The 57,671-nt window shown below is 48.9% G+C and carries 41 protein-coding genes (1 of these 41 running past the window's edge); 17 read left to right on the top strand and 24 right to left on the bottom strand.

Annotated elements, in window-relative coordinates; all coding sequences use genetic code 11:
- Window positions 1-387: 387 nt before the first annotated feature.
- The 4 genes from FJQ58_RS15580 to FJQ58_RS15595 form a co-directional block, all read right to left on the bottom strand.
- On the bottom strand, window positions 388-1,800 hold the full coding sequence (locus FJQ58_RS15580; RefSeq protein ID WP_139995013.1) for an MFS transporter: 1,413 nt from the start codon (window positions 1,798-1,800) through the stop codon (window positions 388-390).
- A gap of 76 nt (window positions 1,801-1,876) precedes the next feature.
- Window positions 1,877-2,329 (bottom strand): MarR family winged helix-turn-helix transcriptional regulator, encoded by a 453-nt coding sequence (locus FJQ58_RS15585; protein ID WP_139995015.1) that lies wholly within the window; start codon window positions 2,327-2,329, stop codon window positions 1,877-1,879.
- 183 nt (window positions 2,330-2,512) lie between these two features.
- The gene (locus tag FJQ58_RS15590) at window positions 2,513-3,382 is read right to left on the bottom strand and encodes a DMT family transporter (protein WP_139995017.1); all 870 of its coding nucleotides are present in this window, start codon (window positions 3,380-3,382) and stop codon (window positions 2,513-2,515) included.
- Between the two features lie 23 nt (window positions 3,383-3,405).
- Window positions 3,406-4,125 (bottom strand): SDR family NAD(P)-dependent oxidoreductase, encoded by a 720-nt coding sequence (locus FJQ58_RS15595; protein ID WP_139995019.1) that lies wholly within the window; start codon window positions 4,123-4,125, stop codon window positions 3,406-3,408.
- A gap of 178 nt (window positions 4,126-4,303) precedes the next feature.
- On the opposite strand from FJQ58_RS15595, the gene FJQ58_RS15600 reads away from it, so the two are divergent.
- The 3 genes from FJQ58_RS15600 (at window position 4,304) to mprF (ending at window position 8,677) form a co-directional block, all read left to right on the top strand.
- Window positions 4,304-5,167: a LysR family transcriptional regulator gene (locus FJQ58_RS15600; RefSeq protein ID WP_139995021.1), complete on the top strand. Its 864-nt coding sequence runs from the start codon at window positions 4,304-4,306 to the stop codon at window positions 5,165-5,167.
- Between the two features lie 340 nt (window positions 5,168-5,507).
- Window positions 5,508-5,744, top strand: a complete 237-nt coding sequence (locus FJQ58_RS15605) for a hypothetical protein (protein WP_139995023.1) — start codon at window positions 5,508-5,510, stop codon at window positions 5,742-5,744.
- Window positions 5,745-6,028: 284 nt separating this feature from the next.
- Window positions 6,029-8,677, top strand: a complete 2,649-nt coding sequence (gene mprF, locus FJQ58_RS15610) for a bifunctional lysylphosphatidylglycerol flippase/synthetase MprF (protein ID WP_139995025.1) — start codon at window positions 6,029-6,031, stop codon at window positions 8,675-8,677.
- A gap of 45 nt (window positions 8,678-8,722) precedes the next feature.
- Here the strand turns inward: mprF and FJQ58_RS15615 are convergent, their stop codons facing one another.
- The 6 genes from FJQ58_RS15615 to FJQ58_RS15640 all read right to left on the bottom strand — a co-directional run bounded on the left by FJQ58_RS15615 (window position 8,723) and on the right by FJQ58_RS15640 (window position 17,352).
- Window positions 8,723-9,502 (bottom strand): squalene/phytoene synthase family protein, encoded by a 780-nt coding sequence (locus FJQ58_RS15615; protein WP_139995577.1) that lies wholly within the window; start codon window positions 9,500-9,502, stop codon window positions 8,723-8,725.
- A 324-nt stretch (window positions 9,503-9,826) separates the two neighbouring features.
- Window positions 9,827-11,524, bottom strand: a complete 1,698-nt coding sequence (locus tag FJQ58_RS15620) for a glycoside hydrolase family 2 protein (protein ID WP_139995027.1) — start codon at window positions 11,522-11,524, stop codon at window positions 9,827-9,829.
- 11 nt (window positions 11,525-11,535) lie between these two features.
- Entirely contained in the window at window positions 11,536-13,920 is a 2,385-nt protein-coding gene (locus tag FJQ58_RS15625) for an AraC family transcriptional regulator (protein WP_139995029.1), read from the bottom strand.
- 40 nt (window positions 13,921-13,960) lie between these two features.
- Window positions 13,961-15,490, bottom strand: coding sequence for a type 2 periplasmic-binding domain-containing protein (locus FJQ58_RS15630; RefSeq protein WP_139995031.1), 1,530 nt, complete (start codon window positions 15,488-15,490; stop codon window positions 13,961-13,963).
- A 39-nt stretch (window positions 15,491-15,529) separates the two neighbouring features.
- On the bottom strand, window positions 15,530-16,429 hold the full coding sequence (locus tag FJQ58_RS15635; RefSeq protein ID WP_139995033.1) for a carbohydrate ABC transporter permease: 900 nt from the start codon (window positions 16,427-16,429) through the stop codon (window positions 15,530-15,532).
- Window positions 16,429-17,352: an ABC transporter permease gene (locus FJQ58_RS15640; RefSeq protein WP_238404103.1), complete on the bottom strand. Its 924-nt coding sequence runs from the start codon at window positions 17,350-17,352 to the stop codon at window positions 16,429-16,431. The genes FJQ58_RS15635 and FJQ58_RS15640 overlap by 1 nt, the downstream gene beginning before the upstream one ends.
- A 996-nt stretch (window positions 17,353-18,348) precedes the next feature.
- On the opposite strand from FJQ58_RS15640, the gene FJQ58_RS15645 reads away from it, so the two are divergent.
- On the top strand, window positions 18,349-18,816 hold the full coding sequence (locus tag FJQ58_RS15645; protein ID WP_139995035.1) for a MarR family winged helix-turn-helix transcriptional regulator: 468 nt from the start codon (window positions 18,349-18,351) through the stop codon (window positions 18,814-18,816).
- Window positions 18,817-18,996: 180 nt separating this feature from the next.
- Window positions 18,997-19,818: an NAD(P)H-binding protein gene (locus tag FJQ58_RS15650; protein WP_139995037.1), complete on the top strand. Its 822-nt coding sequence runs from the start codon at window positions 18,997-18,999 to the stop codon at window positions 19,816-19,818.
- Between the two features lie 101 nt (window positions 19,819-19,919).
- On the opposite strand, the gene FJQ58_RS32955 is transcribed toward FJQ58_RS15650, so the two are convergent.
- The 4 genes from FJQ58_RS32955 to galA all read right to left on the bottom strand — a co-directional run bounded on the left by FJQ58_RS32955 (window position 19,920) and on the right by galA (window position 32,041).
- The gene (locus FJQ58_RS32955) at window positions 19,920-23,591 is read right to left on the bottom strand and encodes an NPCBM/NEW2 domain-containing protein (protein ID WP_238404084.1); all 3,672 of its coding nucleotides are present in this window, start codon (window positions 23,589-23,591) and stop codon (window positions 19,920-19,922) included.
- A gap of 318 nt (window positions 23,592-23,909) precedes the next feature.
- A complete protein-coding gene (locus tag FJQ58_RS15675) occupies window positions 23,910-27,020 on the bottom strand; it encodes an S-layer homology domain-containing protein (protein WP_139995039.1) in 3,111 nt (1,036 codons plus the stop codon).
- A 340-nt stretch (window positions 27,021-27,360) separates the two neighbouring features.
- A complete protein-coding gene (locus tag FJQ58_RS15680; protein ID WP_139995041.1) occupies window positions 27,361-29,622 on the bottom strand; it encodes a YyaL domain-containing protein in 2,262 nt (753 codons plus the stop codon).
- Window positions 29,615-32,041, bottom strand: coding sequence for a beta-galactosidase GalA (galA, locus tag FJQ58_RS15685; protein WP_139995043.1), 2,427 nt, complete (start codon window positions 32,039-32,041; stop codon window positions 29,615-29,617). The genes FJQ58_RS15680 and galA overlap by 8 nt, the downstream gene beginning before the upstream one ends.
- A 201-nt stretch (window positions 32,042-32,242) precedes the next feature.
- On the opposite strand from galA, the gene FJQ58_RS15690 reads away from it, so the two are divergent.
- The 9 genes from FJQ58_RS15690 to FJQ58_RS15720 all read left to right on the top strand — a co-directional run bounded on the left by FJQ58_RS15690 (window position 32,243) and on the right by FJQ58_RS15720 (window position 43,648).
- Window positions 32,243-34,315 (top strand): right-handed parallel beta-helix repeat-containing protein, encoded by a 2,073-nt coding sequence (locus FJQ58_RS15690; RefSeq protein WP_139995045.1) that lies wholly within the window; start codon window positions 32,243-32,245, stop codon window positions 34,313-34,315.
- Between the two features lie 30 nt (window positions 34,316-34,345).
- Window positions 34,346-36,682, top strand: a complete 2,337-nt coding sequence (locus tag FJQ58_RS15695) for a helix-turn-helix domain-containing protein (protein WP_139995047.1) — start codon at window positions 34,346-34,348, stop codon at window positions 36,680-36,682.
- Window positions 36,683-36,893: 211 nt separating this feature from the next.
- Window positions 36,894-37,871, top strand: a complete 978-nt coding sequence (locus FJQ58_RS15700) for an ABC transporter permease (RefSeq protein ID WP_139995049.1) — start codon at window positions 36,894-36,896, stop codon at window positions 37,869-37,871.
- A 17-nt stretch (window positions 37,872-37,888) separates the two neighbouring features.
- The gene (locus FJQ58_RS15705) at window positions 37,889-38,779 is read left to right on the top strand and encodes a carbohydrate ABC transporter permease (protein WP_139995051.1); all 891 of its coding nucleotides are present in this window, start codon (window positions 37,889-37,891) and stop codon (window positions 38,777-38,779) included.
- Between the two features lie 49 nt (window positions 38,780-38,828).
- On the top strand, window positions 38,829-40,373 hold the full coding sequence (locus FJQ58_RS15710) for an ABC transporter substrate-binding protein (RefSeq protein WP_139995053.1): 1,545 nt from the start codon (window positions 38,829-38,831) through the stop codon (window positions 40,371-40,373).
- A 234-nt stretch (window positions 40,374-40,607) separates the two neighbouring features.
- Window positions 40,608-41,156 (top strand): TetR/AcrR family transcriptional regulator, encoded by a 549-nt coding sequence (locus FJQ58_RS15715; protein WP_139995055.1) that lies wholly within the window; start codon window positions 40,608-40,610, stop codon window positions 41,154-41,156.
- 505 nt (window positions 41,157-41,661) lie between these two features.
- Window positions 41,662-41,811: a hypothetical protein gene (locus FJQ58_RS32580; RefSeq protein WP_202915275.1), complete on the top strand. Its 150-nt coding sequence runs from the start codon at window positions 41,662-41,664 to the stop codon at window positions 41,809-41,811.
- A 236-nt stretch (window positions 41,812-42,047) separates the two neighbouring features.
- Window positions 42,048-42,224 carry a hypothetical protein gene (locus FJQ58_RS32350; RefSeq protein WP_162341509.1) on the top strand — a complete coding sequence of 59 codons (177 nt, stop codon included), beginning with the start codon at window positions 42,048-42,050 and terminating at the stop codon, window positions 42,222-42,224.
- A complete protein-coding gene (locus FJQ58_RS15720) occupies window positions 42,218-43,648 on the top strand; it encodes a DHA2 family efflux MFS transporter permease subunit (protein WP_139995057.1) in 1,431 nt (476 codons plus the stop codon). The genes FJQ58_RS32350 and FJQ58_RS15720 overlap by 7 nt, the downstream gene beginning before the upstream one ends.
- Before the next feature lie 165 nt (window positions 43,649-43,813).
- Here the strand turns inward: FJQ58_RS15720 and FJQ58_RS15725 are convergent, their stop codons facing one another.
- Together FJQ58_RS15725 and FJQ58_RS15730 are read right to left on the bottom strand one after the other, a co-directional pair.
- On the bottom strand, window positions 43,814-44,665 hold the full coding sequence (locus FJQ58_RS15725) for a class I SAM-dependent methyltransferase (protein ID WP_238404085.1): 852 nt from the start codon (window positions 44,663-44,665) through the stop codon (window positions 43,814-43,816).
- Between the two features lie 49 nt (window positions 44,666-44,714).
- A complete protein-coding gene (locus FJQ58_RS15730; RefSeq protein ID WP_139995059.1) occupies window positions 44,715-45,932 on the bottom strand; it encodes an MFS transporter in 1,218 nt (405 codons plus the stop codon).
- Window positions 45,933-46,088: 156 nt separating this feature from the next.
- Here FJQ58_RS15730 and FJQ58_RS15735 point away from each other — a divergent pair, with 156 nt between their 5' ends.
- Complete coding sequence (locus FJQ58_RS15735) at window positions 46,089-46,667, top strand: TetR/AcrR family transcriptional regulator (RefSeq protein WP_139995061.1); 579 nt, start codon at window positions 46,089-46,091, stop codon at window positions 46,665-46,667.
- Between the two features lie 22 nt (window positions 46,668-46,689).
- On the opposite strand, the gene FJQ58_RS15740 is transcribed toward FJQ58_RS15735, so the two are convergent.
- From FJQ58_RS15740 to modA, 3 genes are all read right to left on the bottom strand, one after another.
- The gene (locus FJQ58_RS15740) at window positions 46,690-47,280 is read right to left on the bottom strand and encodes a YdcF family protein (protein WP_139995063.1); all 591 of its coding nucleotides are present in this window, start codon (window positions 47,278-47,280) and stop codon (window positions 46,690-46,692) included.
- A 161-nt stretch (window positions 47,281-47,441) separates the two neighbouring features.
- A complete protein-coding gene (gene modB, locus FJQ58_RS15745) occupies window positions 47,442-48,113 on the bottom strand; it encodes a molybdate ABC transporter permease subunit (protein WP_139995065.1) in 672 nt (223 codons plus the stop codon).
- Window positions 48,113-48,970: a molybdate ABC transporter substrate-binding protein gene (gene modA / locus FJQ58_RS15750; RefSeq protein ID WP_139995067.1), complete on the bottom strand. Its 858-nt coding sequence runs from the start codon at window positions 48,968-48,970 to the stop codon at window positions 48,113-48,115. Before modA ends, modB begins: the two co-directional genes overlap by 1 nt.
- A 166-nt stretch (window positions 48,971-49,136) precedes the next feature.
- On the opposite strand from modA, the gene FJQ58_RS15755 reads away from it, so the two are divergent.
- Complete coding sequence (locus tag FJQ58_RS15755; protein WP_139995069.1) at window positions 49,137-50,087, top strand: helix-turn-helix transcriptional regulator; 951 nt, start codon at window positions 49,137-49,139, stop codon at window positions 50,085-50,087.
- Window positions 50,088-50,186: 99 nt separating this feature from the next.
- Here the strand turns inward: FJQ58_RS15755 and FJQ58_RS15760 are convergent, their stop codons facing one another.
- Together FJQ58_RS15760 and FJQ58_RS15765 are read right to left on the bottom strand one after the other, a co-directional pair.
- Window positions 50,187-50,690, bottom strand: coding sequence for a MarR family transcriptional regulator (locus FJQ58_RS15760; protein WP_420799842.1), 504 nt, complete (start codon window positions 50,688-50,690; stop codon window positions 50,187-50,189).
- Window positions 50,691-50,793: 103 nt separating this feature from the next.
- Window positions 50,794-52,632, bottom strand: coding sequence for a UbiD family decarboxylase (locus tag FJQ58_RS15765; protein WP_202915276.1), 1,839 nt, complete (start codon window positions 52,630-52,632; stop codon window positions 50,794-50,796).
- 658 nt (window positions 52,633-53,290) lie between these two features.
- Here FJQ58_RS15765 and FJQ58_RS15770 point away from each other — a divergent pair.
- Window positions 53,291-54,640: a lytic polysaccharide monooxygenase gene (locus FJQ58_RS15770; protein ID WP_139995071.1), complete on the top strand. Its 1,350-nt coding sequence runs from the start codon at window positions 53,291-53,293 to the stop codon at window positions 54,638-54,640.
- An 80-nt stretch (window positions 54,641-54,720) separates the two neighbouring features.
- Here FJQ58_RS15770 and FJQ58_RS15775 read toward each other — a convergent pair whose 3' ends face one another.
- The 3 genes from FJQ58_RS15775 to FJQ58_RS15785 all read right to left on the bottom strand — a co-directional run.
- A complete protein-coding gene (locus tag FJQ58_RS15775) occupies window positions 54,721-55,281 on the bottom strand; it encodes a nitroreductase family protein (RefSeq protein WP_139995073.1) in 561 nt (186 codons plus the stop codon).
- 223 nt (window positions 55,282-55,504) lie between these two features.
- On the bottom strand, window positions 55,505-56,248 hold the full coding sequence (locus FJQ58_RS15780) for an ECF transporter S component (RefSeq protein ID WP_139995075.1): 744 nt from the start codon (window positions 56,246-56,248) through the stop codon (window positions 55,505-55,507).
- Window positions 56,230-57,671, bottom strand: the 3' portion of a protein-coding gene (locus FJQ58_RS15785; protein WP_139995077.1) for an ABC transporter ATP-binding protein. Its footprint extends 229 nt past the window's final position; only the last 1,442 of its 1,671 coding nucleotides appear in the window; its start codon lies beyond the right edge, outside the window; the stop codon is at window positions 56,230-56,232. Before FJQ58_RS15785 ends, FJQ58_RS15780 begins: the two co-directional genes overlap by 19 nt.

A 57,671-nucleotide genomic window follows, 5' to 3' on the forward strand; every position in this document is an offset into this window, starting at 1 on the left:
AGCAAAGCAGCGACACTCGCATCTCGAGATTCTCCGATAAACAGCTGGTTTAATAATTGGTGATCTAGTGTAACCTGATATTGAGCCATGTTTTAATACTCTCCTCTGGAATGGTCTGGGTAACTCTTCTAGATGAGTATTTACTTCATGGCTTACTTTTTATGAAGTCATCATTTTACACAATTATATGGACTCAGCCCNGGCTTACTTTTTATGAAGTCATCATTTTACACAATTATATGGACTCAGCCCAACACTCAGCCAGAGCCGGTCAATTTAGAGTCGCTGGGCTAGAGTAGATCTATTTTTTAGTCCTATTTCAAAGATTATTTATGGAGGAAACCCCCAATAATGGAATCCTGCTTTCAGAAGATAGAGTTATCACCTTCAAGCAGTGGAAGAAGTGGATTCCTTCTCGCTTCGCCTCGGCTTCAATCCGGCCTTGCCTCCGGCTGAGTTAAAGGAGAAATAATAAATCACAACAATAATGGCGGCTAGAATAGCTAGCGCGAAAAAGATGTTGCTGTAGAGATATGCTCCGCGATGAATGACAAAAGGGTTAAGGTGCATCGTCGTATCCTTTGCATCAAGAAGTTTGCCGATAATACTTGTTGTCATTGCTCCTGAGATAAAGTTCAGCAAGGACATCAATCCCATTCCAACGCCGATTTGTTCCTTGGACAACGTTCGCGATATCGTGTTGGACATCGCAATTTGCATAAAGGTCTGGCCCATATTGCCGAAGATCAATACAAATAAGATAAGATATGGAGACGCTCCGACTAAAATAGAGAGCAGTACAAAGCAAGTAAAACTAAGCGAAATCGCGGTATAGACCAAAAACGAGTTGCCTTTCTCATCCGCCAGTCTGCCTCCGCGACGGCCAATAAAGGCTGAAATAATCGCTGCAGGGAACATTACTAGGCCGATAACCGCCGGCGATATTCCGTTTAGCCCTGCCAAAAACTGCGGTGTCAGAAATGGCATGCCAAAGCTTAACGCAGTAGCAAGAAACGTAATAAATAGGCCAAAGGAATACTTTTTGTTGGCAAACAGCTTTGGCTGGATAAACGGTTCAGCTGCCGTCCTTATCCGGATAATGAATAGAACTAATGCCACTACGCCGCCAAGGCCAAGGAGAAGATTTCCTTGCGATATCGCCAGCAGCAGCAATGCAACAGCCCCGCCGAGCAAAATTCCGCCTAAGAAATCGATCTTTTGCGCTCCGCCTCTTTGGTTATCCAAATACTTGCGGAAGAAAGGCAGCGCAAGCAGAGGAATTAGCGAAAGCAGGAACAAAAATCGCCAGCTGGCAACACTCGTAACGAGACCGGCAACGATCGGGGCAAGCGCCGTTCCGAGCGCCAGTCCGGCAGCAACCGTACCTAGCGCCCTGCCCCGCTTCTCAGGAGTGAAGTACCTTACGGGCACAATCATTGCCGTAGCAGGGATGACCGCTGCGCCGCTGGCCTGCAAAATTCGGCCAAGCACGATCATCCAATACTCATTTGCAGTCAGTCCTACAATGGAGCCTAACGCAAAGAAAATCAATCCGAAGGTAAGCAAATCCTTCAGGCGGTATTTATCAGCAAGCTTGCCATAGGTAACCGAACCGACCGCGTAAACGATCATATAGCCGGTGAGCAGCCAGCTTACCTGCGAGGGTGAAATGCCAAACTCCTTGCTGATCACTGGCATGACCACATTAAACATCGAAGCATTCATGATTGAAAATACCAAAGTGAAGGCTAAGATCGGCATCAGCTTCTCGCCGTTATTTTGAACGCTTGTTGCTTCCATTTCTTATAAACTCCCTTCCCGTCACTTATCTTATATCGTTTGAATTCAAACTATTTAAGCAAAAAATGGAGCCGCCTTACTCATAAGCCTTGATGAACTTTCGGAGCAGCGCCTGCAAAGTAGCGGATTCTTCATTCGTAAGCATCTGGTTTGATTTGTCCTTCGCCGCCTTGACAGCCTGCGAGGACTGCTGATACATTTCAATCCCTTTCTCCGTCAAATAAATGCGTTTCATTCTTGCATCCTGCTCGTGATCGCGTCGAACCACCCACTCTTTCCTAACCATCCCATTAATCAAGCTGGTAACGCTCGACTTGTCAATAAAAAGCAGCTTCTCCAAGTCGGCATTCATCGCACCAGGAGACATGGATAATAAATGAAGCGACTGGGATTGCTGCGGGGTTAACCCGAGCGGACGCAGAGCTGTTTCGATTTCACGCCTAATTGAAGTGAAAGCGAGCTTTATAAGCAATGTATTGCTATCCTCATGCTCCCATGGGAAACGAATGACATGGTCTTCTTTACACATACGGAGCCTCACCATCCTAAAATTGTTTGAATTCAAACTAATAGTAAATAGAGTGCGTTCATTTGTCAACGAAAAAATAAAAAGCAGCGCCCTCCGACAGGCACTGCTGCAGCGGCCGTTCAAACAAAAGGACTATATCCATGGCCGAAAGCTTTGAAGCAGTATGCGCAAAGCGGACATTTTTCAAGTGGCTGCTGGCATCCGCGCCCTGCTCACCTTGTTCACCATTATGATACCGATGCAGATAAACACCCCACCGACGGCCGCATACCACTTCACTTGTTCTCCGAGAAGCAGCCAGCTGGTCAAAACGCCGAAAAATGGCGCTAAAAACAAATAAGAGCTCGTTTTGGCAGCGTCGCCGCTTCGCAGCAAATAAAACCAGACGGAAAATTGCACAATGGAGCAAAATAGGGCAAGCACCAGCAGCACCCCTACCGATTTAAACGTGGCAATGAAATAAAGAGGCTCCGTGAACAAGCTGATAACGAGAAGCGTCAGCCCGCCTGCGAGCATCTGATAAGCAGCCAAAACCGTCATATCAAATGATGGACCCCAGCGTTTGATCAACAATGTTGCCGCTGCGAAGCAGGCGGCGCCTGCAAGGCAAATAAAGGTTCCGGGTTGAAGGGATAAATGAAATCCGAAAGTAAAGGCTACACCGATAAAACCGATGAGAACGCCAAACCATTGCCTTTTGCTGTAGGAAGCCCCCATCACGACTGTAGAGATGATAATAACAATAAGCGGGCTTATACTCGTTAGGATTGAAGATTCACTGGAAGTTATCCAGCTCATGCTGTAATAAACACAGCCCATAACGGCGGCGGTTTGAAACCATCCGATCATCGCAGCCTGCCCCCATTGCTTGCGTCCTTTAGGGCGTGGGCGCCTTCTGACGATCCATGCCAGCACTCCTCCTGCAATGATATATCGCATGCCCATTAGAAGGAACGGCGGCGCATAAGCTAAGCCGATCTTTCCCACCGGAAAAGCGATCCCCATCAAAAATGTCGTTAATAGGATTAGGCTCATATATTTGTATTTGTTCATGGTGATCCCCTTCCTGCGTCGTATTATATGGTTTGCCCGCCATCTGCCGTTATCGTTTGCCCTGTAATCGCATCCTGCCGCAATAGTGAACAAATAATCAAGGCGATATCCTCCGGCGTCGAAATCCGCTGCAATACAATATGGCCGGCGAGCCGGTTCATCTGTTCCTCGCGTCCCTCCCACCAGCGGGTCGCTACCGCTCCCGGCGCTACGCCGCAGACTCTAATCTCCGGAGCAAGCGCACGAGCAAGCGACTTGGTCAAACCATGCACCGCAGCTTTCGAGACGGCATAAGGAAGCGACGAGCCCAGTCCGGTTATACCAGCCACGCTGCCGACGTTCACGATCACTCCTTTTTTATTCTTCTTCATAAAAGGACTGACGGCGCGGGCACAATAAAACATCCCTTTGACATTCACGTTATAGAGCTCATCCCACGCTTCATCCGTCACGCTGTCCAAATCATGAAGCGGAATATGTCGGGTGATGCTCGCATTATTCACTAGCATATCTACGGTTCCGAAATGTTCCACCATATGTTGAACCATTTTTCGAACCTCAACCTCCTTAGCTACATCCGCTTGAATAGCTATCGCGCTACCGCCTGCTCGCTGGATGAACGCTGCGGTTTCCTCTGCCTCTTCTCTCGAACGGGAATAATTAACGGCCACATTTGCTCCCTTGCTCGCCAGCTCAATACTAACGGCACGCCCTATCCCCGTACCTCCGCCAGTAACCAACACCGTTTTATGATTAAATTCCGTCGTACTCTACTCCTTTCGTATGCTTTACTTCCTTCTGCCCTCATTGTAATCCGTCTTTGGTGTTATGTATAATGATCATTAAAGATACTATGTATCACAAATTATGATATCTAAGCAGGAGCAATATTCGCCTGTTATGGTCAGGAGGCTGAGTGCAATGGAAAGCTCCGATTTACGCGTATTTCAAATGGTTGCTCGCGAAGGCACGATAACCAAGGCTGCACAGAAGCTTGGTTACGTTCAGTCCAATGTCACAGCAAGAATTCGCGGTCTTGAGCAAGAACTAGGGACATCATTATTTCTCCGACATAACCGCGGCATGACTCTTTCTGCTAGCGGCAAAACGCTCCTAACCTACGCCGACAAAATTATCGGGCTACTGGAAGAAGCCTCACAGGCTTTAACCTCCTCGGATGAACCGAATGGGCCGCTATCCATAGGCTCCACTCAAACAGCCGCAGCCGTTCGATTGCCAACTTTGCTCTCGTCCTATTACGGCCAGCATCCGAAGGTGCTCCTGTCCTTAACAACGGGGCACTCGCAGTCCTTGATGGAGAAGGTGCTTCAATACGAGCTGGACGGTGCTTTTATCGGCTGCGAATGTGATCATCAGGAGCTCCAGTCTTTTCCCGTATTTAACGAGGAGCTGGTCATCATCTCGCATCCTGCTGTAACCAGCATTGAGGAAGCCATGACGAAACCCATACTTGTCTACAGCATGGGTTGTTCCTACCGGGCAGTATTGGAGAAATGGCTGCAAGCCAGCGGTACCGCTTATCCGACCATCATGGAATTCGGCACATTAGAGGCGATTGTTGGAGGCGTGTCGGCCGGGCTCGGCATTTCGTTAATGCCGAGAATCGTCGTCGTAAAACAGGAAGCAGAAGGGACCCTTCAATCCCATCCGATTCCCGAATCTCTCAAATATATGAAAACCCATTTTATTACGCGAAGAGATTCCTTTGTCAGCAGCGCATTGTATGCATTCATGGAAACACTGCCCCGAGTGGCTGCTGATTAGATGAATGGAAGCCGAAAATCAATCCCGTACACGCATATTTGCAGCACGAAGCTACCCCTACCCAGCCGAACCCCCTTTAGCGCCGCTTGCCAGCGACGCTGAAGGGGGTTTTAGCCATAACAGGCAATATTGGTGGTTACCTGAACCCTAATTCAAATTTTTAACGGGAGGAATTCCCTTTAAGTCCATGAAGTAGCCTGAATCGGTTAATTTAGCAGGACATTTTCCTACTTTTTCACCATTCGCTGTTTCAAATGATTCTGAATAGGTTATACACATAGAAATAACTTGGCTGCATATCATTTAATAGGATTGTTTTAATAGAAGGAGGAAATTCAAAATGGAATATATTCAAAACAAACAATATAAAAACGTGGACGTATACTTTGACGGATCGCATTATATCGGGTGCTCGTTCACCAACTGTACGATTCATATCTCGTCCCTGCGGTTTAATTATGACCGCTGCACGTTTATGGGCTCCAAATTCAAGCTAAGCCCGAAGGTGCTCCTGCTGCAAAATGTCTATTCCCTGCTTCCGTCTTCCATGACCGGAAATAATATTGTACAAGCTTAATGAGCCTAATCGGCTCTGCCTTACAAATCAATCTTTTTACAAGCATAAAAAGGCGGTTTACTTCATCATAATAGATGAGTAAACCGCCTTTATTCATTTATTAAACTGTAATCCTCAAGCGCAATGCCAAGCGGCTTATTGTTGTCCTTTAAGCGATGGTTGTGCGATCATACATTAACAGACTTGAGAACCGAATTAGCTCCGCCCATCGTAGGACTGTACAAGAGGATCTCTCCCTGTCAAAATAACAATGAAGAATCATTTCACCTACAAGGGGTCCTACCATGAATTGGTTACAAGAATTCGCGCACAAGCTGCAGCTTATCAAGTTTCTTTCCGTCCTCTATCGCGCCAAATTGCTCAGGATACTGCTGCCTTTTGCCATATTCGCTTTGGTGTACTGGGAAGGCCAGAAGGAATTCAAAGCAATTGATTGGGGAACTACCCTGCATTATTTGCATCACATGTCTCCAAAAACCGTATTGGCTATGCTTGGCATCTCCTTTTTCGCCGTATCCATCATGAGTACATATGATTTTTTAATCCGAAAGCAGTTTCATTTTTCAATAGGCATATGGGATACGTTTCGATATGGCTGGATCGCGAATACGTCCAACAATCTGATTGGGTTTGCTGGATTGACCGGGGCTGGGCTGCGCACGATTTTGTATCGGAATCGCAATATCCCCATGACCAGCATTGCTGCATCTGTTGCGTTTCTGTCTACGATTACGTTTACCGGTTTATCCGTACTCGCTTGGCTAAGCATAATAGGCCTCTTTCCGATCAAGCTTTTGCTTCAGGAACATCCTTGGCTTGCTTACGCAGCGTGGGGGGTAGCTCTTTATTTGCCATTGTTTTTGCTCATTCAGCGTACCTCCCTGTTCTCGAAATGGTTTAACCGAAATCAAGGCCAGCTGAACTGGCGAATTACAGCCGCAGCCATTGGTGCCTCCTTCTTGGAGTGGTTTTTTGCTGGACTCGCTTTCTGGCTTATTGGTGAGATGATTGTTCCCGGACTTTCATTCACGCATGCCATTGGCATCTATACGATAGCCGCCATTGCCGGCATTGTCAGCATGGCGCCGGGCGGGATCGGCGGCTTCGATCTGACAGCCATTCTTGGCTTGCAGCTGCTGGGCTACCCGCCTGAGAAATGCGCCGTTATTCTCGTTCTTTTCAGGTTGCTGTATTACGTCATCCCCTGGTTGATCGGTCTTATGCTAGCGGCATTCGAATTCCCAATCTACCGGAAGCGTTCCGACCCCTCCGATGGAAGCACCATGGAGAGAGCTCTCAATCTATGGCAGAAAATATGGCGGTGGCCGGGTCAATTCAGATTTATTGGCGAGATTGGCGCATGGTCGCTGGGCAAGCTTGTATTCGCTAGCGGGATCATTTTACTTTTGTCCGCGGCAACGCCAGGCATGCTTTACCGGATTCATTTTACGGAAGAACTGTTATCGCTGCCGCTGATGAGATTATCCCATCAGCTTAGCGTTATTATCGGCATCATGCTCATCGTACTCTCTCGCGGAATTTCACTCAGAGTCCAAAGGGCATATTACTGGACGCTGCTGCTGCTTTGCTCTGGCGCGCTGTTCACCTTGGCGAAGGCATTTGATTACGAGGAGGCGATCTTCCTTCTGCTTGTCGCTTTGCTTCTTTGGGTTTCTAGGCATCGTTTTTACCGCGTTGCTATCCCGCTTGGCAAATGGAGCGCCCTAGGCTGGGGAATTATTACGATTCTAATTGTTTATGGCTACTCAATTATCGGTTCACTGATCCACCCGGCGTTTCTGAAGCATTTGCCGCCGAATGCGAATAAGGAATGGCTGATCGAACCGAGCCGCCATACGATTGTTGCTATATTCGGACTATTGGTCGCTTGGCTTATGCTCTCGCTTCTATATGTCTTCCGGCCAAAGCCGCTTGACATGAACGGGGCCAATTCCGAGGATAAAAGCAAATTAACGGCTTTCTTGGAGCAGGAGCAAGGAAATTTACTTACGCATATGCTTTATACCGGAGATAAAAGCTTCTTCTGGGCGGCAGAAAATCGTATATTGATTCCCTATGCCAAAATTAGAAACAAGCTGGTAGTGCTCGGCGATCCGATTGGTGCAAAGAGCCTCGTTAGCACAGCAATTCAGCAATTTCAGCAATATGCAGACCAATTTGCGCTAGAGGTTGTTTTCTATCAAGCAGCGCCTGACTATTTGCCGATTTACCATGAGAATGGTTTCCGCTTCTTTAAGCTTGGAGAGGAAGCCTTGGTTCCATTGGCGGGCTTCACGCTTGCCGGAAAATCCAATGCCAGTTTGCGAACGGTCAAAAACCGTTTTGAACGCGAGGGCTTCCGCTTTGAAGTCGCCCATCCGCCGCATTCAGAAGCGTTAATGGAGAGGCTCGCCAACATTTCAAACCAGTGGCTTGGAGGCAAAAAAGAAAAAGGCTATTCCCTCGGCTGGTTTGAGGAAAGCTATCTGCAGCAAGCGCCGATTGCACTGCTCATCCAACCAGATGATGACATTATCGCTTTCGCTTCGCTCGCGCCTGGCTATGATGGCGCCACGTTGTCCGTTGATTTAATGCGCTATTTAAAAGATACGCCAAACGGTACGATGGACCAGTTGTTCATTTGCTTATTGGAATGGGCTAAGTCAGAGGGCTATAGCCGATTTAATCTAGGGATGGCCCCGCTCTCGAGCGTAGGGCAAACGCAAAAAGCGATAAAAGAGGAAAAACTCGCCCGAATCCTGTTCCAATACGGAGGAAGCTGGTATGGCTTCGTAGGACTGCGCAGGTACAAAGAAAAGTTCTCGCCAGCGTGGGAGCCCCGTTATCTCGCTTACCCCTCCTCTACTTCATTGCCTCTTTTACTGGTAGAGCTCGTTCGATTAATCGCCCGTCATCCAAGTAAAAGCAAATAAACGCAAAGCCCAATGGGCTTTGCGTTTTTTTAGTTCCACTGCTATTTAATTAATGCTGCCCACAAGCTTCATTACCGCATCTCTTGTAAGCTTATTCCCGCCTGCAGCAATCAGATTAACAGTAGCGTGTGCGAGCGTCAACGGTATTTTGCAAAAATCCAGAGCAGGTCCGCCCTTTAGGTCCTTAATATATTCATCAGCAATCTTCAGGTTTCGGCGCGTATACTTCATCATTTCCTTCGGGCCCCAGCCATCTGGAAAAAAGTCTACGCCTCGTTCTAGATCCTCTTTGCGATTTCGTAATATATTGACAGCCTGCAGCCCTCTGCCAAACGCTACCGCTTTCACCATATCCGATTTCGTGCCATCATACCATAGCCATATTTCAGAGAGCATTTCTCCAACCATGCCAGCTACGCTGTAGGTATAATTGTCCAAGTCCTCTTCCGTATGGATGTTCCATCCGGCGTGTACCCATTCGCCCATCTGCTTCGACATCTTTGCCGTATTGCGATATACGACCTCATTCACCGTTGGAGGACAAAGTTGCGCCCATTCGTCAATTCTCATCGTAACATCCGGCAGCACCCCTTCGTAAGGAGCAAGAAGTTTACGTGAATTTCCAATCACATCTGAAGATTGGAATGCATCGTGAACACCAAGCAGAAGCTCCACCTTCAAATCGTCTGACAGCGTTTCATGATCTTCAATTTCATCAATGGCACGCATACATAAATAGGCAGCCGCTACTGCTTCTTTTAACCCTTCTTTTAACCGGTTAATGGGAATATAGAAAGTACGGCTCGTTTTCTTCAACATGATCATCGCATCATTCAAAATAAAAACTCCTTCATTATGGCAGCTTTGCTTCAGGCTTGTTTTATCGTTAGTACTATAATACCATACAACCATTTGGATGTGCACCGTTACTGCAATTTACTACCCATAACGTAAGCTTTTGTACCACATCTCGCCTATAAAATCAAAAAAACTCCAATCGTCCAAAAACGGAGTTAATTTTTAGTATGTTCATTTCAGCAATTCTAATCACAAAAAAAGATCAACCAGAATCATCTGATTGACCTCTCGGTATAAACCGTTGTTCAAGCCTGCTTACTGCTGCATACTCCATCTCAACGATAATCAGTGCTAATTCTGCTTTGCCTCGCCTTTGAAATAACGCTGTACAGCTGTGTAAGCGAGCTTTGGCCTGCGATAGCGGTCAACGATCCCTTTGCTGTTCTGAGTTCCTGCTCTTGTAAGGAGCCAATCCGTGCCTTCCGTCACTCTGCAATCGCAATATTGCCAGATGAACATGCCGGATACGAACGGTCTCGACGTATATGCGGACAGGTTGGCCTCGATAATATCCGCTTGCCGCTCCTCCGTACCCCGCACCCGGCTGGGATCTCGATGCCCATAATAGCCATCGCCCCCGAACTCGCTCATAATCATCGGTTTGCCTAATCCGCCACTGGCGTCTGCCCATCCACGCGCCAAATCGCACAGCTCGCCCGGGTCCTCGTCTCCGTACCAGCCGGGATACAAATTAAAAGAGACGATGTCCGCCAAATCGAAGCAAAGCTCCTTCGCACGATGGTGGGAAGCGAAGGTCAACGGGCGGCTCGCATCAAGCGCCCGAATCTGCTCCAGCTGCTCCTTGTACATCTCCCGGCCTTCTGCCGTATCACTGGCACATTCATTAAGAATCGCCCAGATTACGATGGACGGATGATTAAAATGCTGCTCCACCATCTCACGGTTCACCTGCTCGCACTGCCAGCGGAAATTAGGATTGCGCATCTGCTCCAGACTTAGTCCTCGCGCATGGTTCTCTTCCCACACCAAAATGCCTCTCTCGTCACACAAATCAAGAAACAGCTCGTCATTAGGATAATGGCTTGTACGTACCGAGTTGCAGCCCATATCGGTGATCAAATCGGCATCTACCGCCATCAGTTGAAGCGGAATCGCAGAGCCGACCATGGGATGGTCCTCATGACGGTTAACACCTTTAAAAACGATATCCTGTCCGTTCAGTTGAATTTTCCCATCCTTCGTGGTCACGGCTCGGAATCCCACACGTTCAATTAAATCGTCCACATCCGCATCATCCGCTAGGAGCCTTGCTTTTAGCATGTACAACACGGGGTTTTCCGGCGACCAAGCCTCAGCTTCGGAAAAGTCAAAGGTTGCCTCGCTAACCGAAATGCTCCCAGCCGCTGCACGCCCTTCTCCCAGATCCATAAGCTTCCCGCCTAGCTCAAAAGAAAGGCGATAAACCTGCTCTTCCACGCCAATATTGCGAACATAGGCTTGAACGATGCCCCTCCAGCCGCCGTTTTCCCAAACTGGCGTAAAAGCTATCCGCTCAATGAACAGCGATTTCAATTCCTCCATTGAAACAGATCGGTTAATGCCGCCATATGTGTAATAATCGTTCGGAATATGCAAGGCTGAAAATTCGCCAAAGCTGTTGTCCGCAAGCACAATAAGCTCATGCTCCCCCGCTTCCGCTTCATCCACGATTGCATCGAATGCCGTATAGGCATTGTAATGTTCTATGATAAGCTTACCGTCAAAATAAACTTTAGCTGTATGGCTCACCCCTTTAAATACGAATCGTAGCGAGGTTTTCTCTTTAATCGTTACCCGTTTCCTATAAGCCCCGCTTCCCCTATACGTCAATAATTCAGGATGCATCTCCCAGCAGCCAGGAACAGCAAGCTTATAGGCATAGCTGAGCTGCCCAAGGTTCATATCATTGGTATCAATCGGCGTGAAATCCCACATGCCATCCAGCAAAGTTACCTTTCGAAGCTCATTCGTTTGAAACAATCGGGTCATCTATTTTCCTCCTAATGATATCTATTGAATGCTTTTCGGTATTCCGTTGGTGTCATGCCGGTCTCACCTTTGAAAATTTTGTTAAAATACGAATGTTGATAGCCAACGCTTTCCGCGATTTCACTAATCTTCATTGGCGTTGAAGCTATCAGCTCCTTGGCTTTATCGATTCTGAGCGTCATGATGTAGTCTACATAATTGACTCCTGTCACCTGCTTAAAGGATCTGCTCAGCATATAAGGGCTCGTTCGGCAGCGCTCCGCACATTCCTCCAACGATAGATCCTTCATATATTCCTTGCTCAGCAGCAAAGCAGCTTCTTCCACAATTCTTCTTGCACCGATATTTTGGGCTTTATTAAACTCTTCCAGATAAGGGGCAATGATTTTCTCTCGAAACCATAGCCGCATCGCTGTTATATCGGGAAGTCCCAGCAAATCGCCATACAGATTTCCTTCTTTGAACAAGGGATGCTGTACAAAGCCCAGCTCAATGAGCATATGGCGCACGCTGCCGAGCAATTGAAGCAGTGCTTGGCGAACGGGCATTTCCCGCATGCTCATTCGTTCAAGCTCAGCCATATATTCCGTAAATCGCAGCTCGGTTTCCTCCGTGAACCCGAGGCGCATAGCATGAAGCAGCTCCTTCTCCTCCACAAATGGATATTGAACTTGGTAGGCTTGCATCGGATTAATATCTTCCATATCAATAATCTGATGTATTTCCTGAAGCTCACGGTAGCTGATCGCATGCCGGGTTTGCTCCAATAATTCTGGAATCGCGCCGATTTGCTCTGTCCATCTGCAGATGATGATGGTCACATGCAGTCGCAGCACACCAGACAAAGTGGTAACAAGCTCCTGAGACAAGCCTTGCAGCTGTTCTCTCCGCTCCTTCGCACTGCTGCTAAGATCAGCGGCACATAATAAACCGACCGACATATCCTGAAAGTTGATGAGATGAGCCTCGATTTGGCGGTTAGCCGCCAGCTCTTCCGAGATATTGCCTGCCGCAAACGAAATCAGCTGCCGATCATCTTCTTTGAAGCGCGATTCGCTATCATTCAGTCCAGACAGCTGAATAAGCAGAAGCGAGAACTGGCGGTGTTCGGTCTTCCACCCCAAGCTCTCCATTCGCTGTCTTAAGCTGGCTTCATTGCTGGCATACAAATGTCCTTGAACGAGCTGCAGCAGGAACCCCTCTCGCAAGGAAGGAACGGCTTGCTGCAGGCGTTCCTTTAACGTTCTCGATTCGTTCATCACGGTCATCCATTTTTGCTCAATAAATTCCATCTCATGTTGAACCACCGCATGGCTGCTGCTCCGATCTGCGCCAAGGAGCGTAACTAAACGACCGATTGGCTTGTATAGCCGAAGCGAGGCGTACCACGACAGCAGCAAAGCAATGAACAAGCCAGCCAAGCTGCAAATCAAAATCCATTTCGAAGAAACCGCTACGGGCTTGGTCAGTTCAGATAACGGAGTAGCCGTGACATAAGTCCAGCCTGCAAGATCAACATGGCCCAGCGATACGAGATAGGTGTCTCTCTTCCATTTGAACGGAAAACTATGTGAGTTGAGATTTTTCGCCTGATTAGACTTCAAATATTGCCTTAGCTCCGCAGACAATTCAGCCTCGCCCGCAGACGGCTCCAGCACAAATTCACCAGTGCTTTGAAGCAAAAACGACGTTCCCTTCTCACCAGCCTGCAAGTAGGCAATATTTCTTTTGATTTCAGCCGGGCTGATCGTCAGAACGAAAGCGCCAAACGGATGCTGCGAGTGCCATGGCAGCTTGAAAATAATCGAGACAGGCGACTCGCTCCCTTTATTGTTGATTGGCAGGCGATAGGACAAGAATAGGCCTGTGTTCTTGCTCAAGCTCGCTTGATAGTCCTTGATAAGAGCAGCATTCAAATATTCAATTCCGTCTGCGGACAACAGGGCTTGCTGTCCATTTAGAAATAAGTAGGCGTCGTTAACCAATAAGCTGGATCCGCCAACAACGGTCATGGTTTGCATAAGCTCCTGAGTCTCATTGATATGATTCAGAAAGCTGTAATTCTCCAGATACGAGCCGAACATTGGATTGTTAGACCATCTGCTCATGAGCATCGAAATTTGGTCAAACTGGCTGTTCATCATATCGGAGAACTGCTCAATGCGCAGCGCATGGGTTTTAAACACCTGCTTTTCAATTTGATTCACGCCAATGATATAATTGCTGACTGCGATAATAAAGGACGGAATACTTGTAATGATAAGCACGAGCACCAGGCTCCTCCGGAAGTATTCTCCTCGCAGCATCCCTGTTTTAGGCCATATCGGCCATTTCTGTCTCAATCCAATCCCCCCGAACACCAGCGATTTAGCGGAGAAACGACCGGAAGCCAGCATACCCCCACCTTCTCCTAAGAGATGATGAGGGGGAGCTTATTTATTTGGCGCTGTTTCTCGCTTGGTAAGCCTCATTCATTTCCAAAATTATTTTTTGGTAGGTTTGATCGGCCTGAAGCTCTGCCACAAGCGCATCCCAATCCTCTAAGCTCGCTTTGCCCATTATAACTTTAGTTTTCAAATCCTGAATTTTTTTGTCATAATCGCTGCCCAGCTTGGACCCCGTCTCCGTAATTAACCCAGACGAAGGATTGGATACGCTCGCGTCAGCCGCTTGATCAATCAATGTTCGCTCATGCTCAAGCTTTTCTGCTGCAAGGCCTGTGCCCAAATTACCGTATTTATCGTATTTCATAAAAATGTTTTGCATAAACTGGAAGCTGAGATCCTTGGAAGCTGCTTCTGTCAGCACGTAGTTGTCGCCATCCTTCGTGAAATCCTCGCCTTCCATCCCGTAAGCCGCCAATTCATGGCCTTCATCCGACGCGCCGTAATCAAGAAACGCCAGCAGCTTTTTCACTTTATCTTCTTTGACGCTCTTGGAGATCACGAACATCCCAAAGTGGCCCGTGCCTTTGGAGGCGTATTTTCCGTTAGCGCTTTCCAAATACGGCGTCCATTCCAGATCCGCGTCAACTTTGCCCGCTGCCTGTAGCTCCTTCACCATCATTGGAATTTGGTTCGGCTTATCCGGGAAAATTCCTGCTTTGCCCGCGTAAACCAAATCCTTCGCCTGATCATGCTTAAGCAGCGCAAAATCCTTAGGAATCAAACCTTCGTTATAGGCATTTTGCAGCCATTCCAGCGATTGCTTCATAGAAGGATCAAAAGTGGTATCAACAAGCTTGCCATCCACTACTTTATATTTACCTCCTGTGCCTGTGAAAGCTTCCTGAATAAAGGTGAATTGGCCCATATCCGATTGGTTGACATAGCCGGATAAGCCTACTGTATCCTTTTGCCCGTCAGGCGCATTTTCTTTAAACGCTTTCATTACGGTATACAGCTCATCCATTGTCTTTGGCACCTCAAGATTCAACTTTTGCAGCCAATCCGTTCGGATCAACGGCTGGGCGTTGCCTTCGGTCGGCCTTACCCGCGGAACCCCGTAAAGCTTACCTTCAACCAAATTGTTCGTGAACGTTATATCTGGAAATTTCATTAAGTTTGGGTATTCCTTGATCATTTCGCTCAAATCCCAAAACGCGCCTTGCTTAGCCATGTTCTGGAAAGCGGCGTTGCTCGTATCGGTGACAAGCATCAGGTCTGGAAGCTTGCCAGAAGCGAGCGTCACATTGACTTTCTCATTGAAGTTGTTCGGCGTCACCCACGTGATGTCCAGCTTCGTATTCGTACGCTTCTCGACTTCCTTCAAAATCCGATTGTCTTGGGCTGGCGGCTCCTTCTGGTAATAAATCGTCAGTACGCTAATGTCTGTCGGCCCCTGTCCTGATTCTCCGCCTGCGGCACCATTGTTAGCTGCATTATTTTTGCCTCCGCAGCCTGAAATAATGACGGTTATTGCCAAAATAGCTGTAAACCAACCAAGCCAAGCTTTCTTTCTGTCCATACTTTGTTTGCCTCCCTGATGATCTTTTTATTATATCTCTCATTCCTTGACGGAGCCAACCATGGCCCCTTTGGCAAAATGCTTTTGCAGGAATGGATATACCAGAAGAATAGGAATCGTCGAGATAATGACAGCCGCCATTTTTTTCGTTTCCGATGGAATGCTCGCCATGCCGGTGTCGCTTGCCGCTGCCCCGCCCATGGCCGTTGAAGAATCAATCAGCATATTTTGCAATAAAATTTGCAAGGGCCATTTTGCCGTATCATTGATGAACAGCACGGCATTAAAAAACGTGTTCCAATACGAAACAGCGTAGAACAAACCGAATGCAGCGAGCGACGGGAGCGACAACGGCAAAATAATACGGAACCACACGCTCATATCATTGCAGCCATCGATGCGTGCAGCCTCTTCCAGACCAACGGGGATCGAATCGAAGAAGCCTTTCATCAGCAGCACATACCACCCACTCGTAATAACCGGAATGATGAGCGACCATAAGCTGTCAATCATGCCAAGCTCCTTCACCACCAGATAGCCGGGAATGATGCCGGGATTAAACAAGGTTGTCAGCAATATGAGAAACATCAATGGCTTTCTGCCTCTCATCCGCTTTCGCGAAAGTCCATAGGACAAAGAGGACGTAATCACCAAGCTGCATAAGGTTCCTACAACCGCTAGAAAAGCGCTAATGCCGGTTGCTCTCATAAAGGTTGAAGTGGAAAGCAAATATTCATAGGAAACAAGTGTCCATGTCTTCGGGAATAGCAGCAGCCCTCCCTGACGGTATTCTTCCGGCGTTGTAAATGAAATAACAAATACATAATAGAAAGGGAATAGGCACACCAGTCCAACCAGCAGCAAAACCGTGACGTTGAAGGCGCCAAATAACCGGTCAAACCTGCTCTCGCGAATCGTCGATACAGCAGCTTCACGCATTAATAAACACCATCCTCACCCATTTTTTTCGCCAGCCAGTTGGCAAAGATGACCAACGCTACGCCAATAAAGGATTTAAACAAGCCAACTGCCGTACTGTAGCTGAACTGTGCCTGCAAAATACCGACTCGGTACACATACGTATCGAACACCTCAGCCACCTCTGACACTGCACCATTCATCATCAGATACACTTGCTCGAACCCAACATCCATGATGTGTCCGATGCGCAGGATGAGCAGGATAATAATAACGTTGCGAATCGCCGGCAGCGTCACATGCCACATTTGCTTCAGCCTGCCTGCACCGTCCAACTTGGCGGCCTCATATTGCTGCGTATCGACACCTGCAATGGCCGCGAGGAACAAGACCGTTCCCCAGCCCACTTCTTTCCAAATCGATTGCAGCGTTAGAAGAATCCAGAAATAATCGGGGTTCGTCAGAAAATCAATTTTTTCATATCCGAATACGACCAGAAGTTGATTGATAACACCCTCTGATTGCGAAAGCATCAAAAAGCTCATACCTACGATAACGACCCAGGATAGAAAATGGGGCAAATAAACGATGGATTGAATCGTTTTCTTAAACCATTGCAGCCTTAGTTCGTTCATCATTAAGGAAAGAATGATCGGCAGCGGAAAGAAGAAAACGAGGCTTAACAGGTTGATCGCCATCGTATTTCTGAATATTCTGTAAAATTCAGGATTGGAAAATAATCGTTGAAAATGTTCAAAGCCTACCCACTCACTGTGCAAAAAACCTAAGTAAGGCGAATAATCCTGAAAGGCGATCAACACGCCCCACATCGGAATGTACTTAAAGACAAGGAAATATAATAGCCCGGGAAATACTAGCAGGTAGAGAAACAAATCTCTCTTTAAAAGCTTGCCTTCGTTCAAAAGCTTGAATTTCAACCGCAGCCCTAAACTCGCCTTATCCTGCTTTGCTTGCAAACTCTCAACATTCACTTTCAATGGTCAGCCACTCCTCTATCTGCTCATCTTGCTCGGTCCATGCTCAGCAACTAACCCTAACTATACGGTCCTCTCCGTTTGAACTCATTAAAAAATACTTGCAAAACCCTTGAATGAACTAACAAAATCTTGTTATTCAATGAGTTGAATGCTACAAGGTCAAACGGCTGTCGCTGTTATCTGCAAAAGGTGGGGGAGCTGTTTCTCTTGAAATAGAAGATTGCTTTATCGCACGAAATCTATAAAGTCTTATAATTAAAGCGGACATAAGTGAATGGCGAGATGCGTGGATTTCATCCGTTTGTATAAGGATGACTAGTGATGGGAAATGAATTAGAAGGAATTTCTCCCGCTAAAAAAGTGATATTTGCGGGGCAAATGAATTAGCGGGAATTCCTCCCGTTAATTCGGCCCTTTCCTGTCATTTTCAGCATATGATCTGAAATTAAAGGGACAAATTCCATGTAAATCGCTCCAAATCCCGAAATTGCTAAAAATAGAGGGACAAATTCCATCTATATAGGTTGAACGAAAGAAATGCAGTTTAAGCGAAGTAAGAAAAGTGTTCTGGAGAAGTGATGCGCTTGCGTTTGTAGCTGGACTCTTCCCTTTTAATGTCTTAGTCATTCATAGAATCTGGTTATAGCTGTGACCCTAAAGAATGTTCGACTCGCGCAGCGACCAAAACGAGAGACTTTAGTTCATCTTATATCATTCAAATCGATGGAAATCATGAGCTCGATGAATACAGAGCTCTCCCCCCCTCTCTCTCACGAATTCTTGTCATGTTGATATCGCATCTACGAGGAATGAGATTATTAATCGAATAATAAATCCTCATCAGCAGCACCCGAAAACTACTTTAATTTGACAGAAGTCCTTTGGCTGTAGTACATTCATTTTAGTTAAGGACTTAACTATATAACGGCGGTGACTCCTGATATGGACTTTACAGAGGAAACAAAGAACGAGCTTCAAGCCTACGTGCTCGAATTGCCCCTGCATACGAAGGTTTTTTTCTCTTTGGTGGAAGCAACAGCAAGATTAGTCGACGTTTCGGAGAAATATTGGCAATCCAAAGGTCAAAACGGCGCCCGGATTCGGCTTCTCGTGGAGATTATGAAGGAAGGCGGAACCATTCTCCCCTCCATGCTTGCCAAAAAAATAGGCGTGACCAAATCCAATATTACGCTTCTGCTTACTCCGCTCGAGAGTGAAGGACTCATTCGCAGAGCCAGCCACCCGCAGGACGGCCGAAAAACGATTATTTCCATTACCACGGAAGGACAGAGCCTTTTGCTTCAGCATTTGCCCGAGAACCGCCAAGGCATTACGGACAAGATGAGCAAGCTTAGCGAGCAAGAATTGAACCAGTTATTTACGTTACTAAAGAAGCTTAATCATCCGTGATGCGGCTTTTCGTTCATTTAGTTAAGTCCTTAACTACTTACCAAAACAAATAAATAGATAGGTTTATGTTCATCGTCTTGAGTTGCGCACTTAACCACTCACTTATTCACTCCTACTTTTCACCGCAGCACCTACATGAGAGCAGGAGCATTTACAGAAAAGAAGAAAGGATGAATAGTTATGTCCATTGCCATTACAGGCGCCACTGGCCAATTAGGCCGTTTAATTCTGAAAGAGCTTATGCACAGCCAGCCTGCGGAGGGCATCATCGCCTGCGTTCGCGACCTTGAGCAAGGGAGTGTTTTTGAAGAACAGGGGATTCAGGTACGGTTTTGCGATTATGACCAGCCGGAATCCCTTGAGCAGGCTTTTGCCGGCGTTTCCAAGCTCCTCCTCATCTCAAGCTCCAACTCAGATGATGCCGTCCGCTTGCGACAGCACAAGCAAGTCATCGACGCAGCCAACCAAGCAAGCGTGGCCCAACTCCTCTATACCAGCTTTGCGTTCATTCGAGATAACGCGGATATTCCGTCTAACGTACATTCGTCAACGGAGCACGCTATTCAAGCCACTGGCATTCCTTATACCTTTCTTCGAAATGCGCTGTATACCGATTTCGTTGGCGTGCTTGGCCTAAATGAAGCCGTTGCTGCTGGAGAGCTTCGTTATCTTCCGGGAGACTGGACCTTCAACAGCGTGACGCGACAGGATCTTGCAGGGGCGGCAGCGAAAGTGCTTATTCGGCAAGGGGACGATCATGTGAATAACATTTACGAGCTTGCAGCTCCGCAGGGTTGGACCTTCCCAGATTTGGCCGCTGCCCTCCAGACGCTAACCGGAAAGTCTATTTCCCTTCGGCCCGATCCCGAAATTCAAAACTGGATATATGGCTTTTTAAGAAAAATCGATACCGCATCCACCTCTAATGATTTAATAAAATTAACAGGCCGGCCTCTTATTCCATTGGCAGAAGCCATTAAACCTTTTATTACATTAAAATAACCACTATCCTCACGCCACCTCTACAAAGGATAGAAAAAAGAGCGGAATGCCGCGCCCTATAGCGCCAGTCATTCCGCTCTTTTCCTCTTGCCTGATGATTTTTAGCTTAAAAACAACCGCTCATTCGGTACAATCTGCTTCGCTTGCGAAGCGCTTGACCAAGAAAGGCGGGCATGCGCGTTTCCGCCGTTCTCCAAATATTCCATCTTAATGTCGTATTTCACGCCCGCGGTCAACGAGATCGTCGCGCTGAGCTCGCCGTTCATCGATTGCCACTGGGTAATCAGCTGCTGGCCGTTCACCCACAAGCGCACGCCATCATCCGTATGCGTATAGAACGTGTAGGTTTCCGTATACTGCGGTTGAACTTTGCCTGTCCAGCGTATCGTAAACCATTCGCCAGGCACGTTCACTGTAGGACGGTCGCCGCCCCAATCGAAATCGATGGTAGCATCTACCCGCTCCATCTCCAGGCTGCCAAAGTTACCGGCATAATATTGGCCAAGCAGGCCATTGCCCGTTCCTCCCCCGCCAGGAGCAGCATTCGTTGTAACATTAAGCGCAGTACTTGCCGCGGATAAGTTGTTAGCCGCATCTTTAGCTTTGACGGTAAAGCTGTAAGCTGTACTCGCTGTCAGGCCTGAAACAGTAAACGAAGTAGCTGCTGAGCCGGTAGTCGACCCGGCCAGACTTGCACCGTTGTAAATGTTGTAGCCCGTCACGCCTACATTATCGGTGGAAGCGCTCCAAGAAAGATTGACGCTTGTATCCGTCTTGCTTGGCGATGCCAAATTGGCTGGCGCGCTTGGCGGAGTCGTATCTGCCGGAGCAGCATTCGTCGTCACGCTTAGCACTCCGCTCGCGGCCGACAAATTGTTGGCCGCATCCTTCGCCTTCACGGTGAAGCTATAGGCAGTGCTCGCGGTTAAGCCGGTTACCGTATACGAGGTCGAGCTTGCCCCCGTTGTCGTCCCTGCCAAATTGCTGCCGTTATAAATGTTGTACCCGGTTACGCCCACATTATCGGTGGAAGCGCTCCAGGTCAAATTGACGCTCGTTGCCGTTTTGCTTGGGGATGCCAAGTTAGCAGGCGCGCTCGGCGCGACGGTATCGCCCGGATTCGGATTCCCGCCTGAGGAGGAGGATAACCTTGCGCCCGCCCAATCGGCATGATCATACCCGGTGCCATCGCCCGCATCGCCGACAACAAGCTTAAGGACGCTAACGCCTGTGACGTTTAGATCGATGGACTTGGTGGCTGTATCGGCGTTCATTACACCGCTCTCATAAGCTTTTACGCCATCGAGCCAAACCTCGAACGTCACGGTACCGTTATTGATGGCCAACACTTCGTCATCCACACCAACATCGGATTGGAAGCGATAATAATTGCCGTTTAAATTATAGAAAATTTCCGAATTTGCATGTGTACCGATTCCCTTCGCATAAGTCGTCCCGTTCAGCGTGATCGTGCGCTGCTCGTTGCTCTTATCCTTCTGCACATTGCCCCATCCGGTCGTTGCCGAGGACCACGTCAAATCGCTTAAATAGGTGGTAACGGCTGGCGGATTCGTTGTCACGCTAACAACCGTGCTTGCGGCTGACAAGTTGCCCGCGGCATCCTTCGCTTTCACCGTAAAGCTGTACGCCGTGCTTGGCGTCAAGCCCGTGACCGTAAAGCTTGTTGAAGCTGCTCCCGTTGTCGTTCCGGCAAGCACGCCACCGCGGTAAACTTCATAGCCGGTGACCGCCAAATTGTCGGTGGATGGCGACCAAGTCAAGCTGACGCTCACATCCGTATGGGATGGAGAGGCCAGATTAGCGGGTACGGTAGGTGCCGTCGTATCCGGCGCGTTCGTCGTCACATTCAGCGTATTGCTGGCTGTGGACAAATTACCGGCGGCATCCTTCGCTTTCACCGTGAAGCTGTAAGCCGTGCTTGGCGTCAAGCCGGTCACGTTGAACGCTGTGCTGCTAGCGCCAGCGGTCGTGCCAATGAGCGTTCCGCCGCGGTAAATTTCGTAGCCGACGACCCCAACATTATCCGTCGATGCCGACCAGGTCAGATTAACCGAAACGTCGGTCTTTGAAGGCGAAGCCAGACTTGCTGGCGCCGCTGGCGCCTGCGTATCCGGCGGGCCCGCATTAACCGTAACAGTCTGCTCCTTCAAGCCCGCTCTTCCTTCGTTGTCCCATACGACGAGCGTGACGCGGAAAGTGCCCGCCTTCTGATACGTATAGGTCGGGCTTACCGCCGTGCTTGGTACGCCTTCACCGAAATCCCATAAATTTTCGGCAATCGTGCCGTTATCCGTTGAAGAGTTCGTAAACGTCACGGATGAGCCCAATTGAACGGTAAGCGGCGCGCTGAAGTTCGCCACTGGCTTCGGATTCGAAAAGCCGCGACTGGTTAACTGCGTATTCGTACCGTTGCCGCTGACCGTATTGCCGCTCCATTCTAGATTGGCGGCACTCGCAGGATACTGGTCAATCGACTCGCCCGTGTTTCCTGTAATCGTATTATTAATGAAGCTAAGACGGTCGACGCCCGAAGCGGTCGTAATCTCAATGCCTTTGCGGCCATTGTTAATAATCTGGTTGCTGTCGAAGGTCAGATTTTGCGAGTTGCCATGAATGCGAATCGCATTTCCTCCATACCCGGCATAGGCTGCCTGCGGATTGTCGCGCGGCCCGTCCTTGAACGTGTTTTTGTAAAAATATTGATACTGCTCCGTTTGGCCCGTGCCCTCGCCTTGCAGCTGCATGCCCCACATCACCATATTTTGAATCGTATTGTAGCCCCAATACTGATAGCCGGTTCCGGGCGATTGCTGCATCCCGACCTGCTGGCCTCCATCGACGAGGTTGCCCGTCGTTACGCCATGCTCCACCATTACTTCAAGTCCCATATATCCGACCGATCCATCCGTCGCCTTAACAACGTTATTGCGGACGGCAATATACTTCGATCTGACCGCGCTAATCCAGTGATCAACATAGTTGTCTTCGATTAACGAATAATCACAGTCCGTATGGAGCTCGATGCCAAGCCCTTCCGTATGATGGCCCGTACCGGTAATGTTGTTGCCCCTTACCTCCACATATCGGCAGCCATCATTGGCGAAAATACCGCCCCGGCCCGTATCATGAATGGTATTGTTCAAAATTTTCGCGCCATCCGAGCCCCAGCCTGTCCGCACCGCGCCGCCCCAGGCGGAGTTAACGCCGATGTTCGTAATGATATTGTCGCTAACCTCGATATTCGGCGAACCGATTGCGTATAGCGCAAATGGTCCAAAGCCTGCGGAAGCGGTAAAATCCTTGACACGCAAATGGCGCATTTTGTTATTGCTGCCGCCTTCCGATACGACAGCCGAGAGAATCGAGCTGTTGCTGTTCCCATCGAGCGTTAGATCGGAAATTTCCACATTCGATAGATTATAGAAGCTGAACATTCGCTCCTGCCCGGTGGAGGTAGATTTAATGATCGTTGTATCGCGGCTTTCGCCTTTGATGCTGACGCCTGACTTGCCGGTAACCGCTCCGCTTAAATAATAAGTACCAGCCGGGATATATACCGTATCTCCGGAAACAGCCGCATTGATTGCGCTCTGAAACGCTGCTTTGTCATCCGCTCCGTCGGAACCGCTCGCCCCGTAAGCGGTTACATTAATACTCGCAGCAAATGCTCCTGGCAGCGGAATAGCTGGCAGCAGTAAAGCCATGGACAAGGTTACGCTAAACAGCTTGGCCTTCAAGGATTTCATCTTCATGATCGAACATCCTCTCCTTTATGCTATAATTTGCGATTCAATTCCGAACAAGCCGTTTAATCGCATCCATCATCCCCTCTCGCTTTCATAGGCACAGCAAGGAATCACTCCTGCATCTCTGCTCTCTCATCATGACAAATAGCATGATCAATTGAAACTGTACAATAAGCCAAAGCCTGCATTCACCGGCTATATTTTTTACGGATTACTGCAATAAAGGTTCATGCCGATTGGCCGGCAATACACTCAACCACCACCGCTTACAATGATTACCAAGGAGTCCCGCCCCAAGCCGCTGGAACGGGATTGCTCCATTTTCTAGTTCACGGCATTTACAATCGCTGCGATAACCATCGCCGCTTCTGCTCGCGTTAACGAAGCCTGCGGATCAAATTCGCCGCCAGCCCGTCCTTTAAGAATGCCTTGCTGCGCTAATGCGGCTGCCGATTGCCGTGCCCATTCCGGAATCGCGGAACTATCCGTGAACGTCGGCGCTCCGTCCTCTGTATCAGCAGTTCCGCGCGCTTTGGCGATAATGACAGCCATTTCCGCCCGGCTGATCGTTGCTTGAGGCCGGAAGCTGCCGTCCCCGTAACCGCTGATTAAACCAGCTTGCGCGGCTTGCGCAACCGCTTGCTCCGCCCATAAGCCAATCAAGTTCCGGTCGGAGAACTCCGGCAGCTTCACTGCTTCGGCTTCCGGCCCTCCAGCACCCAAAGCATGCATAAGCATAACGATGAATTCGGCCCGCGTCACTTCCCGCTTTGGCTCAAATGCCGCAGGGCTAGTTCCTTGAACGATCAGCTTGGAAGCCAGTTCACTGATCGTAGCATATGCCCAGTGCGTTTTAGGGACATCCTGAAACGTTCGGCTAACCTCAAGCGCAGCGTATTTGCTGAAATGGTAGGCAACTCCGCTTACTTCCCCATTTGCCGCTGCCCCTCCCGCATAAGTAAGCTTTCCGTTATCTGCAATCTCGTAAATGCCAGCCGTGCTTTGGTTTCCTGCAGCTTCTGCCTTCACACGTAGACCAATTGGACTTATGAATGCCGGAAGCGAGAGCAGCTGTCCGTCCGCTTTGCGAAGCGATAGCGTAAAGTCATAAACGAAACCGAGAGCTTTAATAGAGAGAGAATCCGTCTCTTCCGCTTTTGCCAACAATGCTTCCTCTTCCGAAGCCGTGAGAATTTGGACATTCAGCACGATGCTGCCGCCCTTGACGCCCGCTTGATCGGTAAGCTCTGCCAGCTGCTTAAGCGTTGCTGACGGAATCGTTACCGCGATCGCGTCCCATTTCAGCTCAAGCTGTCGGTCGGTGAGTGCCTCTCCCGCATCCGCAGGCAGACTGATTTTGTTAACTCCGCCCTTAACCGCAATGACCACCTTGTCGCCGCTGCCCGGCTGGACGAGTTCCTCACGTGTAATCGTTTGTTCGCCTGCTGTGGATGAACCTGGAACACTTGTAGCGCTTGGTCCGCTTGGCGTTGTCGGGATTGAGCTGTTTGTCGTTACTTTAAGCGCAATGCTTGGAGCAGATACGTGGCCAGCTGCGTCCTTAGCCACCACCGTAAAGCTATAGGCCGTACCCGGATTCAAACCGATTACTAGGTAAGCCGTTTCGCCGGAAGCTGTTCCCGCCAACCGTGTACCTTCATACACCTCATAACCGGCTACGCCAACATTGTCAGTGGCGGCCGTCCAAGACAGACCGACGCTCGTTTCCGACTTCGATGTGACGGTAAGACCGCTTGGCGCGCTCGGCGCTTCAGCATCGGCGCCTTGTACCCGGATGGTCTGCTCCTTCAAGCTCGCTCTCCCTAAATCACTCCACACGACTAGCGTAACGCGGTAGTCGCCCGGCTCGCTGTACGTATAGGAGGGATTGATCTCGGTCGAAGGCAGGCCGTCTCCAAAGTCCCATAAGTTTTCGACGATGGTTCCTCCGTTACCGTTTGATCCATTGCTAAAATGTACCGGCTGTCCCGCTTCTGCCACTAGTGGCGCTTCGAATTCAGCCGTCGGTTTCGGATCGGCGAAGCCGCGCGATTCAAGCTGCGTGTCCGTTCCGTTCCCGCTAACCGTATTGCCCGACCATTCCAGATCTACAGCTGCATCCGGATAGGTTTCAATCGTCGGGCCTGCATTTCCGGTAATTATATTATTAATAAAGCTGATCCGGTCTACGCCTGCGGCTCCCGTAATATCTATCGCTTTGCCGCCGTTATCGCGAATCACATTGCTGTCGAACGTAATGTTCCGGGAACTCCCATGGATGCGCAAGCCGTAGCCGTCATAGCCCGGGTAGGCAACGGAAGGATGGCCGGTTTGCGTCTGCTGGAAAATATTTTTGTAAAAATATTGATTTTGCTCGATCTCTCCCGTACCTTCGCCCTGCAGCTGCATCCCCCACATCACCAGATTTTGAATCGTGTTGTAGCCCCAATATTGATATCCGGTGCCCGGCGATTGCTGCATGCCAACCTGCTGGCCGCCATCCACCAAATTATCGGATGTTACGGAATGGTTGGACATAATTTCGAGGCCCATCCCTTTAACCGTATCACCAGAGGTTTGAATAGTATTGCGGCGAATCGCGTTATACTCTGAGCGTACGACGCTCAGCCAATGATCAACCTGATTATCCTCAACGAGCGAATGATTGACATTCGTATGAAGCTCAATGGAGAGGCCGTGTTCCTTATGGCCCGATCCGGTTACAATGTTATGACGAACGACTGCACCCTCAACCCCATCATTGAGAAAAATGCCCCCGCGTCCCGTATCCGCAATGGTATTGCGAAGGATGACCGGATAATTCGAATCATAGCCGACCCGCATGCCAGCTCCCCATGTCGAGTTGAGACCCATATTCGAAAATTCATTATCCGTAATGACCACATTGTCCGTATGTGCAACGAGAATGCCGAACGGACCGAATCCTTCTTCCCTTGTCATATTAATAATCCGGTTATGATGCAGCTGATGGCCGCCGCTACCTGCGGCGAGCGTATCGTCAGCCGTAATGCCGCCATCCGCGTTCGCATTGCCGTTTCCGTCAAGCGTGATCTGGGACACTTCAACCCGGCTCCTGCCATTAAGCGATAGGAGGTAACCCACCGAGTCGCCTGTATATTTTATAATCGTTGTATCTCGGCTCTCCCCCGCAAGTTTAACATCTGATTTGCTTTCGATGGAGTCGGACACGAAATACGTTCCCGCAGGGATATAGACGGTTTCTCCCGCTGAAGCGCTGTCTATGGCAGCTTGAATGCCGGCTAAATCATCATGTCCATCTGTACCATCCGCACCGAAAGCGATTACATTAATGACGGACGCAAACACGGCAGGCATGGGCAGAGCCGGCAGCAGCAAAGCCGCGGAGCAGACTAAGCATATGACCTTTTTGTTTAATTTTTTCCCTGATATCATTTATAATCCTCCCTTGTCTCTCTTGCATTCATTTCTTCTGAATGGCTGCGTCTGAGCTGGAATGCTGGTACGCGCTTTGCAGGCTTCTTTCCCTTAGATGCCCCCTATCCTCCTTTCACCATAAGGTACCTTTGGACCGACCTGAAGCTGTTGTCTGGCAGCTAACTAGAGCATGACGGGTCAAACTGCAAAAACAAAGTGTACAATCCGGCAATTCATGTATAGTCCAGCTGTACATTTTTCGAATAACCGTAAAGGCTTACGCTCGCCTGCTTATGCAAAACGGCTGCTGCCGTCATCTGAGGCAAAGCAGCCGTTCCACTTCCTTTAACCATTGGTTTTATAAAATGACATAAACCGTCTCGCCGGCAGCAATCGCTATCCGCTGCCAGCTCGATGATGCACACGACCCCAGCGGAAGCTCTGCCTCGCTTTGATCTTCCATCAACAGCTTGACGCTCGCCGGGAAAATGCCGGGGTTGCTAATGGAGAGCATTCGCCTACCGTCCGCAGCGGACTCTACGCGGCACTCGACTTGATCGATGGCCGTCACGCGTCCACTCGTTTTATTTACATAAATGCCAGGAAGCTCGGCATAGGTCAGCATAAGCGAAACCTCGCACCAGCAGGAGTAGGGGATGACCTCGCCTACGTAAGCTTTGCCTTCCCAATCGCTCATATTGACCCGCTCGCTCATATACCCCGGTGGCATATCATAGCCGTCCCAGCCTTTAACCGGGCGATCCTCGCGAGATAAATATTGCGGCAGATGGCCTGCGATTTCACGCAAGAGCTCCAAATAGATCTCCTTGCCCGTGGCACGGTACAACTTTAATAAGGAATCGCCGGACAACGTGCAAATGCCTGGCGCGCTGTGTTTGTTTTGGACATTGGCAATAACCGAGCCGCTTGTGCGGATGCCCAGCCGCTCAAAGGTCGAGCCTGCCGGGAAGCGAAAATCGTAGGAGACGCACCAGCTCATCGCTTGCAGCGCCGCCTCTTCCGCCCGCTTGATCCATGCACGATTGCCGCTTGTCTCATACAGCACCATGTAGGATTCCAGCAAGGCAAATGCCGACTCGCTGTCCGGACATTGCAGGATCTCGCCTGGCCCGCCTGTCGTTACGCCGATCGCAGTGAAGTGATTATAATAATATAGAGCAGAAGCCTCGGCGATATCAGAATACGCTGGATCTGCGAAATACTGCCCGCAAAGGGCAAGACCGGCAGGCGCCATCGCTGCCCCCGCTGAATTGCCAATTAAAATATCTCCCGTTTCGTTGTGCACCCATTGGCCGAATTGCCCATATTTCCGCCATAGCCTGACGAAGGCGTCTGCAAGCTTTCTCGTGCCCTCCAGCCATGGCTCTGGAATGACGAATGCGGGATTCCCCTGCTCCAAAGCGATAAAATGCTTCAAAATAAAATACAAGGCGTCAGCACTCTTGCGAACAATATGCCATTGCTCGGGATAGGGACGGTCTGGGGCATCGTTGAATTCATCTCCAAACCATTGCCCGTTGTAGCATACGCCATGGAAGAAACCCGACGGCGTCTGGCTTCCGAACATAAAGCGGAGAGTATCTAGCGAGCGGCTAACCGACAGCTCCGTGCCTTCCTGCAGCAGAGCCAGACTGGACATTCCGCCTCCGACCCAGCCCACTTGCCAATCCTGATGCTTCATATCTATCGTTCCAACCGCATAGTACCCCAGTGGAGCATTCCAATTCAGCTCGTTATACTTTTTCTCTTGAATGTCCCAAGCTGCGGAGAATGGCAAGCTCGGTGCCAAGCTGACCGCTTTCTGGCCTTGGCGCCGCACCTCGGCAAATTTCTCAAATAGCGCCAGCACGCTTTCGCAAGGAAACCGATAGACGCGGCAGGTCAAAACCACTGAATCTCCCGGCTTAAAATCATAGCTCTTGTCTGTGCTTGGCACCTTGGTCGTTGCCATTTCATATTTCAGGGCTGGTCTGACACCAGGCGCCTGGAAGGAGATTCGTGCCGTGCTTCGGTCCCCGTTCTCCTCCAGATGCATTGACGTATCGCCAAGAGCTGTCCCTTGCTCCGTGACGAATAGCCAGCCGATCGCGTTCTTCTCATCCACAAAGCCGATAGCGGGTGTAGCCGCATCGCCAGTCAGCAGATGGAAGGCGGAAGGAGCTCCCTCATCGATCGAAAGACGCGGAACGTCGGTGATGAGCGTCGGCACATCCGCTCCATGATCACTAAGCCTCGTCCAGCAGGGGGCGTAGGAAAGCTCTCTAACGCCGAACCGATTGCCAGCATAGACGGCTCCGGGGACGAGCACATAATGTTGAACAGACCAATCGCTGACCTGAAAGGACAGATTAACTGTTGACTGCTCTGATACTCCCACAGAATAGAACTCAGCAGCGAGCAGCTGCCCCTCCTTGGCATCAATTTCTCCTGATTTGGTGACTCGGACAGACCACTGCGCGCCTTCTGCCGTGCTGGCATGACCGCTCATTCCGTCCCAGCTTACTTCACAGCTCTGGATGGGATCGGCTTGATTGTATCTGGTAATATAAGCACCAAGTTCTATGCCTGCTGCTCCGAGCGGAAAAGTCGACCTAGACATAACGTTCCTCTCCCTCCCCAAGCAGGGCAGCTTCTTCCATGAAAGCACCAGCTGCAGGGTGGGCTTCCATTGTTAAAACCGCTGGCAGCAATCCGGCCGCTGCCGCTTTAACGGTAATGCCGCCTCCCTCCGATCCTGCTTGCACTAAGGCAAGCGCATGCCCGTTGAACGCTCTGCGGCTGCTCGCCCGATCCGATTCATGGCTGCTCGGATTGCCGTTTCCTACTCCAAGCAGCAGGCCCGCGCCTTCAACGCAAAAGCTCACTTCCGTATCCGCATAAGGCACAACATACCCTCGCATGTCTACGATGCTCACCCGGATAGCAGCAATGTCCGCCCCGTCTGCCGCAATCGACAACCGGTCTGCTTCCAGAAAAATGGCATGAGGCTTCCCGGACGTTATTCTTTTCGTCTCGGCTGTCACCTCGCCCTGATTGCGCCCAATGGCTTTAAGCTCACCTGGCTCATAGGGGACTTGCCATTCGAGACTGGACATGGGCTGAACTTTCCGCTGGCCCAGCGAGCGTCCGTTCAAAATCAGCTCAATCGTATCGCAGTTGGTATAAACCATGACACGGATAGGTTCTCCTTCCCGCCCTGGCCAATTCCAATGCGGCAGCAAATGAACAAGCGGCTCGTCTCGCCACAATGCTCTCATGAAATAATAGACGTCCTTCGGAAAACCGCATGAATCCATCATCCCAAAATGCGAGCCGATGCAAGGCCACTCATAAGGCGTCGGCTCTCCCCGATAATCAAAACCCGTCCACAGGAAAACGCCGGTCAGGAACGGATGCTGAATGACATCCGACCATGACCTCTCCGGGCTGCAGCCCCATGAAGGGATGCTCGTTCCGTAAGCGGAGCAGTAGCCCTTAACCGGATCATCCTCATAAATGCCCCTTGTCGTCGTAAAGCTCGCCGATTCACTTCCAATGATGAGCCGGTCCGGATTTTTGCTGCGCCCATCAAGGTCTGCCCCCCGATGCCCGTAGTTGTAGCCTACAATATCGACAGCCTCGGCATATCCGCCGCTGCTCCAGCCATGGTTCATGGCCGCCATCGTGGGCCGGGTCGGGTCGAGCTTCCTTGTCAGCTTTGACATCGTTTTCAAAATGCGCGCCCCCATGACGGTCCCTTCAAGCACCTCCTCGTTCTCCAGGCTCCACAGAATAACCGACGGATGATTGCGGTCGCGAATGACCATGCGGCTTAGCTCCTCCAGTCCTCTTGGACTGCTGTCGAGCTTCCTGTTCTCGTTCATCACAAGCATGCCCATTCTGTCGCATAGGTCCAGAAGCGCTGGCGATGGAGGATGATGGGCGCTGCGGTAAGCATTGCAGCCCATTTCCTTCAGCAGCTTCAGCTTGTAGGCGATAAGCGCATCCGGCATCGCCACGCCTACACCGGCAAAATCCTGATGGTTGCTGGTGCCTTTAATCGGATACGGGCTGCCGTTTAGCACAAATCCCCGATCCGCATCAAATAACAGGCTGCGAATGCCAAAGGTCGTTTCATAACGATCTAATAATTGATTATTTTCATACACTTCCGATATCGCGATATACAAGAAAGGCTGCTCGGGCGACCAAAGTCTCGGAGTCTCTACAATCAGCTCCTGCTCGATCACCTTCTCCCCGATATCGACTACCTTTGATTGCATAACAAGCGCGCCAATCTCGCATCCGCTCTCGCTTTTCTTGATAAAGGTCCGCAATTCAAATGGCCGCTCTAGCTCTTCTTTATTGCTGATTCGAGTCTCGATTCGGAGGGTTGCCTGTTCATCTGAGAGATTTGATGCGGCAATAAAGGTGCCCGAATCCGCAACCTGCAGCGAATTCGTCGATTGCAGCCAGACATGCCGATAGATCCCGCTCCCTTCGTACCACCAGCCCTCAAAATCAGTAGCGTCTACTTTAACGAGAATGACATTTTCACCCTCCGTTCCATAACGGAGAACATCAGAAATATCATAGGAGAAGCTTGTATAACCGCCAAAGCGTTCCCCGATTAAATGCCCGTTCACCCAAACCGTGCTTCTTCCCGTTACACCGTCAAACTGCAAGGCAATCGTTCTTCCAAGCTCCCCTGCGGGCATAGCAAACCGCTTGCGGTAAAAGCCGATGCCCGTAGGCAAATAGCCATGGCTGCCTGCCCGGGAGCCCAGCTCGGGATCATTGACGTATTGCTCATCGAGGCACCAGTCATGCGGCAGCCGAACGGGGCTCCAGCCGTCTTGCACCTGCTGTGCCTCTTTGTCTACATAGGCAATGTTGAGCCATTCCCCTTCCTCTCGCTGCGCGCAGTCTGTCAGCCCGCCGGTCATTCCGCCCTTTACCGCGTAGGGAATCGGAATATCCCCTTTATGAAATAACCATCCCTGATCAAAATTGTCCCTGCTTCTGCCTGATGCCGACATGCCTTCCGCCTCCTTATGTTAGCTTTAGCTTTCTTCTTTATCGTTGGAAAACGATGGATCGAAGGTAAAGTTAACATGGCAGCCAAGAGCAGTCTACTGTGAAAATAACGATTAAGTGTACTTTATTTGAAAGCCCTTGCATCCTTTGCATCAATGGTTTTATAACTAAATTGTACAGTAGATAGAGGGAGGTCTTTAACGATGGATCGGAACTTTTACGTAGCCATGGACGGGAACGACAAACAGAGCGGGAGCACGAACGCCCCCTTCCGCACAATCGGCAGAGCACGGGAGCATGTTCGGGAGTACATTGAGCATGGGATGGACCATAACGTTAACGTGTATATTCGCGGAGGCCTTTATGAGCAAGAGGCTGCTCTGCGCTTTGATGACAGGGATGGCGGGAAGGATGGCTTTTGGGTCCGTTACAGCGCTTTTCCTGGCGAAGAAGCCGTCATTGCCGGCGGCAAAAAAATAACGGGATGGACCGTATTTAAAGGCAATATTTGGGCAGCCAAATTGGATAGCGGCCTAACTTTTCATACGCTTTATGCAGAGGGAGCAAGAGTTAAGCAAGCACGCCTGCCCGCGTCCGGCTATTACGAGACGGACCTCTCCAGCACCGCTTCTAATGAGCAAGAAGCGCGGCAAGGACTGTTCATGCGCGAGAAGGATATGCCGCTTGAACAGGACCTGTCGGGAACACAGGTATTCGTATGGCCGGGAGAGGGAGAGTGGAATTGGTTCTCCGAACTAAAATCCGTCGCGGCCGTGAACCGAACCGAACGCTTTGCCCAGTTTGAGTCCTCTTCCACTTGGCCGATTGGCGCGGGCTCACGCTATTATATCCAGGGCCATTTAAGCTTTCTTCAGTCGCCTGGGCAATATTATTTTGATCAGGGGGAGAGCACTTTATATTATTGGCCCGCGAACGATCACGCAGACCCGAATAAACAAACCGTCATTGCCCCCATGGTGACAAGGCTGCTGGATATCAACGGCCGGTCTCCAGAGCAAACGGTAAGGTCGCTATCCTTCTCCCGCCTTACGCTTGCCTGCACCGACTTCTTCCCGGAATACCGGATGATGGACGATAATGTGGAGCAAACGGAGCACCGTGAGGGGCTTATTTATATCAATCATGCGGAAGATATTCAGATTGAATCCTGCCAGATCGGCTTTGCGGGCAGCTGTGCGATCTTTCTGGATCATTACGCCAAATCCATCGCAATCGAAGGAAATGATATTAACCAATTCGGCTATATCGGTATCAGCTTAAATGGCTTTGCCCCGGGTGCTGGTCCCTTCGAGTACCCTGAAGCTTCTTACACCAACAGCCATAACCGCATTGCCAATAACCATATCCAGCAAGGCGGCGAGCTAGTTGGGCATGGCTGCGGCATTTTGCTCTATCAAAGCGGCAATAACCAAATTACAAACAATCTTATCGCCGATCTGCCTCGATACGGAATTTCCATGAAAGGGCTGCGGCACAAAACAATGCCTTCCAAGCTGTATGGCATCGACGTCACCTGGGACAATCACTGGGCATTTCTGCACAGCCGCAACAACCTTATCGCCTATAACGATATTTCACGCGTGATGACGGACAGCCAGGACGGAGGGCTGATCGAGGCATGGGGCGTTGGCAGAGGCAACGTAATAGACAGCAATTATTTGCATGATAGCGGCATTCATTTCTCCTTCGGCTTTGGCATCTATTTGGACGACGCTGCCGATGACTTCACCGTCACCAATAACATCATCACCAGGCTTTACAGCAGCGGCAGCGGCAAGCTGTGGATGCTTATTTTCGCCAAAGGAATCGGCAACCGGATCAGCAATAATTTGCTTGTATCCAATCCTGACGCCATTGCCGCCATCGGCTCCCAAGAGATGGCGGACGAGGAAAACAAACATATCGAAATTGCCGGCAATATCATTTATAATTCAGGATATCTTTATTATTTCGTCAATTACAGCGAAGAGCGCTTCGCCGCCGCTGACCGTAATCTATACTTTCGAAACGGCAAACCCTGCCTCATCGGCGGCTGCTTGCCACTGCCCGATCGAGGGGATGACCCACTTGGGAGAAAGGAATACGGATTCCAAGAGTGGCGGTCGATTTCGAATGGAAAATACGATAAAAACACCGTATTTTCAGATCCATTATTCATCGATGCCGAGATGGCAGATTACAGGCTGAGGCCTGAGTCGCCCGCTTACCGCTTAGGCTGGAGCAGCATTGATTTCTCAAAGATCGGTCCAAAATAAACAGATCGTACACCGGGGGGCTTGGATCGGATGAAAGTATTCGGATTTTACAAATCCAAAAAATATTTGCAGCGAGTCATGTTCTCCATCACGGCAACGATGGTCATCGTGCTTGTCGCGTCCTCCGTATCCAATACGTATGTGCTGGAGAAAACGGTAAAGAGCATTCAAGAGGAGTCCAATTTAAAGGTTCTCTCCCAAATTCAATATAATCTCACCTATATGAATGAAATCATTTCCCGTCTATCCAATTTTGCATACCGTGATCATTTTCTGATCCCGCTCATGTTTAACGAAACTTTGCCCAAGATGGACCTTATCCGCGGCCATCGCCAAATGTCCAATATTATGGAGAGCTCCTCTTTCCTCCATTCGATGGTCATATATAATCAAGCGCAATCCGAGCTGTACGGCTCGAGCAGCAACTTTCTTCTAGACGATGGCGTAACGAAGGAGAAGATTAGGCGAGCGCTTCTGGACCCGAGCCATCCTCAACCTACCAACCGGCTCATCCCGATGAGCTTGGAGCAGAGCGACGGGCGTATCGATACGTTCGCGTTCATCGTTACAGATTCTTTGAAACCGTTCTCAAACATCCAGTCTGCTATCATTTTGTTTATCAAGTCCGATTGGGTGTTCGACAGCCTCAAAAAAATGAACGTCGCCAGCAACCGCGATCAAGGCGACATTTACATCCAGACGCAAGACGGCCAGCTGCTGACTTCTGATCCGCTTGCCAGCTTCATGTCCGATCAGGACCAAGCGCATATCAAAGAGCTCGTTCAAGAGGATAAATCCAGCGGCAGCCGCATGTCCGGTTTTGTCATCGGCGATCTTTCGGGAGAGAAGGAAATGCTCACGTATATGGAAGACGGGATCGGCGCTTGGACCATTCTATATATCCAGTCCTATAGCAAGCTTATGGAGCAAGTAACGAAAGCACGCAACCAGTCGCTGCTCCTCTCCGGCCTTTTCCTGCTGCTTGCGGTAGGCATGTCGGTATGGCTATCCTACAAGCTTTACCACCCTATCGAAAATATGATCAAGCGAATCAAGCCTCATCTTCCCGACGAGAAGCAGGATGGCTCTGCTTCCTTCGATGAGCTTAGCCTGATGAGCGACAATTTTATGAAGCTATCCGAGAAGCTTAGCGAGATTAGCTCCGAGCATATCGTCAGCCAATACTATATTCGCAGATTTCTAACCGACAGCCAGCTGTTCTCGCACCATGATATGCAGCATTTAATCGAGAAGCATGAGCTCAACATTTCTGTGAAGGACCAGTTGCTCGTTTGTGTCATGAGAATCGATAACTTTGCGGCCTACGACAGCAGCATTACAGGCACATCCAAAAAACTGTACAATTTCGCAATCGTCAATATTGCGGGCGAGGTAATGGGCCGCCATTATCCTTGCGAAGCCGTTGAGGTGCGCGGTGACCATGTCGTGCTCATCCTCTCGCAAAGCGCGCAGGAGACCCCTTCGCCATTTGCCCAAGTGACACCGCTGCTTCGGGAGGTTCAGGATACGATTGAGCGCTATTACGGCATCTCCTTGTCCTGTGGCATAAGCGATATCATTTCCCAGTACCCGTTTCTTTCAACGGCTTATTCGCAGGCGCTGCGCCTGAGCCAATACGTCATTGTGAAAGGCCATAAAACCATCATTGCGTCGGAGGATATTAAAGAAAATCTCGCCAGCAAGCAAATGTCCCTGCCTGACGCCATCGAGAAGAAGCTGACGGAGGCGCTTAAGAAAGGGCAGTTGACCAATGCCGGAAACGAGCTGGAGAAAGCCTTCTCCCTGTTCGCCGGATTCCATTATGAGGACATTATCCGCGCGGTTTCCAATCTGGCATGGGTAATCAAAAACACGGCAGCCGATATTCATGAGAACCGGATCATCTCCTTCTCCGATGATATGGATTACATTCATCAAATTACGCAGGAAAAAGAAACCTTAGAGGAGATGTACCTCTCTCTCCTGTCGGTGTGCGCCAAAATTTGCGAGGGACAACGGCCAGCCAACATGGAACGCAACGAAATGATGCTGGAAACAGTCAAAGAGCTTATTGAGCAGAAGTTTCCGGATATGAATTTAAGCCAGCAATCCATCGCCACAAGCGTAAAGCTGTCGTCGGCTTACATTGGCAAGCTATTTAAAGAAAACTATCACATGTCCATTACCGAATACATTAACGAGGTTCGCCTGAATCATGCTCAGCTGCTGCTTGAACAGGACAACTATACGATATCAGAAATTATGGACAAATGCGGCTATGCCAATCAAAGCTACTTTTTCCGGCTATTCAAAGGCAAGGTCGGCAGCACGCCGAAGGAGTACCGGATGAAGAAATCCATCTCCTAAATACCTTCCAATCATCCTATTGGCCCTTCCTTCACTGCTTGCAGTGGGCGAAGGGCCATTGCTATGCCTGGGTTTCTCCTGAATATGCACAAAATCGAATTTTGTACACCTTTCCAATACAGTAATTCGCAAAACCTATTCTACCCAGCGCGATATCTTCATGGCATGATTGGCATCAGAACAGGAACGTTTCAGATGGAGGAGATCATTAATGGCCAAGACAGAGCCCGCAGCCACTCGCATTCAGGCGGAGAGCCAGCCGCCTAAGCCGAGCTGGCTAAGCAAAGAATGGAAGCATCTAAAGAAGAACCGCGAGCTGCTGCTGCTCGCAACGCCGGGTGTGTTATTCAAATTTGTAATCGCCTACATTCCTATGATCGGGCTGATACTAGCCTTCAAGTATTTCAGGTATGACCAAGGCATCTTCGGCAGCAAATGGGTAGGCTTCAACAACTTTGAATTTTTGTTCAAAGCCCAGGACGCCGTTCGCATCATCCGCAATACCCTGCTTTACAATATCACCTATATTGTGCTTGGCACGGTCGCAGCTTTGCTGCTCGCCCTTCTGCTCAATGAGCTCAGCGGAAAATTAATCAAAATTTATCAAACGACGATGTTCCTGCCCTACTTCATCTCTTTTGTGCTTGTCGGTTACATTACGAATGCTTTCCTTGACCATAAGGGAGGATTTCTAAATACGATGATCGGCTGGTTTGGACTCGAACCGCATAAATGGTATTTGGAGACGACGCCTTGGATCTTTATTTTGCCGCTGGTCGCTTTATGGAAGGGTATTGGTTTCTCAACTCTCGTCTATTACGCCGGCATTACCGGCATCAATACGGATTATTATGAGGCAGCTCGGCTGGACGGCGCTTCGCGCATTCAGATGATGTGGCGCATTACGCTCCCGCTGCTCAAGCCGCTGGTCATTATTCTGTTTATTCTCGGGCTCGGCAATATTTTCCGCGGCGACTTCGGCCTTCATTATTTTGTGCCGAACAATGTAGGACCTAACTTCCCGACGACCGATATCATTGATACGTATGTCTATCGCGCACTGACCAAACTCGGAGATATTAACTCTGCAGCCGCTGTCGGCTTCCTGCAATCAGTGGTCGGCCTCGTAACCGTCCTATCCGCCAACTTTCTTGTACGCAAAGCAGATAAGGATAATGCGCTGTTTTAAAATGGAGGAGCTCTTATATGCCAAATACAAAAGGTTTTAACCTGATGAATGGTTTCATCAATGTGTTTTTAATCGCCTTATGCCTAGCTATCGCCCTGCCCTTCGTTCTGGTCGTCATTATATCCTTGACCTCTGAGAACAGCCTTGTGCAGGACGGCTATCAGTTCTTGCCCAAGGAGTGGAGCGTGGAGGCTTACCGAATCGTATTCCAGAAGCCCGATCCGCTGCTAAAAGGGTATATGGTCACCATCCTGATCACTGTCATCGGTACCTTTATATCCTTGCTTTTGACTGCGATGACCGCTTATCCCATATCCAGGATGGACTTTCGTTATAACCGCCCCATCACGTTCTACATTTTCTTCACCATGCTGTTCAATGGGGGACTAATACCGTTCTATATCATGATGACGCAATATTTGCACCTAAAGAACTCGCTGCTCGCGTTGATCATTCCGACCCTGCTAAGCCCCTTTAACATTATGATCATGAAGGGCTTCCTGGACAAGATTTCAAAAGAAATCATCGAGTCGGCAAAGGTGGACGGCGCGAAGGAATTCCGAATTTTCTTCACCATTATTTTGCCGCTGGCAACGCCTGCGCTTGCTACCTTGGGCTTGTTCATCGCTTTCGGCTATTGGAATGAATGGTATTACGCGCTGCTGTTCATCGATAACGACAAATATATCCCGCTTCAATTGCTGCTTGTCCGTATTTTGTCCCAAATCGAATTTTTGGCTAATTCGCCGCTGGCTCAGGTCGCCGACAAGCTTGCTTATGCTAATTTCCCTACCTTATCGGTCCGGATGGCAATGGCGATTCTTGCAGGCGGACCGATGCTCATCATTTTTCCTTTCTTTCAAAAGTATTTCGTGAAGGGTATTACAGTAGGTTCCTTGAAAGGATAAGGAGCGACTATTGTGCCATATATAAAACATCATAAACGGAGGGTTCAACGTGAAAAAAACAAGATGGGTCAATTTGTTCGTGCTTTCCTTATGCCTTGCGATGCTCGCAGCGTGCTCCAACAATGGCAATACGCCAAATGCTTCTAATGCTCCAACTAATGCAGCCGAGAAATCGCCGGAAGCCGAAGCAAGCGAAGCCCCTTCGCTGCCTGAAGTGAAGCTGACCTTCATCTATCCGGTATCGGCCAACCCAGGCCCGGACCAGAAGCTCGTCAACGATGAAATCAACAAATATTTAAAAGAAAAAATCAATGCAACGGTTGATTTGAAACCGCTCACTTTCGACGAATATGAGCCGAAGCTGAATGCAATGCTTGCTGCCGGAGAAGATTTTGACCTAGCTTGGAGCTCTAAGGGCTGGCTGGGCAATTATCAGCCTTATATCGACCGCGGCGCCTACCTTGAGCTCACGGAAGATATGATCACGGAATACGCTCCTGAGGCACGTGCGAATATCCCGGATAAATTTTGGCCGGATATGCTCGCGGTAGACGGCAAAGTATACGGCTTTCCTATCTATCAAGTAGCTGCCAAATCCAAGAGCCTAGTTATCCAAAAACGTTTTGTTGAAAAGTACAACCTGGACATGAATTCCATTCAATCTTACAAAGACATCGAGCCGTTTCTAAAAAACCTGAAGGACAACGAGCCCGGCATCATTCCGCTTGGACTCGCGCAAAACTCTTGGGGCTTATATAGCGACCGGACTACTGTCGGCGAAGGCCTTGCTCTGAGCTATGCCAAGGATGATCCGTCCCTCAAGTACATCGGCAACCTTCAAATTTTAGACAATAAAAAAGAATATCTCGATACGATGCGCAGCTGGTACCAAGCCGGTTATATTAACGAGGATGCGCCTATTATCCAAAATATCAATGATTTGAAGAGTAAAGGAAACGTTGCGGTCGGGCTTGAATTCACCTCCAAACCAGGCGGCGAAGCAGGCGAAATGGCGATTAACGGCGGCAATGAAGTCGTTTATGCTCCGATTTCCGACAGCTACTTCACCGGCATTTCCGGCGCGATGCACGTCATTAACAAAGGCTCCAAAAATCCAGAACGCACATTAATGCTGATCAATTTGCTCAACACGGATAAATATTTGTATAACCTTATTTGCAACGGCATTGAAGGCAAGCATTATACCAAAACCGATGATCTGTATATTGAACCGATCAAGGATTCCGGTTATGCGCCAAACGGCGACTGGGTATTCGGCAATCAATTCAATGCGTACCTGAAGCCTGGCCAGGCTTCTGACACTTGGGAGAGAACGATCGCACTCAACGACAGCGCACTCGTTCCAGCAACGAGCGGCTTTGGCGTAAACGAAGAGAATATGAAAGCGGAAACCGCGAACGTAACTTCGGTTAACAATGAATACCAAGCTGCTCTGGAATCAGGCTCCGTCGATCCGGCCAAGGAGCTTCCGAAATACCGCGAGAAGCTGATTGCCTCCGGACAAGAGAAGATCGAGAAGGAAATCGAAGCGCAGTGGGAGAAATTCAAGCAGGAAAAAGGACTTGTCAAATAATCGGTTGGTGAACGGGGCATTGCTGGGAGATTATATTCCGGCAATGCCTTGTTTTCTTGATTGCTTCCATTCGGAACGTAATAGAATGAATAGCATGTGGATATGAGAACAGTTTTCGCGACTTGACACATTAGGTTAAGAGAACAACTCTTTCTTCGTCACTTGACGCATTAGAGTAAGAGAACACCTTTTTCGCGACTTGACACTTACTAACTAGTAAGTTAATATTCAGCTATGACAAATCGAAAACAAGAAATAATGGAACTGACGCTCAAGCTGATTCGTGAGAAAGGTTACCTCGCGATTAGCTACGATGATTTATCCAAGCCGCTAGGCGTTACCAAAGCAAGCATTCATTATCATTTTGAGAAAAAGGAGGATCTAGGTTTAGCCGTCACTGATCGAATGATTCATCATTTGACACAGTTTTCAGAGAGCCTTTCTTCTTTTCCGTTGGAAGAGCGCTTAAAGCGATTTGTAAAGGATCGTGCCAGCCGTTTTGGCGGTCATGAAATCTGCCCCATCTCGTCCCTCCAGTCGGATTTTGAATCGTTGCCGGAAATGCTTCAGGACAAAGTTCGCGAAGTTAGTGAGCTTGAATTATCGATTCTAAGCACAATCATCTCGGAGCTCAAGCAGCAAGGCTTATTGGATGAATCCGAGGATGTCGAAGCATTAGCGATAGCTATTCTTGCTTTGAGCAAAGGGTTGCTGCAATATCAACGGGTACTTGGAAGAGGTTTTCCTCACTCCATGCAGAAAATCAGCCATCTATTAGCATGAAACTTGTTGACTCGTAGCGTGAGTAGATCATTCTTTAGGGTAGCAATTATAGGCAGACTGTTTGATTTCATTAGACTAGTAACGGTAAGAATATGGCTGCAAAGGCGAATACTTCGTATCTATAGAACAAGCTTCTCGCTTCGTCTTTCCTATACTTTTTAATTTCAAGTTATGTTGACTTGGCTTAAGTTTGTAGAGCAAAGCTGAGAATCACAAATCACAAAAGTATCCCTGCTTCCCTCTAATCGCTTAAGGCGTCTTACGAGGAATTAGCTGGAATTTCTCCCACTAATCTAGCTTCATCCAAATGAGAATTGAAATAGATGGAATTTTTCCCGTTATATAAGGCGAAATACTTGATTCTCAGTTATTTTCTTCGAATTAGCAGGAGAAATTCCTGTTAATCGCCAAAAAAAGCTGGATATCATGAAAATAGAGGGATAAATTCCATTTAAATAAAAATAAATAAATCTTAAACAATTGTGAGTAGGAAGAATGAGAAGTTTTGAGATGTTGTAGCAGTTGTGGCGGTTTTGGCGGTTTTGGCGGTTTTGGCGGTTTTGGCGGTTTTGGCGGTTTTGGCGGTTTTGGCGGTTTTGGCGGTTTTGGCGGTTTTGGTGGTTTTGGTGGTTTTGGCGGTTGTGGGAAGTTGTGAGTTTCAAAAAGATACGTGAAGATACAAGCAGGTTGTGCCATTGCCCCGCTGTCACCTTTACTTTTTATCAGTATTCAGCAATTTATTGAGTAATTGGAATCGAAGGTAAATAGAATTCAGATGTTTCTTCTGAGTTAAACCTGTAAGCTTAGTAAATTAATTGTATGTATGTAGGGACTATCAACACAACTAAAACTTATCTACTAGTAAGTAACTTTAAGTTAGGAGCGATACGTATGGTTAAAGTAGGGCAAATTACAGGAGTTTCAACGGAACTAGGCGAGCTCGGCGAACTTAACAAAATTAACAAACTAGGCGAATTTAACAAACTCAGCAACCTTAGCTACACCCGTTTCAAGCTAAGGAACTTTGACGGGCTCGCCCTAGATAAGGAGCTTGATCAACAATGCTAAAACAAACCTTTGCTGCAGACACTAAGTCGATTGTCCCTGCAAATACACGTCCCGGTATCATTTTATTCATTACCTGCATAGCCGTCTTCATGTCGGGGCTTGATCTGTTTATCGTCAATGTTGCTTTAAGCAATATCGGTCAATCCATCGGCAATTCTTCCTTGTCCGACTTAAGCTGGGTGCTAAACGGCTATGCGATATTTTTTGCGGCGCTGCTTGTACCGGCGGGCCGAATGGCGGACCGGCTTGGACAGAAAAACAGCTTTATAGCGGGAATGTTTTTGTTTACCGCGGCAAGCCTTGGCGCAGCCCTTAGCGGCAGCCTCTGGATGCTCATTTTATTTCGGTGTATTCAAGCGGTGGGCGCCGCTATATTAACTCCGAGCAGCTTGGGACTGCTCCTAGCCTCCATGCCGCCGGAACGGCGCACCTCCTCCGTTCGGATCTGGGCTTCCAGCGGATCGTTCGCGGCAGCCCTTGGACCGGTCATCGGCGGCCTGCTTCTGGAGGTATCTTGGAGCTGGATATTCGTCATCAATTTACCGATCGGGCTGCTGGCTATCCTTGCCGCAGTCAAATACTTTCCCGCCAATCAGCAGCGCAAAGACGCAGTTTTCCCTGATTTGCTAGGCGGGCTGTGGCTTATCCTAGCGATCGGAGCACTTTCCTTAGGACTAGTCAAAGGGCCCGACTGGGGCTGGGCTGCAAGTGAAACGCTAATCAGCTTTGCGGCTGCTGCCGTTGCCATTCTGCTTTATGTGATCCGTTCTGCTCGCCATGCCGCACCGATCATTGATCCGTCCCTTTTGCGCAACCGGGTATTTGTCTGGTCCAACTTATCGGTAGGTTTACTTTCCGCAGCCTTTGCTATCGAACTGTTATCCGTCATCTTGTTTCTGCAGGAAGCTTGGGGTTGGTCTGCTCTAAAAACTGGCCTGGCCATCGCTCCTGGCCCATGCATGGTGTTCCTGTTCTCGGCCCTTGCCCAGCGCCTATCAAAGCGAATGCCCGCAGGTTTCATCGCGGCTGCCGGTGCGCTGCTCATTGGCATCGGTCCTGTTCTGATGCTCTCAGCCATGGGGAGCGCCTCCAGCTTTACTGGATCTATTTTGCCAGGTTGGATGCTGATCGGCATCGGTTATGGTCTCGCATTGCCCACGATGATCTCCTCTGCTGCATCTGACCTCGCGCCTCATTTGACCTCCACAGGAAGCGCGGTAGTCAATATGTCCCGCCAGATCGGTACGGTTCTCGGAACAAGCCTGCTCGTCATCGTCCTGACCATGGCTTCCGAGAATAGCGGATACCAAAGCTATATCCCGGTATGGTGGGCAGCAGGTGCCGTTTCCTTGCTTAGCGTCATCACAGCCTTAGGCATCAGTGCCAGAAAAAACAGCTTGGAACCAAAAACACGCCTTGGCTAGGCGTGTTTTTTATTGTTTCTTAGTCATCTCACGCATCCTCATTCAAGCAACGAGCCATTACCAATGAGCATACTCAAATGTCAGTAAGCAGAACCAGTCATTCACTGCGAACCCACTATTTGAACAGACAACGCTTTAGCTGTAAGCCACAATCCCTCCCTCACCTCATTCGTTTTTTGCAACGAGTGCAAAGGTAGACATCGATTTGACATGGGGTGTATGCTTAAGCGCTTCTTTCAGCAAGTATGCTTCGGATGCAATAAGCGATTTGAGCTTGTCTGGCATAACGCTACTATCTAGCTCCTCATAATAGCCATGCAGGAACCCGGCAACTTCCCAGCCTCCGTCCTGCAGTTTTTCTGAAGCAAGCGAGTTCTCGCGGGTGACCCTCCAGCCTGCCGCCTCGGCCAATTGCCTGACATCGTCTGCCGTAAACAGCGTGCGAACATTGGAGAGACTGTTTTCCTTAAAGCATTCGTACTGCGCCTGAAGCAGGATTGCCAATAAATGCGGATACTGCTCCATTCTCGTAATTCTGGCGTCCCATTCGGCAAAAGCAAGCTGCTTGCCCCACTTTCTGCATTTCTTCAAGGTTTCAGCGAATTGCTGAGCGGACTTGAAATACCAGGAACAGTGCGACAAGACGATGAAGTCAAATTCTTTATCAGCAAAATCTACCTCCGGAGATAAAATATCAACCTCGAAATGGATTTGGACCTGTTTCCCCAACTTAGACTTTTTCAAATGGTCCGCAGCCTGTCCAAGCGTAATTGGCCCGCCATAATCCGGAGAAGCGACGTCGATCCCCTTTACCAACCCGGATTCTCCAGCTAAATAGGCTAAAACAGCGGTCGTATCTCCCTGTCCGCAGCCAATCTCCAGCACTCGGCTGCCTTTCGTTATCCCCCAGTACTCGGCAAGCTTCAAACGATGCTCCGTTTGGATCCGTTGAATGCTACCATCTCCGTCATGAATAGCCATGCATGCCACGATGTCATCTAACCTGTTATCTGTCAAATCTAAACCTCATTTCACTCGTCTTGGTATGATAGGAACATTATATCTTTTATTTCCGCTTTGAAAATCCGATATGCCTCGTCACTGTCCAGAAAAGCAAGCCTGCCGCACTAACCGAGGCACCAAGGAGGCTGACGCCCCTCCAGCCAGCATGTGCGTAGGCGACGGTAGAGGAGATGGATCCTATAGCGCTGCCAATGGAGTAAAAGATCATATATCCAGCCGTTAATCGGCTGCGCGATTCTGGACGCAAGCTCAAAATCATAGACTGATTGGTCACATGAACCGCTTGAACCGCAAAATCAAGCGCAATGACGCCGATTAGGAGTGCCCAGAGCGATTGTTCCGTGAAGCTTAGAGGGACCCATGCGAGCAGCAAAAAAATAAGCGCGATTCCAGTAGTCCTTTGGCCTAGACCGCGGTCAGCAAGCTTCCCTGCCCTTACAGCAGCAAGGGCCCCTGCCACCCCTGCAAGGCCAAACGAACCAATGGAGGAATGAGAAAGCGACAGCGGCGGCGCACTTAACGGCAGTACAATCGAGGTCCATAGTATGCTGAATACGGTAAAAATAAACAAAGCGAGCACTGCCCGAACCCGGAGCAGCGGCTCTTGAACGAACAACTGCCATACGGAGCGAAGAAGCTGAGGGTAAGCCATGCTTCTTTGCGTCGCTGCTTGGCGGGGGAGTTTCCTATAGATAGCTGCCGCCATCAGCATCGTCAATACGGCGGAAAAATAATAGACGGAACGCCATCCGGCAAGGTCAGTCAACAAACCGGCTATCGTCCGTGCCAGCAAAATGCCAATAACGATTCCGCTAGTGACCAACCCGACCGCACGGCCACGGTCTTCTGGGGCCGCCAAGCTTGCTGTATACGCCACCAGTACCTGAGCAACAACGGCAAACAAGCCAATGAACGCCATACCAATCATGACTACGATCACGGAGGGGGCTATTCCTACGGTAAGCAATGCCAAGGCCGAAATGGATAACATGCCGACAGCAAGCCGGCGTTGATTCAGCAAATCACCAAGCGGCACCAGAAAAAACAGCCCCAGCGCATAAAAAATTTGGGTTATCGTTATGATCATCCCAATATTCGCTTGCGCGATTCCGAATGTGCGGCCCATGGTATCAAGGAGCGGCTGCGCAAAATAAATATTCGCTACGGCTAAGCCGCTGGCAATTGCAATGAACAATAAAGCAGAACCGGAAAGCGCTGGAGCTTTTTCAGTAAAAACCAAGTCTGCGTTTCTCTCGTACATGATGCTTCACTCCCTGTTCTTATTCTGTACCATTCGGTACTTTATAATGACAAGAAATATATAATAATCGCATCGATATGTCAATCAATTTGACTTACTAACCATAATAAAAGTAAAATAATATCATACCGATCGATATGAAAAGGGGATATCATTATGGCTCGAACCCGTGAGTTTGATGAGCATAAGGCTTTAGATTCGGCAATGCAGTTATTTTGGGAAAAGGGATTTGAAGCTGCCTCATTAAGTGATCTAACCGCCAAGATGGGCATTCAACGGCCAAGCCTGTACGCTGCATTTGGCGACAAGAAGCAGCTGTTTGAAGCTGCGCTCCGCCAATATACGCGGCAGCATGCTGCCGATGCTAGAGCGATACTGAAACAACAGTCCGTGAAGCAATCGTTTCGCGATTATTTTGAAGGCGTAGTGGAAAGGGAGAATGGGGATGCTCCTAGCCGGGGATGCTTTTGCATTAATACGATGGTTGAGCTGGCGCCGCATGATTCTAAATTCGAGATTCTGACAAGGGAGCATCAGCTCTATTTATCTGCCCTCTTTCAAGAGACCATTGAACGGGGAATTTCTACTGGAGAACTTAAGCCGGGAACGAGTTCAGTAGCACTGGCGCAGGCTTTGGTCGTTTCATTAATCGGATTGACGGTTATGTTGAAAGCAAAGCCCGACCGTTTATTTATCGACAACACTGTCAATGTGACGCTCTCTTTGCTCGATTAACACAACCATAGAGCCTCACCCATTAGAACAACATTTTGACTTGATATCCGACCATAAAGAAGATTTCTCTAAGCAAAAAAGGAAATTTGGTTCTCATGCTCTGATAAACAGAGGTCTGGGTTGGTGAAGAATAAGCCTCCATGCCAAGATCCTTGGCCATGTGTACCGCGCGTTTCATATGAAGCGGATCGCTGACAATCGTTAACGTGCGGAGATGATTTTGCCGAGCAATTGCATAGGCATATTCCAGATTCTGCTCTGTGATGCGTGACTCCACCTCGAGGATAACATCGACTTCGGGTATTCCCTTCTGCACCGCATATCGCTTGGCGGCCTCGGCCTCAGAAATGGCATCTCCGTCTCCAATACCGCCTGTTGCAATAATTTTGGCGACATAGCCATTGTTATACAGCCATATGGCATGATTCATTCGCTCCGCTAATACCGGCGAGGGCTCTTCTCCCCAAACGGCTGCTCCGAGCACAATGGCCGCATCAGATCGGACCCGTTCATTTTTGTCTGCAAACGAAACGATACTGTACGCCGTATACAGCAAATATAGGACAAGAATGAAGACAGCAGCCAATGCTCCTATCCGTAGTCGTCGAAGCATGCTGGCTTTCCTCGCCTTCGTTCATAAATTTGAGACCAAATGAGTCCTGTCACTAGCGTATCACATCGCACAGCATCGTCCAACACGGAAACAAGCCCTCCCTTTACTAGAGGGAAGGCTTGTTTGACTTGCAGCTTTATTAGCTCGTCTGTCAGCTTCGATTACGAGCTTTTTCTCCCGGTAAGCAGAAGCAACACAAATGAAATAACAATAATGGCGCATGTCCAAGCCCAAGCCATCGAGAGATTTCCGGAATCCACCGCTACATAAATGGCAGTAGGAATCGTCTGCGTCTTGCCCGGAATGTTGCCCGCAATCATTAACGTCGCACCGAATTCTCCCAAGCCGCGAGCAAAGCCTAAAATAAAAGCGGTGCTAAGCGAACGGTAAGCAAGCGGCAGTGTAATGTGACGGAAGACCTGCCATTCGCTTGCGCCCATTGAACGTCCTGCATCCTCCAAATTTCGGTCGACGGAAGCAAAACCGGTCTTCATGGTCTGGTATACCAGCGGAAATGAAACGACAATGGCAGCAACGACCGCAGCCCACCAGGAAAAAATAATCGGCGCCGAAAATAACCACTCGATAAACTCTCCAACCCAGCTTCTGCGGCCCAGCATAACGAGCAGTAAAAAGCCGACGACCGTTGGCGGCAAGACTAGCGGCAGCATAAACACCGTTTCTAGTGCCAGCTTCCCTTTGAAGGACCGGCGGGACATCCACCAGGCAATAGCCACTCCAACCATAACCACTACGATGCTGGATAATAAAGCTACTTGCAGCGAAAGTTGAATCGGTGACCAAAACTCATTGCCGCTTAACAAACCCATCATTAGTTAGGAACGGAGAAACCATACTTAACGAACACGTCCAATGCTTCTTGCGATTGCAAGTACGTATAGAACTCCTCCGCTTCCTTGCTGTGCTTAGTTGCTTTCACGATGCCGATTGGATATTGAATAGCCTTGTAGGAGGATGCATCCACCGTAAATGCAATTTTCACCTGCTCAGAGGTCAACGCATCTGTTTTATAAACAAATCCGGCATCTGCATTTCCGGTTTCTACATATTGCAGCACTTGCCTAACGTCTTTGGCTTGCACCGACTTCGACTGCAGGGCATCCCACAGATTTGCGCTAGTCAAAGCTTCTTTGGCATAGTTTCCGGCAGGCACGCTCTCCGGAATGCCGATTGCAACTGTCTTTACTTCTGCTTTCGTCAAATCGTTAACGCTTTCGATGGCTGTTTTCGCGTCAGTCGGGATAACTACCACAAGCTCATTGGCAAGCAAATTCACTTGCTGATTCGCGTCGATAAGCTCTTTATCGATGAGCGCGGTCATATTTTTTACTGCAGCGGACAAAAATAGATCGGCAGGCGCACCCTGCTCAATTTGCTGCTGAAGCGCACCGGATGCGCCGAAATTAAAGCTCAACGTTATATTGGGATGAATCGTTTGGTAGGCCGTTTGAATTTCCTTCAGAGCATCGGTCATGCTCGCTGCTGCCGAGATCGTCAGCTCTACCGATTCAAGCGGCTGCACGGATGGTTCAGCCGTAGCTGTCGCTGTCGCTTGTGCAGCATTGCTCTCGTTAGCTTGCGTATTTTGTCCGTTGCCACAGCCTGCTGCTACCAGCGCCACAATAACGAAAGCACATAAAAACATATAACCCTTCATCTTTTTAAACATTTGTTTCCCTCCTGTATTATATCTAGATATATCCTGATAAATCTAATATGAATTATACATAGAATGCATTTGTTTTGTAAACTTAATTAACATAACGTTCATGATTCAATGTGATACAATGGGTTTTAGATTGAACTGGTTAGATCTACTAACAAGGAGGAGTCATATGTCAAGCGACATCTCTTACACAACAGAAGAAATTGCTAAGCTATTAAAAATATCAAAGTTAACGGTATATGATCTTATCAAAAAAGGGGAGCTGGCCTCTTACCGCGTTGGCAAGCAGATGCGCGTGGACCCTGCCGATCTGGAAGCCTATAAACGGCGGGCCAAAGGTATGCAAAGCCATGAACGCAGTCCCCAGTCCGAGCCGGCCCCTGCATACCATGCTGTTACTTCCCCTAAAGGGCCTCATCCGGTTGTCATCACCGGACAAGACCTTAGCCTTGATATTTTAGCCAAGCATATGGAGAAGAACATACCCGGCATACGCCCGCTGCGCGCTTACGTCGGAAGTCTCGACAGCCTGATTTCCATGTATCGCGGCGAATCCGATATTGTGAGCACCCACCTGCTGGATGGGGATACAGGGGAATACAATCTTCCCTATATTCGCAAGCTGCTCGTCGGCTCATCTTATAGGGTAGTGAATTTGCTATCGAGGAATGCAGGCTTATATGTAAAACAAGGCAATCCGCTCGCGATCACAAGCTGGAAGGATCTCGGCCGTCAAGGGCTGCGCCTCGCGAATCGCGAGAAAGGCTCTGGCGCCCGCGTGCTATTGGATGAACAGCTGCGCCTCCACGGCATTTCGGCAAACAAGCTAGCCGGCTATGAGCTAGAGCAAAACAATCATATTGGCGTAGCTTCCAAAGTAGCATCCGGGGAAGCCGATGTCGGAGTTGGCATCGAGAAAGCGGCCGCTATCGTTGGGCAAATTGATTTTATCCCGCTTATTCAGGAGCGCTATGATCTCGTTATGCTCAAAACCGAGCAAAATCAAGCCTGGCTTGCTTCTCTTTTGCATATTCTTCAATCCGATGCTTTCAAGAGCGAGCTTCAAAATATAGCCGGATACGACTTGTCACGGACTGGCGAGGTTCTATTGGAAACGTAAATCAAAGTAGGCGCGGCTTCTTGAAACAGGAGATTAGAATATAGTGAAGAAGCGAATGCCCAAGGAGAGGGTAGTGACGCGAATCGTAGAGGTGAGAGCTTAATCCAAAGCTTTACGCATGATGCGTTGCTCATAAAAAGCGAGGATATCCAGCATAAGCTTTTTGATAAAAGCCAGCTCGCTTCCGTCATATTGACTCAAAAAGCCCATAAATTGCTCCTGTGCTTTTTCATGCAATTTTTCGTGCACAGCAAACAGCTTCTTCCCGGTGGGCGTCAGCCGGAAGAAGATTTCCTTCTTGTTATCGTTTAATTGCGTTTTGCGCAGCCAGCCGTGCTTTAAGAGCTTGTTCGTGACTTTTGAAATATTTCCTTTGCTCAATTCCATTTTCTCCGCAACCGAGGTCAGGTTTATCGGCTCATGCTGCCCGACACAAGCGATGACATGAATTTCCGTCATATTCATTGAACCTTCGATGGCTATCGTTTTGCGAAGCTCCTCCAGCAGCAATTCGCTTTCATGCTCCTCGAATTGCTCCATTTGATGAAAAAATTTTAGAAATAGATCATAAACGTACTCTTTGCTTATCTGATGCTGATCCAACAAACCCTTCCTCCTCTATGCAATAGCAAGCAAAAGCCTTATCCATTAATGGAAAAAGGCTTTTTCAGCTCGCTATCTTTCTTCTATCTCGTTTGCTAATAATTTAAGAAATAGGAACACCGCTTAAACTCGCTCCCTGCGCAAACAATCGTTTGAGGTGCTGCTCGACTGTCGGATCGGGAATTAACGGAGGCGCTTGGTGCGGTTTGATCCGGGCGTCAATGATGACGTTATCGCAAGCCCAATGCTTGTTTTCAAATGCGCTGTTCACGCCATAAATATCATGTGACGGGTTGCTTCGCGTAAATGTCGCCCACAGAAAATTGTTGAGCTCAGCGCTCATAAACGGACTATCGTCACAGACGATAATCATCGGGCATGATTCAAGCGCTCCCTTAGCTAAAATCATTTCGCTTAAAGCATCCATCTCTCGCTGCGCTTGTGCATAATCGATAAATTTAGGCCCTTGAATCGCAATGATGCCTGGCATGACCAGGCTTGCTTGTTCAAATCCTTGCAAATCACCAAAAACCGCGGGAACCTGGCGGCATAATTCCCTCTTCTTATCCCCCGCCGCCGCAAAAACGACCTTGCTCCCGCTATTTAACCCCGTTCCGGAGTAATCAAGCGTATCAATGGTCGTATTCGTATAAAAATGCAGGTCGCGGCGAAGGTCCATGCGTTCCAGCATATAGGCTAAAAACGACTCCATCTGATGTGTGCTCAGCGGCTCACTTTCTTCTGCTGCAATAAATAAAAATTTAGCCAAGCTGAGCTGTCCTGTTCCCAATATGCGATTGGCTATCGTTAAAATTTCTGCCGGCTGCTTCACTTTCTGATACGGCGTATAACGCTCGCTGCCGATGGCAAATAGAAGAGGGTGTACTCCTGCTGCATCTACCGCATGAACCTCTTTCACGCCTGGAATCTCTTGCTTAATCGCGCTGCCTGTCAGCTCATGAATCAATTCGCCGAATGAAGTATCCTCCTGCGGCGGCCTGCCCACGACGGTGAACGGAAAAATCGCGTTCGTTCTCGCATATACTTTGTGCACTTTCATAACCGGAAACGGATGCGTCAAGCTATAATAACCCAAATGGTCGCCAAACGGCCCTTCCGGCTTCGTATCGCCTTGATGAATTTCACCGGTAATGACAAAATCAGCATCATTGCTCACGCAATGGCCATCGATATAGCTGTATCGGAAACGGCGCCCCGAAAGCAACCCCGCAAAGGTCAGCTCGCTCATGCCCTCTGGCAAAGGCATAACAGCTGACAAGGTATGTGCCGGCGGACCGCCTATGAAAATACTTACTTTAAGCGGCTCATTTCGCCTATTCGCTTTGTCCTGATGAATGCCAATGCCGCGGTGGATCTGGTAATGCACGCCTACCTCTTTATTTAATTCATATTCGTTGCCGCTTAGCTGGATACGGTACATTCCCAAATTCGAGTTCATGATGCCCGGATTATCCGGGTCCTCCGAATAAACTTGCGGCAAAGTCACGAATGCTCCGCCATCCATCTGCCAAGACTTAATTTGCGGAAGGTCAGCTATGCTGATTTCGTGCATGGCGACCGGCATCCCATCGGACTTTTTTAATGGCAAAGCAGAGATGGCAGCGATTCCTGAACCGACCTGCTTAAACGGATTTTTTAATGCCTTCATCGGATCATTCCGCAAAGCGATCACGTTTTGTACCGAATCCCATGTCTGGCGGAAAATGAATTTGCTGCGCTCGATCGTTCCAAAGAGGTTAGACACCGAACGGAATTTTGAGCCTTTCACATTTTCAAACAATAATGCAGGACCGCCCGCTTCATATACCTTCATATGAATAGCGGCCATTTCCAAATGCGGATCCACTTCTTCCGTTATTCGGACCAAATGCCCGTTTTTCTCTAAATCAAGGATACATTCTTCCAGACTTTTATAGATCATTTCGATTCTCCAATCCCTCTCTATGACAATCCCATTTATCAACTAAGCTTTATTATAACGTGACGGGTATGAAAAGGCATTATGTAAGCTCCTCTATTATAATATAAAAATCCCAGAGCATAAAAATACTAGCCCTCGCTTAATCATTATCCATTTTAATCCAAAAGTCCTAGATCCCTTTCATATCACTGTTCGCTTCATGAGGCTTAAGCTGACAATAAACTATCATGTAGCGCCGTATAAAATCCCATAATGACGCGGCTTCACCGTCCAATGATGATCTAATCATTCTATATTTTGTTATTATCGATCATACTTTTGATTAAATACGCCAAAATACTCTCATAATTATGGAAAAGATGTAGTACAATGATTTCAGTCCTAAAGAAATTGCAAATTTGTCCATCCTAACACACCCGCTCCAGCCTCCAGCTCGACCCTACCGTTCCTGCACCATGCCGCATGAGCCGAACAACCGTTCATCAGGAAACCATCCTAACGCGAACCACGATATGAACTCTATAGAGTTTATATATACAAATTGAAACGAAGGAGGTTTAATCACCCGTTCATGCAAAGCAATAAAGAAGCGCTTAAAAATTAAAGCGCTTAAATGTAATGGCAATTTCATCCCCCCAATTTGAAGGAGGCTAATGCATTGTCTACTATTCGCTTATCAAAGGTAACGGTGAATCAACTTCGTACTTATCTCGCGGTTCTACTCATTACGGTTCTAGGATCAACGCTATTCTCACAGCAGCTTTTTGCACATGGTTATGTTGAAGGACCTGCAAGCCGCGCCGCACTTTGCAAATCCGGTCAAAATACCGATTGCGGATCGATTGTCTACGAGCCGCAAAGCCTAGAAGCACCAAAGGGATTTCCTGCTGCTGGGCCTGCTGACGGGAAAATTGCCAGCGCAAACGGCGCGTTTCCTAAGCTTGACGAGCAATCCGCTACCCGCTGGGCGAAAGTGAATATGTCCTCCGGCCAAAACACGTTTACATGGAAGCTAACGGCCAATCACTCTACAGCCAGCTGGAAATACTATATTACGAAAACCAACTGGAATCCGAATGCCGCGCTTACCCGGGATTCCTTCGACCTAACTCCTTTTTGTTCCGTAAGTTACGGCGGAGCGCAGCCGCCGTTCTCTTATTCCAACAGCTGTAACGTGCCCGCTCGCAGCGGTTACCATGTCATTCTCGCCGTTTGGGAAGTCGCTGATACGGCAAATGCTTTCTATAATGTCATTGACGTTAACTTCAGCGGCACCAATCCTGTTGATACCCAAGCGCCTACGGCGCCGTCTGCCTTGGCATCGCCAGCCAAAACAACAACCAGCGTCTCCCTCGCATGGAACGCTTCTACCGATAATGTGGGCGTTACCGGCTACCGCATCTATAACGGTTCTAACCTAGCAGCTACCGTATCCGGAACGACCCTTACTTATAATGTAACAGGATTAACAGCAAACACCGCCTATACCTTCCATGTAAAAGCTATAGACAATGCAGGCAATGAATCTAGCGCCAGCAACTCCGTGACGGTAACGACGAATGCGCCTGTGGGCAACGACACGCAGGCACCAACTGCCCCTGGCGGGCTTCATGTCATGGGTGCTCCAACCTCGAGCAGCCTTATGCTAATGTGGACGGCTTCGACCGACAATGTTGGCGTTACCGGCTACCAAATTTATCGCGGCGCTGCCTTAGTCACTACCGTAGCCGCCAATGCGACGTCCTACACGGTTACGGGTCTTAGCGCAAGCACTACGTATACCTTCAACGTTCGCGCAATCGACGCTGCAGGCAACCAGTCCGCGGCTAGCACTGTAAACGGCACAACGGCTGCCGCTTCTACCGCTCCGGCGTGGGCTGCCAATACTTCCTATGCAATCGGAACGCTCGTAACCTACAATGGCTCCGTTTATGAGTGTCGCCAAGCTCATACCTCTCTGCTAGGCTGGGAGCCCTCTAACGTGCCAGCACTTTGGCTGCTGAAATAATAACAAGGATAATACAAACCGCCAAAGAGCTTTCTGCTCGTTGGCGGTTTGTCCCTCTAATTCCTTAAATAGATCGCTAGCTATAGCACCGTTAACTTTTTCTCTGCAGGCGTACGTGGCTTCCCTTTTGGCATTTTATCGAAATAGCCCATATGCAGCATCCCAACGACCTGTTCATTCGGTTGTATGCCCACACCCTCATGAAATAATGGAGAACGAATAAACTCCATCGTCGACCAAATCATGCCAAGCTCCTTCTCCCATGCCAACAGTTGAAAATTTTGAATGAGGCAGCTAACCGCCGCATAGTCCTCTTCTTGCTTGTGCCTGTCCTTGTCTACCTTCATGACCACAATTAAATGTGCGGGCACTTGATTCAATCGGGTTCTCATCAACTGCTTTACTTTTTCGGGAAGCAGCTTTATACGTTTCATATGGCTCATGGAATCGAGGATTAAGCGAGATACCTTCTCCTTCGCTCCCTCGCGCTCCACAACGATAAAGCGCCATGGCTCACGCATGCCATGGTTAGGCGCCCACACCGCATCGTTTAACAGTTGAATGATTAATTCCATCGAAACCGCCCGATCATTGAATTGACGGATACTTCTTCTTGCCCGAATCGTATTTGCAATACTCATTCATTTCATCCTCCTTGGGAGTAGCCTTAAGCAGAACAAACTACTTTATATTGTTTCATATGAAACAATATATTTAAATGTTTATCAGTTACTTTTATAAATCCGGATCATAATTGTTTCATATGAAACAATTTAAATATACTGCTTTCCTTCATGCTCGTCAAGCGGTCAGGAAATAACCCCGAAGCGCAAAATTGCGCGGGATTATTTCCTGCTTTGGAGTTCATTTTTTGGCCGATACCGGTTCAATCAGTCCGTACTTGGTTTTGATGCGATCCAGCTTCTCTAGCATTGGCCGCGCAAGGATAAAGAGGAACATAACCGTCGCGAGGGCGTGCACCATATCGAACCAAAACCCCGAGACGTAGGAGGCGAGCAGCACTTCCCAGGAGAATTGAGAAGAAAACATCATGACCGATCCTATATTGATAATGCCCCCGTATACGAAAAAGGTCGATAAGCCACCAAAAAGGCATAAAGATAGCTTCGTCCTCTTCAGCAGGCCTTTCTTGAATAAAATGCCGGCTAGAAAACCGATAAGCCCAAAGCAAAACATTTGCCAAGGCGTCCACGGCCCCTGGCCAAAGAAAAAGTTGGATACGAAGCCCGCGGTAGCGCCAACAAGAAATCCGGCTTCCGCTCCGAAGCTGACTCCAGCGATAATGACGATCGCGACGACGGGCTTAAACTGCGGAACCATAAAAAAAGCCGAGCGGCCAGCGACCGCAATCGCAGCCAAAACCGCGATAACGATCAGCTCCCGCGCCTGCGGTTTACGCTTCTCGAATACGAGCGCAAATGGGATCATCGTATAAAATACGATCAATAAACTAATAAAATAATATTTCCGATCCTCTAGCACAAAGACGCCAAGCAAAATTGTAGCCGGAATAACAACTAGAATAAGCACAGCGGACAACCAGGTCCGGCGGCTTAAAGGCTGGCCCGTTATTTGCTTCTCAGACATAGCTCGATCACACCCTCAATGGTTACTCCTTCAGTCCAAATATGCCGAGCCATCCGGTTCGCAGCCGTCGTATAAAAGCTGTTGCCTGCAAAAAACTTGCGAGTTTCATTCGTTGTAATGATGCTTCCGTCAAAAAACATCGAGCATAGCTCGCCATACTTTGCGCAAAATTCAACATCATGTGAAACCATAACGATGGTCACGCCGCTCTCATTCAGCTTTTGCAGGAAGACCGCCAGCTTCTCCTTGAAAAAGCTATCCAGCCCTTTGGTCGGCTCGTCCAGCAGCAATACCCGAGGCTCCAGCAGCAGCACTTTTGCCAGCGCCGCCCGCTGCTGCTCTCCGCCGCTCAAATCGTATGGATGCATAGCAAGCAAATGCTCCAGCTCCGCGAACTTTACGATGGAACGGATTTTCTCCGCTTTTTCTTCCTTGCTTAGCGGCGTCTGGGCCAGCATTTCATGGAGATCCAGCTCGACCGTTTTTTTCACGAATAGCGATTGCGGGTTTTGCGGCAGGAAACCTATATTTCTAGTAAACAGCTCTTTCGCGCTTATTTTCGCCGGATTTTTGCCGCCGATTAGAATTTTCCCCCGATAGGGCTGAAGAAGCCCGCTGATCAGCGACAGCGTCGTTGATTTGCCCGTGCCGTTGCCTCCGACGATGCAATAAAACTGGCCCTCCCTCACCTCGAAGGACAAATCTTTTATGATATCAGTGCCGTTCTTCTCATACTTGAACCAAACGTCCTTGAACTGAATGACCGCTGGGGCCGATGCTTTTGAGTTTTCCTTGCCTTCCGGCATCGGAGCCGCTGTCTTATCGGCAAGAAAGGCATTCAGCCATTGCCGGCCTTCCTTGACTGTAATGGGAGCGATAGGCTCCGCGCTTACCCGTGCCTGAATTTGCATAGGCGAGGGCATCGACAGGAACATCGGGTGTTTCTTATCGCCCAGCGAAGCCCCAACCTGATTCGGCAAACCTTGTGCGATAATCGCCCCCGCTTCCATAACGATCAGACGATCGGAAAGCGGCAGGATGTCCTCGAGCCGGTGCTCCGTCATAATAATCGTAGTGCCCAGCTCCCTATTGATCTTTTTGACCGTTTCCAGAAAGTCGGAAGCCGCAATTGGGTCAAGCTGGGAGGTCGGTTCATCGAGAATGAGCACCGAAGGATGCATAGCCATAATAGACGCTAGGTTAAGGAGCTGCTTTTGACCGCCGGAGAGCTCCGTTACACTCTTGTGAAACCACGTATGGATGCCAAAAAAACTCGCCATCTCAGCCACCCGCAGCCGGATCGTCGCATTGTCGTAGCCAAGGCTCTCCAGGCCGAAGGCTAGCTCATGCCACACCTTGTCGGTCACAATCTGATTGTCTGGATTCTGGAGGACAAAGCCGATCTCTGACGCTTGCGTACGCT

The sequence above is a fragment of the Paenibacillus paridis genome (assembly GCF_006345825.1).
In the GTDB taxonomy this organism is placed as follows: Bacteria; Bacillota; Bacilli; order Paenibacillales; family Paenibacillaceae; genus Pristimantibacillus; species Pristimantibacillus paridis.

What these genes read in the sequence shown, in the direction of transcription:
- FJQ58_RS15735 (WP_139995061.1), top strand. Translation starts at nt 46,089, where the DNA reads ATGGCTCGAACCCGTGAGTTTGATGAGCATAAGGCTTTAGATTCGGCA.
- FJQ58_RS15650 (WP_139995037.1), top strand. Translation starts at nt 18,997, where the DNA reads ATGTCCATTGCCATTACAGGCGCCACTGGCCAATTAGGCCGTTTAATT.
- FJQ58_RS15700 (WP_139995049.1), top strand. Translation starts at nt 36,894, where the DNA reads ATGGCCAAGACAGAGCCCGCAGCCACTCGCATTCAGGCGGAGAGCCAG.
- FJQ58_RS15775 (WP_139995073.1), bottom strand. Translation starts at nt 55,281, where the DNA reads ATGAGTATTGCAAATACGATTCGGGCAAGAAGAAGTATCCGTCAATTC.
- FJQ58_RS15635 (WP_139995033.1), bottom strand. Translation starts at nt 16,429, where the DNA reads ATGCGTGAAGCTGCTGTATCGACGATTCGCGAGAGCAGGTTTGACCGG.
- FJQ58_RS15615 (WP_139995577.1), bottom strand. Translation starts at nt 9,502, where the DNA reads ATGATCATGTTGAAGAAAACGAGCCGTACTTTCTATATTCCCATTAAC.
- FJQ58_RS15755 (WP_139995069.1), top strand. Translation starts at nt 49,137, where the DNA reads ATGTCAAGCGACATCTCTTACACAACAGAAGAAATTGCTAAGCTATTA.
- FJQ58_RS15690 (WP_139995045.1), top strand. Translation starts at nt 32,243, where the DNA reads ATGGATCGGAACTTTTACGTAGCCATGGACGGGAACGACAAACAGAGC.
- FJQ58_RS15780 (WP_139995075.1), bottom strand. Translation starts at nt 56,248, where the DNA reads ATGTCTGAGAAGCAAATAACGGGCCAGCCTTTAAGCCGCCGGACCTGG.
- FJQ58_RS15590 (WP_139995017.1), bottom strand. Translation starts at nt 3,382, where the DNA reads ATGAACAAATACAAATATATGAGCCTAATCCTATTAACGACATTTTTG.
- FJQ58_RS15585 (WP_139995015.1), bottom strand. Translation starts at nt 2,329, where the DNA reads ATGTGTAAAGAAGACCATGTCATTCGTTTCCCATGGGAGCATGAGGAT.
- FJQ58_RS15765 (WP_202915276.1), bottom strand. Translation starts at nt 52,632, where the DNA reads ATGATCTATAAAAGTCTGGAAGAATGTATCCTTGATTTAGAGAAAAAC.
- FJQ58_RS15625 (WP_139995029.1), bottom strand. Translation starts at nt 13,920, where the DNA reads ATGCTGGCTTCCGGTCGTTTCTCCGCTAAATCGCTGGTGTTCGGGGGG.
- FJQ58_RS32350 (WP_162341509.1), top strand. Translation starts at nt 42,048, where the DNA reads ATGGTTAAAGTAGGGCAAATTACAGGAGTTTCAACGGAACTAGGCGAG.
- FJQ58_RS15620 (WP_139995027.1), bottom strand. Translation starts at nt 11,524, where the DNA reads ATGACCCGATTGTTTCAAACGAATGAGCTTCGAAAGGTAACTTTGCTG.
- mprF (WP_139995025.1), top strand. Translation starts at nt 6,029, where the DNA reads ATGAATTGGTTACAAGAATTCGCGCACAAGCTGCAGCTTATCAAGTTT.
- modB (WP_139995065.1), bottom strand. Translation starts at nt 48,113, where the DNA reads ATGATGGGTTTGTTAAGCGGCAATGAGTTTTGGTCACCGATTCAACTT.
- FJQ58_RS15645 (WP_139995035.1), top strand. Translation starts at nt 18,349, where the DNA reads ATGGACTTTACAGAGGAAACAAAGAACGAGCTTCAAGCCTACGTGCTC.
- FJQ58_RS15605 (WP_139995023.1), top strand. Translation starts at nt 5,508, where the DNA reads ATGGAATATATTCAAAACAAACAATATAAAAACGTGGACGTATACTTT.
- FJQ58_RS15715 (WP_139995055.1), top strand. Translation starts at nt 40,608, where the DNA reads ATGACAAATCGAAAACAAGAAATAATGGAACTGACGCTCAAGCTGATT.
- modA (WP_139995067.1), bottom strand. Translation starts at nt 48,970, where the DNA reads ATGTTTAAAAAGATGAAGGGTTATATGTTTTTATGTGCTTTCGTTATT.
- FJQ58_RS15580 (WP_139995013.1), bottom strand. Translation starts at nt 1,800, where the DNA reads ATGGAAGCAACAAGCGTTCAAAATAACGGCGAGAAGCTGATGCCGATC.
- FJQ58_RS15740 (WP_139995063.1), bottom strand. Translation starts at nt 47,280, where the DNA reads ATGCTTCGACGACTACGGATAGGAGCATTGGCTGCTGTCTTCATTCTT.
- FJQ58_RS15705 (WP_139995051.1), top strand. Translation starts at nt 37,889, where the DNA reads ATGCCAAATACAAAAGGTTTTAACCTGATGAATGGTTTCATCAATGTG.
- FJQ58_RS15720 (WP_139995057.1), top strand. Translation starts at nt 42,218, where the DNA reads ATGCTAAAACAAACCTTTGCTGCAGACACTAAGTCGATTGTCCCTGCA.
- FJQ58_RS15675 (WP_139995039.1), bottom strand. Translation starts at nt 27,020, where the DNA reads ATGATATCAGGGAAAAAATTAAACAAAAAGGTCATATGCTTAGTCTGC.
- galA (WP_139995043.1), bottom strand. Translation starts at nt 32,041, where the DNA reads ATGTCGGCATCAGGCAGAAGCAGGGACAATTTTGATCAGGGATGGTTA.
- FJQ58_RS15630 (WP_139995031.1), bottom strand. Translation starts at nt 15,490, where the DNA reads ATGGACAGAAAGAAAGCTTGGCTTGGTTGGTTTACAGCTATTTTGGCA.
- FJQ58_RS32955 (WP_238404084.1), bottom strand. Translation starts at nt 23,591, where the DNA reads ATGAAGATGAAATCCTTGAAGGCCAAGCTGTTTAGCGTAACCTTGTCC.
- FJQ58_RS15695 (WP_139995047.1), top strand. Translation starts at nt 34,346, where the DNA reads ATGAAAGTATTCGGATTTTACAAATCCAAAAAATATTTGCAGCGAGTC.
- FJQ58_RS15730 (WP_139995059.1), bottom strand. Translation starts at nt 45,932, where the DNA reads ATGTACGAGAGAAACGCAGACTTGGTTTTTACTGAAAAAGCTCCAGCG.
- FJQ58_RS15680 (WP_139995041.1), bottom strand. Translation starts at nt 29,622, where the DNA reads ATGTCTAGGTCGACTTTTCCGCTCGGAGCAGCAGGCATAGAACTTGGT.
- FJQ58_RS15600 (WP_139995021.1), top strand. Translation starts at nt 4,304, where the DNA reads ATGGAAAGCTCCGATTTACGCGTATTTCAAATGGTTGCTCGCGAAGGC.